Annotated in this window: 41 protein-coding genes and 2 pseudogenes (2 of these 43 running past the window's edge); 19 read left to right on the forward strand and 24 right to left on the reverse strand. The window is 73.3% G+C overall.

Annotated elements, in window-relative coordinates; translation table 11 throughout:
- Nucleotides 1–939 carry the 3' end of a SpoIIE family protein phosphatase gene (locus ACIPYQ_RS09510; RefSeq protein WP_401248001.1) on the forward strand. The gene continues 1,530 nt to the left of window position 1, outside the view, so 939 of the gene's 2,469 nt are visible here — the last part of the coding sequence; the start codon falls outside the window, past its left edge; the stop codon is at nucleotides 937–939.
- Between the two features lie 14 nt (nucleotides 940–953).
- Here ACIPYQ_RS09510 and ACIPYQ_RS09515 read toward each other — a convergent pair whose 3' ends face one another.
- Complete coding sequence (locus ACIPYQ_RS09515) at nucleotides 954–2,399, reverse strand: SDR family NAD(P)-dependent oxidoreductase (RefSeq protein WP_401248004.1); 1,446 nt, start codon at nucleotides 2,397–2,399, stop codon at nucleotides 954–956.
- Nucleotides 2,400–2,484: 85 nt separating this feature from the next.
- Nucleotides 2,485–3,558 (reverse strand): amidase domain-containing protein, encoded by a 1,074-nt coding sequence (locus ACIPYQ_RS09520; RefSeq protein ID WP_401248007.1) that lies wholly within the window; start codon nucleotides 3,556–3,558, stop codon nucleotides 2,485–2,487.
- A 435-nt stretch (nucleotides 3,559–3,993) separates the two neighbouring features.
- Between ACIPYQ_RS09520 and ACIPYQ_RS09525 the strand changes: the two genes are divergently transcribed.
- Complete coding sequence (locus ACIPYQ_RS09525) at nucleotides 3,994–5,958, forward strand: transglycosylase domain-containing protein (protein WP_401248010.1); 1,965 nt, start codon at nucleotides 3,994–3,996, stop codon at nucleotides 5,956–5,958.
- A gap of 72 nt (nucleotides 5,959–6,030) precedes the next feature.
- On the opposite strand, the gene ACIPYQ_RS09530 is transcribed toward ACIPYQ_RS09525, so the two are convergent.
- From ACIPYQ_RS09530 to ACIPYQ_RS09555, 6 genes and pseudogenes are all read right to left on the reverse strand, one after another.
- Nucleotides 6,031–7,350: a hypothetical protein gene (locus tag ACIPYQ_RS09530; RefSeq protein WP_361759449.1), complete on the reverse strand. Its 1,320-nt coding sequence runs from the start codon at nucleotides 7,348–7,350 to the stop codon at nucleotides 6,031–6,033.
- Nucleotides 7,351–8,285: 935 nt separating this feature from the next.
- Nucleotides 8,286–9,713: pseudogene (locus ACIPYQ_RS09535) on the reverse strand (S8 family serine peptidase); the annotation flags it as partial.
- Nucleotides 9,714–9,818: 105 nt separating this feature from the next.
- Nucleotides 9,819–10,391: a DUF2087 domain-containing protein gene (locus ACIPYQ_RS09540; RefSeq protein WP_401248013.1), complete on the reverse strand. Its 573-nt coding sequence runs from the start codon at nucleotides 10,389–10,391 to the stop codon at nucleotides 9,819–9,821.
- Nucleotides 10,392–10,533: 142 nt separating this feature from the next.
- Nucleotides 10,534–12,210 (reverse strand): MFS transporter, encoded by a 1,677-nt coding sequence (locus ACIPYQ_RS09545; protein ID WP_401248015.1) that lies wholly within the window; start codon nucleotides 12,208–12,210, stop codon nucleotides 10,534–10,536.
- Complete coding sequence (locus tag ACIPYQ_RS09550) at nucleotides 12,207–12,914, reverse strand: TetR/AcrR family transcriptional regulator (RefSeq protein WP_401249316.1); 708 nt, start codon at nucleotides 12,912–12,914, stop codon at nucleotides 12,207–12,209. Before ACIPYQ_RS09550 ends, ACIPYQ_RS09545 begins: the two co-directional genes overlap by 4 nt.
- Before the next feature lie 106 nt (nucleotides 12,915–13,020).
- Entirely contained in the window at nucleotides 13,021–13,578 is a 558-nt protein-coding gene (locus tag ACIPYQ_RS09555; protein ID WP_401248018.1) for a GNAT family N-acetyltransferase, read from the reverse strand.
- Nucleotides 13,579–13,737: 159 nt separating this feature from the next.
- On the opposite strand from ACIPYQ_RS09555, the gene ACIPYQ_RS09560 reads away from it, so the two are divergent.
- Together ACIPYQ_RS09560 and ACIPYQ_RS09565 are read left to right on the forward strand one after the other, a co-directional pair.
- Nucleotides 13,738–14,214, forward strand: coding sequence for a DUF6069 family protein (locus tag ACIPYQ_RS09560; protein ID WP_401248021.1), 477 nt, complete (start codon nucleotides 13,738–13,740; stop codon nucleotides 14,212–14,214).
- A 70-nt stretch (nucleotides 14,215–14,284) separates the two neighbouring features.
- Nucleotides 14,285–14,635, forward strand: a complete 351-nt coding sequence (locus ACIPYQ_RS09565; protein WP_401248024.1) for a hypothetical protein — start codon at nucleotides 14,285–14,287, stop codon at nucleotides 14,633–14,635.
- A gap of 131 nt (nucleotides 14,636–14,766) precedes the next feature.
- Here the strand turns inward: ACIPYQ_RS09565 and gdhA are convergent, their stop codons facing one another.
- The 9 genes from gdhA to ACIPYQ_RS09610 form a co-directional block, all read right to left on the reverse strand.
- Nucleotides 14,767–16,122, reverse strand: a complete 1,356-nt coding sequence (gdhA, locus tag ACIPYQ_RS09570; protein WP_401248026.1) for an NADP-specific glutamate dehydrogenase — start codon at nucleotides 16,120–16,122, stop codon at nucleotides 14,767–14,769.
- A gap of 269 nt (nucleotides 16,123–16,391) precedes the next feature.
- Nucleotides 16,392–17,759, reverse strand: coding sequence for a hypothetical protein (locus ACIPYQ_RS09575; RefSeq protein WP_401248029.1), 1,368 nt, complete (start codon nucleotides 17,757–17,759; stop codon nucleotides 16,392–16,394).
- Entirely contained in the window at nucleotides 17,756–19,276 is a 1,521-nt protein-coding gene (locus tag ACIPYQ_RS09580) for a hypothetical protein (RefSeq protein WP_401248031.1), read from the reverse strand. The genes ACIPYQ_RS09575 and ACIPYQ_RS09580 overlap by 4 nt, the downstream gene beginning before the upstream one ends.
- On the reverse strand, nucleotides 19,273–21,309 hold the full coding sequence (locus tag ACIPYQ_RS09585; protein WP_401248034.1) for a hypothetical protein: 2,037 nt from the start codon (nucleotides 21,307–21,309) through the stop codon (nucleotides 19,273–19,275). The genes ACIPYQ_RS09580 and ACIPYQ_RS09585 overlap by 4 nt, the downstream gene beginning before the upstream one ends.
- Nucleotides 21,309–24,857, reverse strand: coding sequence for a hypothetical protein (locus ACIPYQ_RS09590; RefSeq protein WP_401248037.1), 3,549 nt, complete (start codon nucleotides 24,855–24,857; stop codon nucleotides 21,309–21,311). Before ACIPYQ_RS09590 ends, ACIPYQ_RS09585 begins: the two co-directional genes overlap by 1 nt.
- A gap of 1 nt (nucleotide 24,858) precedes the next feature.
- Complete coding sequence (locus ACIPYQ_RS09595) at nucleotides 24,859–27,507, reverse strand: hypothetical protein (RefSeq protein WP_401248040.1); 2,649 nt, start codon at nucleotides 27,505–27,507, stop codon at nucleotides 24,859–24,861.
- 73 nt (nucleotides 27,508–27,580) lie between these two features.
- Nucleotides 27,581–28,162, reverse strand: a complete 582-nt coding sequence (locus ACIPYQ_RS09600; RefSeq protein WP_401248043.1) for a hypothetical protein — start codon at nucleotides 28,160–28,162, stop codon at nucleotides 27,581–27,583.
- Nucleotides 28,159–30,372, reverse strand: coding sequence for a hypothetical protein (locus ACIPYQ_RS09605; RefSeq protein ID WP_401248046.1), 2,214 nt, complete (start codon nucleotides 30,370–30,372; stop codon nucleotides 28,159–28,161). The genes ACIPYQ_RS09600 and ACIPYQ_RS09605 overlap by 4 nt, the downstream gene beginning before the upstream one ends.
- A gap of 166 nt (nucleotides 30,373–30,538) precedes the next feature.
- Nucleotides 30,539–31,471 (reverse strand): Crp/Fnr family transcriptional regulator, encoded by a 933-nt coding sequence (locus ACIPYQ_RS09610; RefSeq protein ID WP_401248049.1) that lies wholly within the window; start codon nucleotides 31,469–31,471, stop codon nucleotides 30,539–30,541.
- A 359-nt stretch (nucleotides 31,472–31,830) separates the two neighbouring features.
- On the opposite strand from ACIPYQ_RS09610, the gene ACIPYQ_RS09615 reads away from it, so the two are divergent.
- From ACIPYQ_RS09615 to ACIPYQ_RS09645, 7 genes are all read left to right on the forward strand, one after another.
- Nucleotides 31,831–33,084: an Hsp70 family protein gene (locus ACIPYQ_RS09615; RefSeq protein WP_401248052.1), complete on the forward strand. Its 1,254-nt coding sequence runs from the start codon at nucleotides 31,831–31,833 to the stop codon at nucleotides 33,082–33,084.
- Nucleotides 33,085–33,164: 80 nt separating this feature from the next.
- Nucleotides 33,165–34,061, forward strand: a complete 897-nt coding sequence (locus ACIPYQ_RS09620; protein ID WP_361759527.1) for a hypothetical protein — start codon at nucleotides 33,165–33,167, stop codon at nucleotides 34,059–34,061.
- A gap of 119 nt (nucleotides 34,062–34,180) precedes the next feature.
- Nucleotides 34,181–35,239, forward strand: coding sequence for a hypothetical protein (locus ACIPYQ_RS09625; protein WP_401248055.1), 1,059 nt, complete (start codon nucleotides 34,181–34,183; stop codon nucleotides 35,237–35,239).
- Nucleotides 35,240–35,244: 5 nt separating this feature from the next.
- Nucleotides 35,245–36,840, forward strand: a complete 1,596-nt coding sequence (locus tag ACIPYQ_RS09630) for a hypothetical protein (RefSeq protein WP_401248058.1) — start codon at nucleotides 35,245–35,247, stop codon at nucleotides 36,838–36,840.
- Nucleotides 36,837–38,786 carry a dynamin family protein gene (locus ACIPYQ_RS09635; RefSeq protein ID WP_401248060.1) on the forward strand — a complete coding sequence of 650 codons (1,950 nt, stop codon included), beginning with the start codon at nucleotides 36,837–36,839 and terminating at the stop codon, nucleotides 38,784–38,786. The genes ACIPYQ_RS09630 and ACIPYQ_RS09635 overlap by 4 nt, the downstream gene beginning before the upstream one ends.
- Nucleotides 38,783–39,130, forward strand: coding sequence for a hypothetical protein (locus ACIPYQ_RS09640; RefSeq protein WP_401248063.1), 348 nt, complete (start codon nucleotides 38,783–38,785; stop codon nucleotides 39,128–39,130). The genes ACIPYQ_RS09635 and ACIPYQ_RS09640 overlap by 4 nt, the downstream gene beginning before the upstream one ends.
- Nucleotides 39,127–40,677 carry a GTPase gene (locus ACIPYQ_RS09645; protein ID WP_401248066.1) on the forward strand — a complete coding sequence of 517 codons (1,551 nt, stop codon included), beginning with the start codon at nucleotides 39,127–39,129 and terminating at the stop codon, nucleotides 40,675–40,677. Before ACIPYQ_RS09640 ends, ACIPYQ_RS09645 begins: the two co-directional genes overlap by 4 nt.
- On the opposite strand, the gene ACIPYQ_RS09650 is transcribed toward ACIPYQ_RS09645, so the two are convergent.
- Both ACIPYQ_RS09650 and ACIPYQ_RS09655 read right to left on the reverse strand, forming a co-directional pair.
- A complete protein-coding gene (locus ACIPYQ_RS09650) occupies nucleotides 40,662–41,699 on the reverse strand; it encodes a hypothetical protein (protein WP_401248069.1) in 1,038 nt (345 codons plus the stop codon). The genes ACIPYQ_RS09645 and ACIPYQ_RS09650 overlap by 16 nt on opposite strands.
- A 161-nt stretch (nucleotides 41,700–41,860) precedes the next feature.
- A complete protein-coding gene (locus ACIPYQ_RS09655) occupies nucleotides 41,861–42,628 on the reverse strand; it encodes a DeoR/GlpR family DNA-binding transcription regulator (protein ID WP_401248072.1) in 768 nt (255 codons plus the stop codon).
- Nucleotides 42,629–42,796: 168 nt separating this feature from the next.
- Between ACIPYQ_RS09655 and ACIPYQ_RS09660 the strand changes: the two genes are divergently transcribed.
- The 7 genes from ACIPYQ_RS09660 (at nucleotide 42,797) to ACIPYQ_RS09690 (ending at nucleotide 49,084) form a co-directional block, all read left to right on the forward strand.
- Nucleotides 42,797–44,023, forward strand: a complete 1,227-nt coding sequence (locus ACIPYQ_RS09660; protein ID WP_401248075.1) for an MFS transporter — start codon at nucleotides 42,797–42,799, stop codon at nucleotides 44,021–44,023.
- 26 nt (nucleotides 44,024–44,049) lie between these two features.
- Nucleotides 44,050–44,670 carry an HAD family hydrolase gene (locus ACIPYQ_RS09665; RefSeq protein ID WP_401248077.1) on the forward strand — a complete coding sequence of 207 codons (621 nt, stop codon included), beginning with the start codon at nucleotides 44,050–44,052 and terminating at the stop codon, nucleotides 44,668–44,670.
- Between the two features lie 85 nt (nucleotides 44,671–44,755).
- Nucleotides 44,756–46,297: a monooxygenase gene (locus ACIPYQ_RS09670; RefSeq protein ID WP_401248080.1), complete on the forward strand. Its 1,542-nt coding sequence runs from the start codon at nucleotides 44,756–44,758 to the stop codon at nucleotides 46,295–46,297.
- A gap of 24 nt (nucleotides 46,298–46,321) precedes the next feature.
- Nucleotides 46,322–47,026, forward strand: coding sequence for a TetR/AcrR family transcriptional regulator (locus ACIPYQ_RS09675; protein WP_401248083.1), 705 nt, complete (start codon nucleotides 46,322–46,324; stop codon nucleotides 47,024–47,026).
- 70 nt (nucleotides 47,027–47,096) lie between these two features.
- On the forward strand, nucleotides 47,097–47,615 hold the full coding sequence (locus ACIPYQ_RS09680; protein ID WP_401248086.1) for a MarR family winged helix-turn-helix transcriptional regulator: 519 nt from the start codon (nucleotides 47,097–47,099) through the stop codon (nucleotides 47,613–47,615).
- 105 nt (nucleotides 47,616–47,720) lie between these two features.
- Entirely contained in the window at nucleotides 47,721–48,221 is a 501-nt protein-coding gene (locus tag ACIPYQ_RS09685; protein WP_362243177.1) for a hypothetical protein, read from the forward strand.
- 8 nt (nucleotides 48,222–48,229) lie between these two features.
- Entirely contained in the window at nucleotides 48,230–49,084 is an 855-nt protein-coding gene (locus ACIPYQ_RS09690; protein ID WP_401248090.1) for an NmrA family NAD(P)-binding protein, read from the forward strand.
- Nucleotides 49,085–49,558: 474 nt separating this feature from the next.
- On the opposite strand, the pseudogene ACIPYQ_RS09695 reads toward ACIPYQ_RS09690, so the two are convergent.
- From ACIPYQ_RS09695 to ACIPYQ_RS09705, 3 genes and pseudogenes are all read right to left on the reverse strand, one after another.
- Nucleotides 49,559–49,795, reverse strand: a pseudogene (locus ACIPYQ_RS09695) (hypothetical protein); the annotation flags it as partial.
- Between the two features lie 416 nt (nucleotides 49,796–50,211).
- On the reverse strand, nucleotides 50,212–51,555 hold the full coding sequence (locus tag ACIPYQ_RS09700; protein WP_401248093.1) for a hypothetical protein: 1,344 nt from the start codon (nucleotides 51,553–51,555) through the stop codon (nucleotides 50,212–50,214).
- Nucleotides 51,556–51,700: 145 nt separating this feature from the next.
- Nucleotides 51,701–52,996, reverse strand: a complete 1,296-nt coding sequence (locus ACIPYQ_RS09705) for a DUF2254 domain-containing protein (RefSeq protein ID WP_401248096.1) — start codon at nucleotides 52,994–52,996, stop codon at nucleotides 51,701–51,703.
- Between the two features lie 235 nt (nucleotides 52,997–53,231).
- Between ACIPYQ_RS09705 and ACIPYQ_RS09710 the strand changes: the two genes are divergently transcribed.
- Nucleotides 53,232–55,079, forward strand: coding sequence for a glycoside hydrolase family 15 protein (locus ACIPYQ_RS09710; protein ID WP_401248099.1), 1,848 nt, complete (start codon nucleotides 53,232–53,234; stop codon nucleotides 55,077–55,079).
- Here ACIPYQ_RS09710 and ACIPYQ_RS09715 read toward each other — a convergent pair.
- Together ACIPYQ_RS09715 and ACIPYQ_RS09720 are read right to left on the reverse strand one after the other, a co-directional pair.
- Nucleotides 55,076–56,842: a cation:proton antiporter gene (locus tag ACIPYQ_RS09715; RefSeq protein ID WP_401248102.1), complete on the reverse strand. Its 1,767-nt coding sequence runs from the start codon at nucleotides 56,840–56,842 to the stop codon at nucleotides 55,076–55,078. The genes ACIPYQ_RS09710 and ACIPYQ_RS09715 overlap by 4 nt on opposite strands.
- A gap of 39 nt (nucleotides 56,843–56,881) precedes the next feature.
- Nucleotides 56,882–57,671, reverse strand: partial view of a cytochrome d ubiquinol oxidase subunit II gene (locus ACIPYQ_RS09720; protein WP_401248105.1) — the 3' portion only. The gene runs 263 nt beyond the window's last position; the window shows 790 of its 1,053 coding nt (coding positions 264–1,053); its start codon lies beyond the right edge, outside the window; the stop codon is at nucleotides 56,882–56,884.

A 57,671-nucleotide genomic window follows, 5' to 3' on the forward strand; every position in this document is an offset into this window, starting at 1 on the left:
CGCACGGCCGTACACACCCTGGCCAGCCTCGACTACGCTCCGGACGAGGTCCTCTCCCACCTGGACGACCTGGTCAACCGCCTGGCAGCCGAGCAGGAGCCTGCCGACGGACGCCCGCGGGGCCAGCAGATCGTCGGCGCGACGTGCCTCTACGCGGTCTACGATCCCATCTCCCGGCGCTGCACCCTGGCCCGGGCGGGTCACTTGCCCCCCGCCGTGGTGACCTCCGACGGCACGGTGAGCCTGCCCGACCTGCCCGAGGGGCCGCCGCTGGGGCTGGGCGGACTTCCGTTCGAGTCCGCCGAACTGGAACTCGCCGAGGGAAGTCTGCTGGCGCTGTACACGGACGGCCTGGTCGAGGCCCGTGGCCTCGACCTCGACGAGGGACTCTCGCGGCTGCGAGAAGCCCTGTCCCGGCCCGGCCGCTCGCTGAAGGAGACCTGCACGGACGTGCAGAACGCCCTGCTTCCGGATCACCCGCCGGACGACGTCGCCCTGCTCCTCGCCCGTACCCGCGTGTTGGCGCCGGAGCAGGTCGCCTCCTGGGAACTGCCCGCGGAGCCGACCGCCGCCGAACGGGCACGGCGCCTGACGGAGACCACACTGACCAGGTGGGGCCTGGGGGAGCTGGCCTTCACCGCCGAGCTGGTCGTCAGTGAACTGGTCACCAACGCCTACCGGTACGGCGGCGGCACGCCGGTGACCCTGCGGTTCATCCGCGACCGCAGCCTGATCTGCGAGGTCTCCGACCGCAGCAGCACCGCTCCGCACCTACGACGGGCGCGCACCACCGACGAGGGCGGGCGCGGCCTCTTCCTGGTGGCCCAGCTCACCGAACGATGGGGCACCCGCTACACCCGGGACGGCAAGACCGTCTGGACGGAGTTCCCCCTTGTCGCGGTACCGGAAGGGCCCTCCGTGGCTGTGGCGCACCACTGAGGACGCCGGAGGGATCACCATGGGACCTGCTGGTAGTCCTTCAGGAGGACGCCGTGGATGGGTGCGCCGGCCTGCCCTTGCACAATGGGGTGGTAGACGCGGGCGGCGCCGTCGACGATGTCCAGGGGCGGGCGCCAGCCGGTGGCGGCGTGCCGCTTCCGGGCGGGGAGGGGTTTCTCGTCGGTGACCCAGCCGGTGTCCACGCTGCAGGTGTGGATGCCGCGGGTGGCCAGGTCGGCCGCGCTGGTGCGGGTGAGCATGTTCAGGGCGGCTTTGGCCATGTTGGTGTGCGGATGGGCGCTGGTCTTGTTGCGCACGGTGAACTGGCCTTCGACTGCCGAGACGTTGATGAGGTAGCGGTGGGGGTGCGGGGAAGCGTCGAGAAGGGGGAGCAGGCGGTCGGCGAGCAGGAACGGCGCGACGGCATTGACCAGTTGGACTTCCAGCAGCTCGGTCGGGTCGATCTGGCCCAGCCGCAGGGTCCAGGAGTTGGCTGCGGCCGTCTCGGGCAGCAGGCCCGCCTCGTCGACGCCCTCCTGCGGCAGGGAGGTGGCCACCGGGGCATCGGCCGTGGGTGCGGTACCGGCCAGGGCGCAGGGCGCTCGGAACCGCGGGGCGAGCTCCGCCGTCCACGGCAGAGGCGCGGTGCGTGGGCCCGGTACGGAGAATCCCGGAGCGGTCCAGATCTGTGGCGGGGTGAGGGACGCGGGGGTCGGTGCGGGTTCGGCGGCGGACAGCGCGGCGTACGCCTCGGGAGAGCGGCGCAGGGTTTGGGCAGCGTTGTTGATCAGGACGTCCAGGGGCAGCCCCTCGGAGAGCATGTGGTCCGTGAAAGCGAGCACCTGCCGGGGATCGCGCAGGTCCAGGGCGGCGATCCGCAGCCGGTGCCACCAATCCGCGGCGCCGGGGGCCGCCGCGAACCGGCGCACCGTGTCCTGGGGGAAGCGGCTGGTCACCGTGAGCTCGGCGCCGTCCCGAAGGAGCATCAGCGCGACCTGGAAGCCGATCTTGACGCGCCCGCCGGTCAGCAGCGCACGACGGCCGGTGAGGTCGGTGCGGGTCGTGCGGTGGGCGAGGTTCTCGCCGGCGCATTCGGGACACAGCAGGTGGTAGAACTCGTGGACGCGCCGGTAGTGGTTCTTGCAGACATAGCAACGTTGCGGGCGGTTCAGCAGTCGTGACCACCCGCCGCCGTCCGGCGTACGGTCCGGCGGGGCCGGTGCGGGGGCGGGCAGTGCGGCGTCCATGACGCGGTCGCAGGCGCCCATCGGGGTGGCGGCGAGCAGCTCCGCGTCGGCTGCGGCTCGTGCCGCGCGTGCCTCGGCACGGCGTCGGAGGCGGCCGTCGCGGACGAGTTCGCCGGCGGCCTGTTCCAGCAGACGGCGCTGAGCGTGGTCCAGGGGTAGCTGCCGTGCCTGGTGGATCAGGTCCAGGCAGGTCTGTATGCGCTCGCTGTCCATGGGGTGCCTTAGGTGTGACGGATCGTTCGCGACGGCTTCTCCTGCCGCGGGGGGTTCCGCGGCAGGAGAAGCCGAAGGCTACCCGTCAGGTGCGGTACGCGAAGTAGACCGCGTCCGGGTAGGACGCGATGATGCTCGCGAGGGACTTGCGATAGGTGTTGGTGGAGTGGTAGGTGAGGTACGGCATTCCCGCATTGCTGCGGTACGTCACCATCATGGAGTGGTCCTTGGACCCGTCCTTGTTGAAGTCCACCTGCACGATGTCACCGACGTCCGTCTGGTAGACGTTGGCCAGATTGGCGGCCCGCTGGTTGGACAGCGTGAACCATGCCCACTCGTTCGCGCCGACCCAGGAGTCGGACTGGCGGGTCTTGTCGTACCACCAGTTCCGGTAGTCCGACGTGGAGCCCGGAACGGGCTTCCAGCCGCCCGCCTTCAGCGCCTGGCTGATGAAGTTGGTGCAGTCGCCCCCGGCGCCGTTGAACTTGCGGTACGCCGGGTTGTAGTTGCTCCAGTACTTCTCCGCGTACTTCCCCATGGCGGCGTAGTCGTAGGCGCCGCCGGTCTTCGCCTTGGGCTTGGCCGGGGCGGGGTACCGGGTGGACGCGGGCGTGCCGTCCGGGTACTGGTTGCCGTCGTCCTTGACGGCCTTCGTCTTGGTGGCCACCGGCTCGTTGATCGCGACGGGGCCGCTGTCCTGAGACGTGATCGACGTGAGTTCCCAGCCGCCGCCCCGCTTGCTGGTGAGGATCAGTTCGTAGCGCGTCCGGAAGTCGGTGGTGGCCGGCTCGTCGCCGCGCAGTTTCTTGTAGGTGAGCGTGGTCTGCTCGGTGACCTGGACGGTCGCCTTCCCGCCCGCGACCATGGCACGGTCGACGGAGACGCGGGTGTCGGCGTCCGTGTAGGCCTCGCCGAGATCCGCAAGCCGTGTCCTGCGGGACCGCAGCGACGAGATCGCGGCCTCCTCGTCCTTCTTCAGCTGGGCCGACATCCGTGTCTTCGCGGACGTCTGGCCGGAATTACGGTTTCCTGGCTGATCTTCGACCAGGGCCTGGGTGCGCTGGGAGAGCACGTCGTCGGCCATGCGGGCGAAGGCATCGGAGGTGGCTCGATCGGCCGCCTCGGGGCCGGTGCCCGCACTCGCCGAGTACGCGAACATGCTGCCGGTGGCCAAGGCTACGGTCAGGGCCGCGATGGCGGCGGGCCTGAACCTCTTAGGTATCACTGTGGTTCCCCTTGTCACCCGGTACACACGAACCGGGGGACGGCATCGTCGCACAATTGGGCGACTCCTTCGTTGCGTTCCGCTTCCTCGACGGCCGCCAGGCGCAGTCGCCCCGTCTGCAGGGCGGCCTGCCTCCGCTTCACCGCAGGTGGCGAACCGCTCCCGCCCGCGGCGGGGAAGCGGCCACCACCCGGCAGGCCTCACAGCAAATGCATCTAGGGTGTGCGGGAAAGCACAGCACAGGGGGCATTCGAAGTGGATAGGCAGGATTCGGCTGCAAGAGGGCGAGCGCGGGGAAAGTCGGGGGCGCGTCGCCGTCCCCGGGAGGGAGCCGGCCGGCTCGGCGCCCTGGCACCGGCCGTCGATGTGGTGCGCAAGCAACTGCGGCGCCTGCGGCCCGCCTTCCCGAGACCGGGCCGCACCGGCTGGCGCCGGTGGATACCCTCGTGGCGCCAATGGCTGGGTGCCTGCGTGTACGCGTTCCTCGCCATGGCGGGCGTCGTCACGTACGCCTACGCCACCACGGACCTACCCGACGACATCAACTCGTTCGCCACGCAGCAGGACAACGTCTACTACTGGGCCGACGGCACCACGATGGCCCGGACGGGCTGGGTCAGCCGGCAGGAGATGCCGCTGGACAAGGTCCCTCCCAAGGTCCAGGGAGCCGTCCTGGCAGCCGAGAACTCGAGCTTCTACTCGGATCCCGGAGTCTCGCCGGCCGGCTTCCTGCGCGCCGTGGGCGCCGCGGTGACCGGGGGTGAGACCCAAGGCGGCTCCACCATCACGCAGCAGTACGTGAAGAACGCCTACCTGAACCAGGACCGCACCCTGTCGAGGAAGTTCACCGAGGTCCTGCTCGCAGTGAAGCTGGACAACCAGAGGGAGAAGAAGGAGATCCTCCAGGACTACCTCAACACCAGCTGGTTCGGCCGCGGCACCTACGGCCTGCAGCGCGCGTCCCAGGCGTACTACGGCAAGGACGTCTCGCAGCTCGACGTCAGCGAGGGCGCCTTCCTGGCCTCCCTGCTCAAGGGCGCCGGACTGTACGACCCCGCCCTCAGTCCGGAGAACCACGAGCGGGCCGTCGAGCGATGGTCGTGGATCCTGGACCGCATGGTCGAGACCGGCCGGCTCACGCGCGCCGAGCGGGCGACCTACACGAAGTTCCCCGAGCCCACGGGCGCGTCCCTGCCCGGCGCTCCCGGCGCGCAGACCGGCTACCTGGTCGAGCTGGCCAAGGCGTACGCGATCAAGACCGGCCACATCCCGGACGCCGAGTTCGACCTCGGCGGCTACCAGATCTACACGACCTTCGACAAGGCCCGCATGACGGCCCTGACCGCCGCCGTCCAGGAGACGCAGAAGGACTTCGACGCCGGGCGACGCCCCGACACCGACAAGAACGCCAGGATCGGCGCGGCGAGCGTGGCCCCGGACGGGCGGCTGCTCGCCGTGTACGGCGGCCCCGACTACCTGAAGCAGGGCTTCAACGAGTCGAACGCGACGACGATCCCGGTCGGCACGGCGCTCACGCCGTTCGTCTACGCCGCCGCGCTCGAGGAAGGGGTGGTGCGCACGCGCGGCAAGGACCGCACGCCCGTCTCCCCTTCCACCATGGCCGACGGCAACGACCAGGTGACCGTGCAGACGCCCGAGGGCCCGTACTGGGACCGCAGCGGCAAGGTGGTGAAGGGCCGCAACGACGGCGGCCGCAACTGGGGTCAGGTGACCTTGAGCCAGGCCGTCGCCAATTCCATCAACACCCCCATGCTGCAGCTCGGCCTCGATGTCGGCCTCGACCGGGTGGAGTCGTTCGCCGAGCGTTCGGGCTTGCTCGGATCGAGCCTCGGGCCTCGGATTCCCACGTTCGCACTCGGGGAGAACTCGACCCCCAGCGCGATCCGCATGGCCGGCGCCTACGAGACGTTCGCCGCCGACGGCATGCACACCGACCCCTACTCGGTGCGCTCGGTCACCCGCAACGGCGCCGCGATGCCGCTCGATGCGCCGAAACCGACCCGGGCCGTGAAGGCCGAGACCGCCCGCGCGGTGACGGACGCCCTGCGGTCCGCCGTCACCGAGGGATCGGCGAAGGCGGCGGCCAAGGCGCACTCCGGCGCGGCCGGCAAGACGGGAACCACGGCCACGAACACGGCGGGCTGGTTCGTGGCCAGCACCGAGAAGGAGTCCACGGCCGTGGTGGTCTACCGGATGGCGCTGACCGACCTGGTGCCGCAGCCGCTGACGGGTCTGGGCGGCGACACCCCGAACACGCCCGGCAGCGACCGGGCGGTGCGCCTGTGGGCGGACTACATCAAGGCGGTGAAGTAGGCCGGGCGGCGCGCGCCGCCCGGCGGCCCCGCTCGGCGGCCGCGGGCCCGGCCCGGCGGCCGCCGGGGCCGACTACTTGACCAGCGTGGTCCAGTCCGGCGCCTGTGCCGGGTCGAGCATGCGCAGCTGGCCCAGAACCTTCGGGTCCTGGACGTCGAGCCAGTCCGCAAGTTCCCGGAACGACACGCAGCGCACGTCCTGGCGCGGACAGACGTCCTTCATGACGTTCTCGACGGCCTTCATGTAGATGCCGCCGTTCCAGTCCTCGAAGTGGTTGCCGATGAACATCGGCGCCCGGCTGCCGTTGTAGACGCGGTTGAAGCCGTTCATGTACGAGCCCCGGACCTGCGCCTGCCACCCTGCGAACTTCGCCGGGTCGCCCTGGGTGCTGTCGCCCGACTGGTTGAACAGGAAGTTGAAGTCCATGGAGAGGACCTGCACCTCCTTGCCCTGCAACGGCACGAGCTGGAGGGGGAAGTTCCATATGCCGTCCTGCTTGGCCGGCCACAGCTGGAAGTCTCCCGAGGAACTCGCGTCGTAGCGCCAGCCGTACGGCTTGATCGCGGTCAGGAGGTTCTTCTGGCCCTCGAGGCACGGGGCACGGCCGCCGACGATTTCCCGGTCCGGGTCGAAGGGCAGCGGCGCCTCCTTGGTGAAGCCGGTGTTGGTCTTCCAGTTCTTGATGAACGAGTACGTCTGGTCCGTCTCGCTCTTCCATTCGGTGGCGCTCCACTCCCCGCCGCCCTTGGGCCCGCAGAAGTGCCCGTTGAAGTGCGAACCGATCTCGTTGCCCTCGTTCCAGGCGCCGCGCAGCTGCCCGAGGGTGGACTTGATGTGCGGGACGGTCGGGTACGAGATGGCGGCCGCCCCCTGGTTGTGCTGCGGCGGGTGGTAGAGCGACTTCTTGCTCTCCGGCAGCAGGTAGATGCCCGTGAGGAAGAAGGTCATGTGGGCCTTGTTCTCCCGGGCCACCTCGCGGAAGTGGGAGAACAGGTGGTCGTCGCCCTCCAGCGCGCCGTCCCAGGAGAACACCACGAACTGCGGCGGCTTCTCACCGGGCTTCAGCCGCTCGGGCTTGAGCTGTCCCGGCTGCGGTCCGGTGTAGGAGGTGGAGCCGTCTCCCAGGACCTTGACCTTGCCGTCCCAGGCCTCCTCCGTCGCCTTGGCGGCGGCTGCCCCCTCGGCCGCGGCACCCGGCGCCGCAAGCTGCGCGTCGGCGTCGGTGGTCCCGGAGGGCCGCCCCATGAAGGCGTACGCGGTGGCGGCGACCCCGCCCAGGGCGATCACGGCCACGCCCATGCCCAGGCGCCTGCGGTTCCGCGCCTTCCTGCGGACCTTGCGGCTGCTCCGGGACTCGGCCCGCGTGCCTGCAGCGGTGTCGGTATCGGCCATCGCTATTCGTCTCCCCCTGCTCACCGCAGCAGGGCCGCGCGTGGATGGTTCGTACGAATATAGAACTTGTCGGCACTCCTCCCGTACCTCGAGCCACTCTTGTACGACGCTTCACAGCCAAACCATAGCTCCGGGGCAAGCCGGTCCGGCGCTCCCGACCCCAGGCCTTCACGCTGGTCGGGGCGAACCCGGGAGTCTCAGCGGAGGGGCTCGCGCCCGGCCGTACGGCAGATTACGGACAAAGGGCCGCGACGCGACGCGACGCACCGACCGCCAGGGGGTGGTCTTCGCCGAGGACGGTCGCGGCGGCACGCAGACCCCGGGGCCGTACTTTCGTCGGCTCGTGCCCGGAGCGTGAGTGACCTTCGTCCCGTGCGGGGCGGTCGTAGGGCGGCCGGCGCCGTTCATCGGGCCGAAAGTCCCTGGCAGACGGGACCTTCGGCGGCCGGAGCCCCTCCTCCGCCCTGTGACGATCTTGCTCCACACGAGGAGGTCGCGGGCCCGCGTCTGCGGCATGGGCCCGCTGGGACGGATGGGAGACAACCGTGATGCATCTACCGCCTTTTGAGGAGTTCATTCCGGAGACGGATTCCTGCCTGTGCGCGGGCTGCCGGCGGCGCCCCCCGGCGGCGGTCAAGGGTCTGGTACCCCGGGCCCGTACGGTGCTGGGCGCGGTGACGGTGGTGGGCACGCTGGCCGCGGGCTCGGCCGTGCTGGGCGGTGTGGCCTCCGCGGCTCCCGGCCCGGCGCCGGAAAGGGGGTCGACCGCCGTGCGGCAGTCGTCCGACACCGAACAGGGGGCGGGCGAGCAGCCGTTCGGCAAGGGGAGGGGCGGTGAGGCGCGCGCGGCCGTCAGGGCGGAGCCGATCACCAGCCAGGAGATCATGCGGAGGGCGCAGGTCTGGGTCGACGCCCAGGTCCCGTACAGCACGAGCCTTGAGCAGCGCGGCGGCGCCCGCGGCGTGCGGGGTGGACATCGAGGTTCCGGACATGGAGACGTAACCGTCCGGGTCCTCGCCGGCCCGGCCGGCCTCGTCAGCGGAGCCACCGCCGGGGAGGGCCGCCGCGGTGATGTCGACGCCCGGCGCGGTGACGTCCGGCTTGATCGCGCCGTCACCCTCGCGCGGGCCCGTGCCGGAGAACGGGGCGAGGGCGTCGGTGTCGTCGACCGCGCCGACGGTGAGCGCGGCGTCCGCGCTTCCGGGGGAGTCCACGGTGGCGGAGCCGAGCTCTCCCCTGTTGCCCGCCGCGATGGTGAACAGCACCCCCCGGTCGGCGCTCAGCTTGTTGACCGCCTCCTCGACCGGGTCGATGCCGGGCCAGTCGGTGGTGCCGAGGCTGAGGTTGACGACCTGAGCGCCCTGGGCGACGGCCCATTCCATGCCGGCGATGATGCCGGAGTCGTCGCCGAAGCCCGAGTCGTCGAGGACCTTGCCGTTGAGGATCCCGGCGCCGGGGGCCACGCCCTTGAACTTCCCGCCCGACGCGGCGCCCGTACCGGCGGCGATGGAGGCGACGTGGGTGCCGTGCCCGAACCGGTCCTTCGCGTCGTCGGAAACGGAGAAGTTCTGCTCCGCCAGGACCTTTCCGGTGAGGTCGGGGTGGGTGGAGTCCACTCCCGTGTCGAGGACGGCGATCTTCACGCCGGTTCCGTCGTACCCCGAGCTCCAGGCCCGGTCGGCGCCGATCTGCCGGGTGCTCCTGTCGAGGGTGGCGGCGCGTACGCCGTCCAGCCAGACCTTGTCGATGCCGGGGGCCAGGCCGCGGTCCGTGCCACTGGCCGTGCCGCGCGTACGGGAGCCGGCGGTCAGGGCCTGCCAGGCGGCGGCCGCCCGGTCGGCGCCCGCGCTGACCGCCTCGGCGCCGAGGAAGGCGTACGTACGGTCCACCCGGAGCCCGTCGGCGGCGCGCAGGGCGGACCGGCCCGCGGGCGCGGCCCCCTGCTCGTAGCGGACGATCAGCCGCAGCCGGTCCCCGCCCCCCGGGGCCCGCCGGTACTCGGGCCGGCTGAGCTCGGTGACGTCGAAGAGGCGGGCGTCGAGCCGTCCGGAGAGGACGAGGCGCCGGGCGTCGGCGGGGACGAGGCTGGTCCGGCCGTTGTCGCGTTCCACCGAGACGGGTATCTTCTCGCGGCCCGGGGCGGGCCGGAAGCCGACGGGGCGGCCGTCGGCGTCCACGGTGACGCGGTCACCGGTGATGAGGGTGAGGTGGGTGAGGCCGGCGGACGCGGGGCGGTCCGACGGCCGGTCCGCCCCTGCCGGAGCGGCGGGCGGGGCGGCCCCGGCGGGTGTGGTCGGCCCCACTGCGAGAACGAGGGCGGCGAGGGCGGCCGACGCGCCCGCCCTCGCCCCCTTCCGCCTGATGCGAGGTGTGCGTCGCACGTCGATTTCCCCCTGGGCGATCGGTGATCGCCGGCCTGACGCTCTCGGCCGACGGATCCCGAAGTATCACCCGGAGGTGATGGTTCATCAATTACCTTCCAAAGAAAGGCTGTTGTGCTCAAAGAGATGTCCGATTACGTACAGGCCCGACGCGCGGCGCAGCACCCCGAGGTCGACGAGGGCCCGGCGCAGTGACACGGCGTCCAGGACTCCGTGCTCACACCACGGCTCCAGACGCTCCGTCACCGTGCGCTCGTCGTACTCCTCGCCCGGGGTGAAGGTGGCCTCCCCGACGTGCCGCAGCACCGTGCGCCGCGCCCCGGGGTCGGCCTCCTCGGGCAGACCCACCAGCACCCGGTCGCGTACGAATCCGCGCAGCCGGGCGTCGGGCTGCTCGGCGGCGGCTTCATCCTCCCGGCGGCGGGCGGCGGTCCGCGCCGCCTCCTCCAGGGCGCCTTCGTTGACGACGAGCCGGCCGCGCCCCTCGGGCACGAGCAGACCCGTCCGGGTCAGCTGCCCGATGGCCTTGGCCGCCACGGGGGTGTCGAGCCCCGCGGCCGTGAGGATCTCGGACGAGGTGGACGCGCCGAGCGCGACCGCGGAGAACACGCGGCGCAGGGTCAGGTCGGACAGCACGAGGGTGAATTCGTCAGGTGTCATCAGAGTGTTCCGCACCTGCGGGTCAGCGCCCCTTCCGTTTGATCTTGATGCCGGCCAGGTCGGTGGAGACCGACTTGAGGTCGAGGCGTCCGGCGCCGAGCCCGGCGACGGCGATTCGACGGGTCGTCAGAGGTGCGGCGCACTAGGGCGTTTCCTTCCGCCGGACCCGGTGGTGCGGCAGGAGCAGGACGAGGGCGGTGACCGGGACGAGGCCACCGGCCGCCCAGTACAGCGTCTCGCTGTAGGTGGACGCGAACGTCCTCGCACGGATCTCGCCGAGCGCGCTGTTGATCGTCTCGCGGGTGTCGCCGTCGGCGCCCTGCACCAGGGCGGAGCACGTGTCCGGAACCTTGGCCAGGTCGTCCTGGCCGAGCGCCTCGGTCGCGCAGTCCCGGAGCTCTGCGGTCTGCCGGGGCGACAGCGACTGGACGGTGGGGGCGACCCGTTCGGCCTGCGGTCCGGCGTTGGCCGCGAGCGCCGCGAAGAAGAGGCTGCCGATGACCGCAACGCCGAGCGCGGCACCGAGCTGGCCGGTGGCGTTGACGATGCCGGAGGCGGCGCCGGCCTCCTGCGGCCGGACCTCCCTGAGGACCAGCGCCGTCAGCGGGGGCATGAGCAGACCCATGCCGGAGCCGATCAGGAGCATCGACGGGATCGCGTGCCAGGAGGTGATGTCCGTACCGAAGCGGTCGGCCGCCCAGGCGTAGGAGACGATGCCCGCGCACATCAGGACGGCCCCCGCGAGCAGGCAGTAACGGCCGTAGAGCGGGGAGAACTTGCGGACGGCGAGACCGCCGACGACCGGCACGCACAGGGAGAACGGGATCGCCGTCAGACCGGTGTGCAGGGCCGACCAGCCGAGGCCGGCCTGGAGGTAGAGGGTCCAGCTGAGGAAGAAGCCGGCGGGGATGGCGCTGAAGAGGAGCTGCACGCCGATGCCGGCGCCGAACGCGCGGACCTTGAACAGGGACAGCGTCACCAGGGGCGAGCCGTCCTTGCGGGTCTTGTGGCGTTCGTAGACCACGAACAGCGCGAGGACGGGGGCGGCGGCGACGAGGCAGACGACGCTCCAGAGCGGCCAGTCGAGTTCGCGGCCGAGGGTCAGCGGCACCATGAGCAGCAGCAGTCCGAGGATCACCAGCAGCATGCCGATGACGTCCAGGCGCTTCGCGTCGGGGGAGCTCGACTCCCGCATCCACTGGGCGGCGCCGATCAGGGCCACCACGCCTACGGGCAGGTTCACCACGAAGATGCCGCGCCAGCCGAGGTCCAGCGGGCTCCAGCTGATCAGGGCGCCGCCGATGAGGGGTCCGGAGACGATGGCCAGGCCGACCATGCCCGCGTAGAGGCTGACGACGCGGCCGATCTCCCGGGGAGCGAAGGAGACGTGGATGAGCGCGAGCACCTGGGGCACCATGATCGCGGCGGTGAGGCCCTGGAGCGCGCGGGCGGCCACGAGTAACTCGGTGGTGGGCGCCGCGGCGCACAGGGCGGACGCGAGGACGAAGCCGCTGACTCCGACGAGGAACATCCGCTTGCGGCCGAAGATGTCACCGAGCCGGCCGCCGGTGATCAGCAGGACCGCGAAGCTCAGGGTGTAGCCGGCCGTCATGGCCTGGATGGCGAAGGTCGAGGCGCCGAGGTCGCGTTGGATGCTCGGGATCGCCACGGTGATGATGTTGGCGTCGAGCAGGTCCATGAAGGTGGCGACCAGCAGGACGGTCAGTGCGAGCCACCGCTTCGGGTCGGGCTCGGGCGCGTCGGGGGTGGCAGGTGGGCCGGCGGTCGCCGGCCTTTCTGCCTGCCCTGCCTTGTTCATGGGTTCTTCTCCAGGTTCTCGATCGGGGGTTCGGCGGTGGGTTCCGCGGTGGGAACCACGCTGGGTTCGGCAGCGGTCGTGGTGCTGCGGGCGAGTGCGGTCCAGGACTTCATCAGGAGCTCCACCACGTCCACGACGGAGTCCGTGCCGCTGTCGGCGGGGCAGAGCACGCGCTGGATGGACAGTCCGTCGTCCAGCGCGTGCACGATGAGGGCCAGCAGCTCCACGGGAGCCGGCGTGGTCACGCCGCGCGCGGTGAAGCCCTGCTCCAGCGACTCGGCGATCACCTTCCGGGAGCGGCGCTCGCGGTCCGCCAGTACGGGCAGCAGCTCCGGGTCCCGCAGTCCGTAGAGCCAGAGTTCGGTGCGCAGGGCGAGCCAACTGGCGAGGCTCTCGTCGCGCCGGCGGTGCCAGGAACGGAGGCGGCCGAGCATCTCCTCGAAGGTGGCCGCCTCGCGGCTCATCGCCTGGATTTCCTCCAGCTCGTGCTGGGTCCGCTGTTCGAGCAGGGCGAGGACGAGCTCGTGCTTGCCCTCGAAGTTGCCGTAGAAGGCGCCCCGGGTGTACCCGGCGGCCTCGACGATCTGCTCCACCGAGGTTCCGCTGACCCCTTGGCCGGCGAAGAGCGCGGCTGCCGACTGAAGGATCTGCTCGCGGGTGACCTGTCGGCTCTGCTGCCGGGTGAGTCGCTTGGTGATGGTGATCGCCTCCTTGACACGCTTCCCAGATACAAGACTGTATCCCGATACAGTCTTGTATCTGAAACGTAGGGGGCGAGCGAGCCACCACGGGGAGCGCCGTGACGATCCCTCAGCTAGGCGCCCCGCCGGTCAGGGTGTCCGGCTTCCAGTCCTGGGCGAGGAGTCCGAGCAGCACGTCGTCCAGGAACTCGCCCATCACCCACGCCGAGGAGCGCAGCACGCCCTCGCGCACGAAGCCGTTGCGCTCGGCGGCGCGCAGCATCGCGGCGTTGTCCGACAGCGTCTCGATGGCCAGCCGATGCAGGCCGCGCACGACGAACCCGTAGTGACACATCACCGCGACCACGTCGGTGCCGTAGCCCTTGCCGCGGGAGGACGGCCGCAGCCCCAACCCGATGTGCGCGGACCGGTTGTGGTCGTCGATGCCCCACAGCGTCACCGTGCCGACCAGCGCCCCGCCGTCCAGCTCCACCACGGAGAACGAGACGTGCCCTTGCGCGGTGTCGTCCACCACGAACCGCGATTCCTTCGAGCCGGGCGTGATCGGCCGCCACGGGCGGAGTTCGGACCGCGCGTAGTTCACCACGTCGTCGTAGAGCTCGGTCTGCAGGATCGGGATGTCGTCCTCGCGCCGGGCCCTGAGCCCGATCTTTCTGCCCCTCAACATGCGTGGTTCCTATCCGACCGGGCTGCTCGCGGCAAACCGATTGGGGGCGCGGACGGCGTACCGACGGGGGTTGACCTCAAGCAAGGTTCGGGTTGGAGGCTTCTTCGTGTGCCGCCGGCCTCATGGCGGCGCAGCCGTTCACACGTTGGAGGAAGTCCCATGTCGAGCAGTGCCGTTCCGAACTCCGGCCCCGCCCCCGCCGCCCCCGCCGCGCCCGCCGCACCCCCGGTCCGCCGTTCCGGCCTCACCTGGTGGAAGGCGCTGGTCACCGGCGCGGTCGGCGCGGCCGTGGTCAATCTGATCGTTCTTGCCGTCGCCAAGCTGGCCGGAGCCACGCTCATCGTCGTCGACGCCGGCGCATCGCACCCGATCACCGTCGGGGGCGTCATCGGCGCCTCCGTGGTCCCGCTGCTCGTCGGGGCGGGCGCCGCCCTCTTGCTGGCCCTGTGGAAGCCGGTCTTCCTGCGGATCGCGCAGTACGTGGGCGGCGGCCTGGCACTGTTGTCGGTGGCCGGCCCGTTGTCGTCCGGTGCCGACGGCGGCACCGTCGCAGCCTTGGTCCTCATGCACCTCACCCTCGGCGTGGCGGTCGTCGCCACCCTGGAGCTGCACCGCCGCCACTCCGCGCGCGGGTGAGTACGGGCGCACGTGCAGGTGAGTAGCCGGACGGAGTGTGCCGGGCCCGGAGTTCCTGTGGGATCAGGGCATGAACACAGCCTCTGCCTCTGCGACTGCGCCGGACCGGGCGGCGACGGCCCCGGAACGGGACCGCTCCCGCTTCTGGGCCGGCCTGTCCGCCGCACTGTTCCCCGGGGCCTGCCTGGCGGCAGGCGTTCTGCTGCTGTCCTCCGTGCAGGTGTCGGGCTGCATCACGCACGGGGTCGAGTGCACCAAGGGGCTGCCCGGGTGGCTGTTCCTCTGGAGCACCGGCATCGGCGCCGTGGCGTTCATCGTCGCCCTGGCCGCGCCCGCCCGCCAGGTACGGCAGGCAGCGCTCACCACCCAGCTCCTCGCGGAATGCACGGCCCTGCTGGTGATCCTCAGCTACTACGCCTGAGGCGCCCGCCGCGACCGCGCGGAGGCAGGACGCGGCAGAGCGGTCCGGGAGGCACCCCCCCCCGGACCGCTCCACAGGTCACGAGCGCAGCCGGCCCGCCCGGTGCATCCGGGCAGGCCCTGACCGTCGGATCAGATGACGCCCTGCGCCAGCATCGCGTCGGCGACCCGCTCGAAGCCGGCGATGTTCGCGCCGGTGACGTAGTCGCCCGGGGCGCCGTACCGTTCGGCGGTCTCGTGGGCGACGGCGTGGATCGAGCTCATGATGGCGGCGAGCTCGTCCTCCACCCGCTGCGCGCTCCAGGCCACCCGGCCGGCGTTCTGGCTCATCTCGAGGGCGCTGACCGCGACCCCGCCCGCGTTGGCGGCCTTGCCGGGCCCGAACGCGACCCCGGCCTCCTGCAGGATCCGTACGGCCTCGGGAGTCGTCGGCATGTTGGCGCCCTCGGAGACCGCCTTGACCCCGCCCCCGACGAGCGCACGGGCGTCCTGCGCGTCCAGCTCGTTCTGCGTGGCGGAGGGGAAGGCGACGTCCGCCGGCACCTCCCAGACCCGCCCACCGGGCACGAACCGCGCCGAGGACCCGCGCCGCTCCGCGTACTCGCTCACGCGCCCGCGCTCGACCTCCTTGACCTGCTTGAGCAGGGCGAGGTCGATGCCCTTGTCGTCGATGACGTAGCCCTGGGAGTCCGAGCAGGTCAGCGGGTTCGCGCCGAGCTGCTGGAGCTTCTCGATCGTGTACAGCGCGACGTTGCCGGAGCCGGAGACCACCGCGGTCAGCCCGTCCAGCGACTCGCCCCGGACCTTCAGCATCTCGGCGGCGAACAGCACACTGCCGTAACCGGTCGCCTGCGGCCGGATCGCGGAACCGCCCCAGCCCTGCCCCTTGCCGGTCAGGACGCCGGCCTCCCAGCGGTTGGTGATGCGCCGGTACTGCCCGAACAGGTAACCGATCTCGCGGCCGCCGACCCCGATGTCCCCGGCGGGCACGTCCGTGTGCTCCCCGATGTGCCGGTGCAGCTCGGTCATGAAGGACTGGCAGAACCGCATGACCTCGGCGTCCGACCTGCCGTGCGGGTCGAAGTCGCTGCCGCCCTTGCCGCCGCCGATCCCGAGGCCGGTCAGCGCGTTCTTGAAGATCTGCTCGAAGCCGAGGAACTTCACCACGCCGATGTCCACCGACGGGTGGAAGCGCAGGCCGCCCTTGTACGGGCCGAGCGCACTGTTGAACTCGACGCGGTAGCCGCGGTTGACGTGGACCCGGCCCCGGTCGTCCTGCCACGGGACACGGAAGAGGATCTGCCGCTCGGGCTCGGTGAGCCGCTCCACCAGGGCCACGGCCGGGTCGGCGTACTCGGGCCGGGCGGTGAAGACGGGGGCCAGGGTCTCGAGGACCTCCCGTACGGCCTGGTGGAACTCGGGCTGTGCGGGGTTGCGGCGCTCGATCTCGGCCCGCAGTGCTTCCAGCCTGTCCTTCGAGTCCTTCACGTGTGTCCCTCCAGGGAGTGCGCGGTGCGCAGACAACGGCAGGTGCATGGTGCCCGCGGGGCCGCGAGTTCCGGTCGATTTCGAGTGCAGCGCGCGCTGAACACGCACTTTCGGAAAAGACTTTCCGGAGGTCGGCCCCTTTTGCGGAGGCTACCGCGCACGGCGCTGCCCTGGGGAAAGCTTCTGTCCCGTGGACAAAAAACGTGCCGCGCGCCGGTGTGTGCCGGCCGCGTCGCGCCCAATGATGTACGGGCGTCAGGCGTCAGGCGTCAGGGTGTTGCCGACCGGGCGTCCCGGGCGTCGCCGAAGTCCCACAGACAGACCACGGAACGGTCGCCGCCGGTGGACCGGACCGGGACGTTGACCTCGGACAGGAACGAGGTCAGGTACGGCTGACGCCCCGCCCACCGGGCCGCGAACCACGGGCCGACGTCGTCGCGCAGCAGCAGCTCGGCCATCGGCGGGCTGCACACCGCGAGCACGTCACCGGGCAGCGTGGTCAGCCGCGACCAGCCGACCCGCGCGGCGCCGGCGGGCAACCGCAGGCTGCGGTCGGCGGCCGACTCCCCGGGCGTGAACACCGCGCTCCACGCCCCGTCCCGCAGCCGCAGCAGCGCCCCGTCACCGACACCGAAGGCCAGGTGCTCGCGTTCCCGGCCGTCGCCCAGCCGGGTCAGCAGCCCGGTCAGCGCCACCTCGATCGCCGTGTCGTCGGCCTCGCCCCCCGGGCCCTCGCCCCGGGTCACCAGCCGCATCGAGTGCGCGACGCCCTGCAACGCCGTACGCAGCAGGGCGCCGAGGGCGGCGTCGTCGCCGTCGGGCCCGTACAGCGCACGGCCCAGGCCCTCCCCGTACCGGCCGACCTGCGCCGCCAGGCTCCGGCAGGCGCGGTCCGCCGCCGACTGCGACCAGCGGCCGCGCGGAGAGCCCGCCGCCACCGCGCTGAGCAGCGTCGGCGCGGGGATCTCCTCGGCGAAGCGCAGGAGGACCGCGTCACGCCGGTGCTCGCCGTCGTGCCGCCCGCGGTCGCCGCGCGCCGACGCGGCCCGCACCACCACCGGCCCGAGGTCGGCGCCGTCCACGCTGCTGTCGGCGGTCGTGTCCCGGCCCAGCGGCAGCTGTCGGGGGATCGCCGGGGAGACGGGCTCGGGACCCAGGGGACCCTCGGCCCGGGCCTCCGCGTCGGCCAGCCGCCGCTCCAGCTCGTGGATCCGGGCCAGGGCCTGAGACTGGGTGTCGTCGCGTTCCCGCGAACGCAGCCGCACCTGCTCCTCCACTTCCCGCAGCCGCGTGAGGAGCCCGTCCCGCTCCTGGCGCAGCGCGAGGGCCTCCTTCACGGCGACGTCCGCCTCGGCCGCCCGGGCCTGCGTCTGCGCGAGCAACCCGCGGACCCGGCCGAGTTCGAGATCGCGCCCCTGCATCAGGCCGGCCGCGTGGTCCGCGGCCTGCCGGGCCTGCTCCAACTCCAGGCGGGTGCTCTCCAGTTCGCCCAGGGTCTGCGGCGAGTCCCGCACCGTGGCGGCCGGGGGGAGGGGAAGCGGCCTGCGCCGCCGAGCGGTCAGCTGCGCCGTGAGCGCGACGTTCGCGACGACGGACAGCACCAGGAGGATGATCAGCCAGGTCGTGGTGGTGGTCATGGCGAAGAAGCTCCCCGAGAGTCGTACGGATCCTGGGCATCGGTGCCGGTGCCGGTGCCGGTGCCGGTGCTGGTGGTTTCGGTGCGGGCGGCGGGAGGTCCGAACCGTCGTACGGCCCGCTCCGCCAGCGGTCCCGCGGCGAAGGCCTCCAGCTCGTCCCACAGCTGCTCGGCGTCGTCCTCCCCCGCCCCGGCCGGCCGCGCACCCGCCGGACCGCGGCAGTCGAGCCGTACGCCGTGGAGCGCCGCACGGAAGCGACGCCGCGTCAGCTCCCCTCCGGTCCGGGCCACCCGGTCCAGCGCGGGCCCCAGCACAGCGGCGCACAGCTCCGGCATCCCGGACATCGCCCAGTCCGCCCGGGCCTGTTCCACCGCGGTCGCCGGCCGGCCCTGCGGGCTGCGCAGGATCCGCAGCGCGTGCTCGGCCTCCGCGACCGCGACGGCGTGCACGGCCAGGTCCCGCGCCGCGGGCCCCACGGTCTCCGGCGTCCTGCCGCGCAGCCAACTGCCCAGCGCGGCCGTCGCACCGGGGCCGCGCCGCCCGGCGGTGGTCGCGACGAGCACCGTCTCGGCCCGGTCCCCGCCCGGCCGCCCCCGGTCCAGCAGGGTCCGGAACAGGGAGGGCAGCGGCTCCCGGCCCGCCAGCGCGGTGTGCGGGGCCGCGGCCAGCACCAGGTGCGCGGAGTCCAGCACCTCCGCCAAGTGCGCCGACGGCCCGCCGCCGGGTGGTACGGGCAGGTCGGTCACCTCGATGCGCGGGCGCCCGAGGCCGTTGACGCCGGCGCCCGCGACCGCGTCCGGCCAGGGCAGCGGATCGCCGTGGAACAGGAACGGATGGCGCACCGGGACGTCCACGACCGCGCCGGCCGGTCCCGGAGCCGGGCCGGCGCCCGCCGCCGTGACGTCCTGGATCCGCCGCCAGGCCCGTTCCACCGCCTCCTGGCCCACGTACCGGGTCCGGAAGAACGTCCGCCGCCGCTGCGCCGCCCGCACGCGCAGCCAGGCGGCCGTGCCGTGCCGGGCCAGCGGCGCCCGGCCGAGGTGCTCCGGCCGGGCCAGCAGCGTCCTCGCCAGCCGGTCCAGGGCCCGTACCTGCGCCTCGGTGAGCCGCAACTGCGGCAGGTCGGCGGGCTCGTAGACGTAGGTCAGCGGTACGAGGTCTCCCGCGCTCGGCGGCCCCGGCGGCCGGACCCCGGTCAGGAGCCGTACCAGCCGCCGCCCGGAAGCGGAACCCGAACCGGAACCCGAACCCCAACCGGAACCCGAACCGGAACCCGAACCGGGGCCGGGGCCGGGGCCGGGGCGGGTATCGACGTCCGTGCGCAGCACCGCCACGCGCACCGTGACGGGCGGCCCGCCGGTCCCGTCGGGCGCGGCCGCGCCGTACACGGCCGCGATGTCGGACACGAGCTGCGGCGAGAGCCCGTTGCCGCGCCCCGTCGCCGACGCACCGAGCAGCTCGCCGACCTGCCGGGCCCGGCGGTCCGCGCCGGACTGCCCCGTTCCGTCGGCGCTCACGGGGCGGTCTGCCGTCCGTATTGCGTCGCCGGGCGGATGACGACCCGGCCCTTGCGCTCGTTCCCCTTGTAACTGCCCTTGGGCTTCAGCGGAGTCCACACCACCCACTGGACCAGCGGCTCCTCGGCCTGGCCGACACCCGGCACGGTCTGCTTGACGGCGTACGAATCGAGGTCCTGCTTGCGCCACTGGCCGACGGGCTTGGGCACGAGTTCGTACCCGGCGCTCTCGGCCAGCGGCGCGAGGATCCGCGAGACGCCGGCGCGCCACTGCCACCACCAGCTGTCCGGGGCGGCGGGCCGCTGGTGCACCAGCCCGCCGAGGACCATGTCGAGGTTGTGGGCGGCGCCGAGCCGGCTGTCGGCCGGCCAGCCGTTCGCCTGGGACGAGCCCGCGCTGCCGAGCAGCCGGTGCAGGTGCTGGCGGTAGCGCAGCCGCTCGTCCTGCGAGGCCAGGCTGGACGGCTGCTCCTCGACGAGTACGGCGACGTGGAGTTCGGGGTCCAGTTCCACCAGGCGGAGTGCCTGGTGCGCCCGTACGGCCCACGCCAGCCGGGGGTCCGTGAACGACAGGTCCGTGACGGCGTCGGGTGACGTGCCGAGGCTCAGGTGGATCTCCCAGGGGACGCGGGCGGCGGCGGCCCGGGGGGCCGCGATGGCGAGCGGGACGCGTTCGGCCGCGTAGAGGCCCTGCGGCAGGCCGGGCACGATGACGTCCGGATCGGTGGCGTCCTCGGCGGTGACGGTCAGGCCGGCGGCCGCCGCGACCTCGCCGGCCCGCACGCGCCATTCCGTGCGGAGCGTGGAGGGCAGCCGGAGCAGGGCCATGTGGACGCGCTGCCAGGTGGCCGCGATGCGGTCGGCGGCGGCCGGGGGGCCGGGCGCGGCGGACTGCGTCGAGCGGGGCAGGTAGCGGATCTGCTCGGCGAGCAGCTCCGCTTCGAGCTCGCGCAGGGCGTCGGCGAAGCCGGCCAACGGGTCGGGGGCGGGCTCCGCTTCCGCCCGCGCCCCGGCCTCGCCACCGGTCCCGGTTCCGGTTCCACTTCCGGGCCCGGCCGGGCCCGGGTCCGCGGTGTGGGGACCGGCGTCGCCCGACGGCGACCGCGTCCCGGTCCCGGTCGTCGTCCTGCCCGTTCCGGGCTGTGCCGCGGGAGGCGGGCCGGCGTCGGCGGGCGACGGCTGCCCCCCGGTTACGGCCGCCGCCCCGCCGGTGGTCCCGGCCACCGGCGTGCCCGGGCGGGTCGAGGCCTGGCCCACGTCGGCCGGGGTGGGCAGGGCGTCGCCCGGCGTCCGCTCCGGCCCGCGTGCCGCGTCGGGCGTCCCGCCGGGCCCGGTCGTGGCGCAGGCCGGTGCGGTGGGCTCCGCGGTGCCCGGGCCGGCCTCGTCGGACGACGACCGGGTGCCGGATCCGGCTGCCGCCGTGTCGCTCGCGCCCGTTGCGGGAGGGCTCGCCGGGGCCGGAACGGCCTGGTCGACCGCGCCTTCCGGCCCGGACGCGGCGGCGGTCCCGGCGTTCCCGCCGGTGCCTGCCGTGGCGTGGCCCACGGGGCCCGTGGCGTCGTCGCCGGGCGGCGACAGCGTCACGGGGGTGGGCCGGGTCGCCAACGCGTCCGTCCCGGCAGGGGTCTGGCCGGCCGACCCTTCCCCGCCCGATCCGGTGGCGCCCGCCCCGGTCGGCGTGCGGTCCGGATCCGTGCGCTCCGGATCCGTGAGGTCCGCCGGGGCCGCAGAGACTGCCGTATCCGACGGCGGCTTCGACCGGGAGTGGTCGACCGTGGCGACCGCCGACCACAGACCGTGCTCCAGCGAGGTCCGCGCCGACTCGAACGCGTCGAAGAGCTCCGGCGCGTCGTCCGCGTAAGGCAGCTGGTGGCGGCCCACCTGCCGCAGCTCCTCCCAACACCGGTCCAGCGCCCCGAGCATCGCCTCACGGCACCCCGACGGGGTGGCGAGCACCACGGCCGCCGCCTCCGCGAACCTGCTCAGCCACAGCGTGTGCGCGTCGGCCGGCACGCCTTCGTCCGCGCCGCTCATCAGTGCCTCCCGCTGTTCGGGTCCCAGTGGTGGTTGAAGTCGCTCTGCGGCGGGTCCATCCGCCGCCCCAGCACCCGCCCGGGATACCGCTGCACCTCGCGCAGCGTCTCGGCGGGCACGTACGGCACCACGCCGCGGTGCACCCGCAGGCGTCCCCGGGCGTCGAGGGTGGCGTGGTGGCGACCCTGCTGCGCCGCGCTCAGCCGGCCCAGGAACACCGGTTCGCCGTCGCCCCGGTCCAGGTGGAAGTCGTACGTGTAGGTGTGGTTGGACTCCAGCGGCGGGACCGGGACCTCCGCGACCCGGCCCGGCATCGGCAGCTCGTCGGCGTCGGCGGTCTCGTGGAAGGACTCCGGCAGATAGCCAGCGGCCGCCGCCTGCCTGCCGTCGTCCCCGGTGACGCCGGCCGGCCCCGTCGCCGGGAACACCTCGGCCAGCTGCCGCACCCCGTTCTCGTCCACCCCCGTCGCGACGCAGATCCGGCCGGGCACCGAGCACCCCGGCAGGTCCGGGTCGAAGGACAGGCCCGGCACGAGCCCGTCGAGTTCCAGCCCCAGCCCGCCGACCAGCAGGTGGGCCGGGCCGTTGCACAGCAGGATCGACGCGACCAGCCGGTGGTCCATCTCGATCTGGTAGCGGACCCCGCGGCCGCTGCCGCTCGGCGGGCGCCACACCGAGGCGAGCGGGTCGAAGCCCTCGTCCTTCGCCGTCAGCGCGAGGTCGAACACCCCCCACTGGATGGAGTCACCGGAGCCGAGGTCGCGGTGCAGCTCCACGACCCGGCTCAGCGGGTTCCACCCCGTACGCACGCCCAGCCGGCCCGAGGAGTCCAGCTCGATGAAGGGATCGCCCGCCCACAGCAGCGGATTGACCCGCCCCATCTGCCCGACCGGGCCGAAGTCGCAGGGCAGGCTGGAGAACAGGCCCTGGAGCCTGATGTCCAGATCGCTCATCCGGATCGAGCCGCCGGTGCGCCCGCCCTTGCTGTTGTTGTGCTCGATCTGCCCCGCCCGGTTGCGGACCGAGTGCGCCCACGCGGCCCCCAGGGACGTGGCCTGCTTGGCGAACTCCCGCTCGACCGACAGCTCCGTGGCCTCATGCCAGCCCAGCCCGGCCCTGCCGTCCGCCTCGTCCTGGCGCAGCGCCGCGACGACCTGCTCCTGGAGCTGTTCCAGGGCGCTGGTGCGCCCCGACAGCACCACCTGGTCGAGCACCGGCTCCGGCAGCGGATCCAGGCCCTGCTCCGCGCGCTGCGCGTTCTCCTCGTGGATCCGGCGGAACGAGCCGCGCACCAGATCGGCGCCCAGCTTCGCCGCCCGCCGCAGCACCGGCCGCATCAGTTTGCGGAACTCGCCGGCATCGAGGGTGATCGGGCCGCGCACCGTACCTAGGGTGTGCGGCGCGGCGCGCAGGATCGCGTCCACGTCCTCGTGCTTGAGGACGGCGTCCGCGGCGCCCGCCGCGCCCAGTTCCCGCTTCTTGCGCTCCGCGAGCCGCCACAGCAGCCGGAAGCGGGTGTAGCGGGCCTCCCGCTCGGCCGTGTCGCCCACCCCGGCCCAGTCCGTGGGCAGGCACTCGGACAGGATCTGGCGGATGTCGTCGGCGACGATGGTGTCCAGCTGGTCCGCGGCCTGTTCGGTGACGGTCTCGGCGAGCGCGCGCCGCTCCACCCGCGCGCCCGTACCCGTACCCGTACTTGCGCCTGTACGTGCGCCTGCGCCCGCATCAGCGGCCGTGCCGGTGCCCGTGCCCGCAGCCGTGCCCGCCTCGTCCTGCGGGTCGTCCTGCTGGCCGTCCTCCTGCTCCTGGCCGGGGGAGCGCAGCTCGTCCACCAGCCGGGCCTTGATCCAGTACAGGACCTGAAGGGTCAGCAGGTCCCCGCCGAGCCGCTCGTGGCCCGTGGAACCCAGCAGCTCCGGCTCCAGCCGGTAGTCGCGGCCCGCGACGAACTCCTGTTCGCGGGTGAGCCCGGGGGTCTGGTCGACCAGGGTCAGCCGCAGCAGCGCGATGTCGGTGGTGCCGCCCCCGATGTCGATCACCAGCATGATGCGGTGCCAGGTCGGCGGATCGTCCCCGACCCGGCGGCACCGCGCCCGCAGCGACTCCAGACCCGCGTTGAGGTTGTCGGTCAGGTCCCGCATCAGGAAGTACAGCCCGGCGGCGAGGCCCTCGTCGTAGTCCATGACGGTCATCGGGCCGCCCAGAGCATGGCTGACCAGCTCCTTCAGCCGGTCCTTGACCTCGGGCAGGACCGTCGTCGGATACGTCACGACGACCGTCGGCACCCGGCTGATCGTGCCCAGCGCCGGGTTGTACGTGCTCTCCTCGGCGCCCTCCACCAGCAGCCAGTACATGTGCTGCGTGAGGTGGTCGGCGGACAGGTCGCTGCCCGCCACCGGCTCCGGCTTGAGCTGGAGAGCGGCCCGCTTGATCCCCGTCAGCCCCCGGGTGTCGTCCCCGCACAGCTTGAAGCGGCGCGCCCGCGGGTCCTCGGGCACCGGCGCGCCGGAGTACTCCCGCTCCCGCATCGCGCTGGCCGGGGCGTGGGTGCGCTGGCCGGTGCCGTCCGGATAGTCGACCGGCCGGATCCCGTGCCGCTCCAGCGGCGGGGTGCCGATGACCGCCGCATAGCCGGCGTGCAGCCGGCGGTTGAGCCACTGCCGCAGCTCCGGGTCCGCCTGCTCGCGGATGCTCTCCACCCGCAGCATCAGCGCGTCGGCGGCGTCGGCGTCCGCCACCCGCGCCAGCGCCGCGCTCCCCGTGATCCCGGTGCTGTCCCGGCGCGGCAGCGTGATCGTGCCGGCGAGCAGCGCCCGTACCTCCTCGCGCCAAGCGGGCGGCGCGTCGGCGGGCGGCCCCAGCAGCTCCTCCAGCATGGCGGACAGGGAGGCCGCCTGGGCCGGGTCGACCAGCCGCTGCTTGACCTTCTTCTCGTCGTGCAGGGTCGCCGTGGACGCCGTCGTGCCGAAGTCCACGACGAGGAACTCGTGCTGGTGCCCGCTGCCCGCCAGGTCCCGCAGCGAGAGGTACTCGTCCTCCTCCGGCGCCTGCGGGGCCGGACCGGGCTCCTCGCCCGGCGGCGCGAACTCCAGCATCACCGCGCCGTGGGCCGTCTCGGCGCCCTGCGAACCGGCGTAGTCGACGCTCCAGTAGACGTCCAGCCGCAGCGGCTCGCCGTCCGGTGCGGCCGCCGGCCCGCTGTCGGGGTGCACCAGAGACGTCGGCAGCAGCGCGTCGGACGACAGCGTCCGCGGCCCGTCCACGGTGATCGGGGCGAACTCCTGCGGCACCCAGCAGGCCTGGAGCGCGTAGGCCAGCTGAGCCGGGATCAGCCTCCCGCTCTCGGCCCGGATCTCGATGCGGGCGGGCAGGTGGGCCGTGACGACCGCGCGGCCGCCCGACTCCTGCTCCCGCTCCAGGACCACCTCGGGCAGCGGGATGCCGTCCGGGCCGGCGTAGAGGCGGAAGTGCTTGCGGCCCAGCGCGACCACCCCGGAGGCGGCGCCGGTGTGCGGGGCACGGAAGGTGATGTTCAGGGCGGCGCTCATGTCAGTCGGTGCTCCAGGCTCGGATGAGGACGTCGATGGGCTGGTCGGGTTCGGCTCCGTCGTCGTCGCCGTCCTGCGGCGCGCCGGCGGAGGGGAAGGCCGGGCGCGGCGGCCGCACTTCCGTCTCCCTGGGCAGGTACTCGCCCGCCTTCGTGTACAGGTCGACGAGGTCCTTCTCGATCAGGGCGAGGGTGCGCCCCAGGTACTCGGTGACCATCCGGGCGGCCGCGTCCGCCGTGTGCTGGCGCAGCTGCACCACCAGCAGCGGATGCCGCTCGCGCTCCTCCGACTGCGGGTCGAGCAGCGGCATCCGGTGGTGCCAGGGCAGGGCGTGCGGGGAGCGGGCCGGGAACCGGGCCTCCTGGTCCCCGGGCGTGGGGCCGGGCGCGGACAGCAGTTCGGTGATCCGGTCCGTGGCCGTGACCGGATCGAGCGCCGTCCACAGGTGGTCCAGCTGGTGGTCGGCCTTCTGCTCACTGCCGCGCAGCCGTGTGAACAGCTCGCTGAGCGCGGCGTCGGTGGCTTCCTCGGCCATCCAGGCGCGCAGCGGCGCGAACTCCTCGCGCCAGTGCGCCGCCCAGTTCTCGAACCAGGTACGGAGCTGGTCGCGGCCCTCGTCGGTACGACGGTCGATCAGCGAACGGAACTTGTCCAGGAAGGTCTCGGAGGAGTCCGCGGAGGTGCCGCCGGTGCCGGTGCCGGTGCCGGTGCCCGCCGTGCCCGCGCGCCCCGCGGCGCGGCCGGGACGCGGCTGGAGCGGGATGCCCTCGCTGGACGGCGGTTCGCTGCGGGGCACCAGGTGGTGCCGGTCCCGCTCGGCCCGGCCCAGCAGCTCCTGCCACTCCCGCCAGTCGAACACCTCGTCGCGGACCGCCTCGGCCGTCTCGCTGCGCCGGGGCGGCCGCCCGCCCGGCTCCTGTGCGTCGGGCCCGTCGGCCGGCCCGCCCTGCGGGCCACCGTCGCGCAGCGCGTGCAGGGCGGGCAGCATGCGGTCGAGCAGCCTGCGGTACTCCGTCAGCTTCTGCGACAGCTCCCGGTACTCCTCCGACCGGCCGCCGCCTCCCGCACGCCGCACGTGCCCCCGCAGCACGGTCAGTTCGCGCGTCAGCTTGCGGTGGGAACTCTGTGCCCGCTCCAGCTTCTGGGCGAGCCCGTGGCGCCGTACGTGGTTCTCGATCAGCGCGCGCAGCCGTGTGATGCCGCCGTCCTCGTCGTACGCGCGCAGCCGCGGCGTCCACGCGTTGGCCGGGTCGGCCGCCGCCAGCCGGGCCGCGATCGGCTCCCACCGCCGGGTGCCCGGCGGATCCAGGTCGCGCAGCGCCGCGCGGATCCGGTCCCGGGTCTCGGGGGAGGTCGCGGTGTAGGGGAGCTGGTACGCGCGGATGGCGCTGACCGAGGACACCACGACGATGCCGTCCTCGCGCTGCGCCACGAACTTGTTGCCGTAGACGTGGACGCCGTTGATCTCGGCGGCGTGCGGCAGCAGCTTCTCCAGCGGCAGCGGCCCGTCGGGGTACTGGCTGAGCGCGGGAGGCTTCGCCAGGTCGAAGGCGTTCGCGGCGACGAGGGCGGCACTGGCCAGCGCCTGCGGCTGCCGCCCGTCCTCGGTGAGCATGTCCCAGAACGCGGAGGCGCCCTCGGACTCCGCCCGCGAGGCGCTCAGCACCAGCAGGATCGTGTGGACGTTCACCAGCTCGCGGCGGCTCAGGAAGGTGTCCCGCCCGTAGGAACCCGCCGCCCCGATGCCGGGGAAGTCCAGCAGCCGTACGGTGTGCTCCTCGGCGGTCAGCCCGCCGATGTCCCAGTGCTCCGGGGACAGCGCGACCTGCTGCGTCACCCGCTCGATCAGCGGGAAGGCCCGGCGCAGCGCGTCCGGGGCGGTCTTCTCCTGCTTCAGCTGCGCCATGTCGAAGGGCTGCACGCTGCGCTTGGGCGGCGTCTGCGGGGTGCGCCGGGCCGCCTCCAGCACCAGGGCCGCGCGGATCGAGTCCGTCGCCACCCCGATGGGCTTGCCCAGGAGGTCCCGCTGGCTCAGTGCGGCGTCCCGGATCCGGCACAGTTCGGTGACGGCGTCCCGGTGCGCCGCCGCGATCGTCTCGTAGGCGACCGGGCCGGTGGCCGACGGCCACAGCCGCGGGTACCAGGCCTCGAAGGGAGCCCAGCCGCGCGGGTCGGTGACCGGGTTGTAGCCGCCGAGCATCTCGCGTGCGCCGAGCTTCGGGTGCTTGGCGTCCAGGGTGTTGACGAGTGCGCCGAGGATGGCGCCCACGCAGGCGGCGAGCCGCTCCTCGTCCAGGAAGGTGATGTCGGTGGTCGGCGAGACGGCCGTCGCGCTGCCGGGGGCGCCGCGCGTCAGCTCCAGCACCGTGATGTTGCCCGTACTGGGGGCGGCCTCGACCGGCAGCAGGTCGGGCTTGCCCAGCAGGGTGCCGAGGAGGAGGGACTTGCCCACGGAGTACTCCCCGACCACGCCGATGGTGACCGGCGCGTCGAGCCGGGAGGCGAGTTCGCCGGCCAGGGCCTGGACGCGGTCCCGTGACGCGTGCGCCTCGGGCGTGTCGGGGACGTCCTGCTCGCTGAGCATGGTCAGGGTCTGCCGGGCGAAGAGCCGGAGGTCGGTGAGGCTCAGGTTTTTCGTCGTGGAGGTCACAGCGATCCACACTCCGTCGAGGCTGTCGGGCGGTTGGGCCCTTGGGCTGTCGGGCTGCTGAGGGGGTGTCCGGTCAGGACAGCAGGAAGAAGAGCTCGATCCGCGCGGTGCCGGAGGCGATGCCGCTGCCGCTGTCGTGGTAGCCGCGGATGATCTTCTCCGAGTACGGGGGGAAGAACTGCGGTGCGGCTTGCGGCAGGAGCCGGGCCACCGCCGTGGCGTACGCGTCGCTGCGGCCGGTGTCGACGGAGCCGCCGGATCCGCCGGAGCCGGTGCGGACGGTGCCGAAGACCATGACGAAGGCCGCGGTCCGGCCCTCGTAGCGCTTGATCTCCTGGGTGATCTGCCGGGTGAGTTCGGCGGTCTCGGCCGGGCGGCCCGCGATCAGGGCGTCGGGGTCGAGACGGATGCCGACCGAGACGGTGACCGGGTCGAGTCCGCCGGGCCGGGACGTGTCCGGGGGAGTGGGGGAGGGGCTGCGGGACGGACCCGGTGTGGCCGTGGCCGTGGCCGTCGGCGTCGGGCCCGGGTCCGGGTCCGGTTCGTCGGCCGGCACCTCGCTGCCGAGCACCACGAGCACGATCACCAGCAGCAGGTCCGCGAACAGCCATCCGGCGAAGGAGGGGCCGCCCGGACGCCCCGCGTCCCGGCTCACCGCACCCCCTCCCCGCCATCCCCGCCCCGCACACCGCCGCGCTCCAGCCCGCGGCCCGGCGAACCACCCCGGTCCGTGCCGGTCCCGCCCGTGCCGGGTCCGCCCGTGCCGGTCCCGCCTGTGCCGGGTCCGCCCGTGCCGGTCCCCCCTGTGCTGGGGCGGCCCGCGCCGGGCGCGCCCAGGCGGGGGTCCGGTGGGTCGTTCCGGTCCTGCGCGGCGCCGGCGGTGCCGCGCGCGTTCCGGTCGGTGCCTGGTGGGTCGTTCCGGCTGGGGTGGGGATCGCCCGTGTCGTGTGTGAACAGGCCGACGCCTGGCGGGTCGTTCCGGTCCCGGCCGGTCCCGCCCTGGCGGGGGCGCGGTGGGTTGTTCCGGTCCTGCGCGGCTCCGCTGGTGCCGGGCGCGTTCCGGTCGGTGCCTGGTGGGTCGTTCCGGCTGGGGTGGGGATCGCCCGTGTCGTGTGTGAACAGGCCGACGCCTGGTGGGTTGTTCCGGTCCTGGTCGGGGGCGTCCGTCGCGTATGCGCCCGGGCGGGCGTCCGGTGGGTTGTTCCGGTTCTCGCCGGTGCCGGCGATGCCGTGCGCGTACGGGTCGACGGCTCGTGGGTCGTTCCGGCGCGGGGCCGGGGTGGCTGTGCCCGGTGTCTTCCGGCCGGCGTCCGGCTGGTCGTTCCGGTCCCGGTCAGGGGTGGCCGTGCCGGCGGCGGGGCGGGCGTCCGGCCGGCGGGTGACGTCGGTGACCGCGAGGCCGGCCTCCCGCAGCGCCTTGGTCAGTGTGCGGAGCGTGTCGTGGAACTCCGCCACCGCGGAGCCCAGCTGGGCCTCGTACTGCTGCGCCGACTGCCGGTCGGCCACGGCGTCCCGCAACTCCTCGATCCGGTCGGCCAGTTCGGCCGAGACGGTGCGTACCTCCTGCCGCAGCGAGGTCACGAGCGCGGCGACCGCGAGCTCGTAGGCCATGCCGATCCGCTCGGCCCCCTCGGACGCGGAGGCCTCCAGCGAGGCGGGCAGCGTGGTCAGTGAACGGTCCAGGCCGTGTACGGCCGAGCCCAGCAGCTGCGTCGACTCGGCGAAGGAGCCGCGCGCCGCCGTCAGCGCCTCGCGGACCTCCTGCCCCACCCGGTCCATCGACTCGGCCGCGTGCCCGGCGACGCTGGACTCCCGCTCCTCCGCCGCCGCCGCGACCGTGTCGAACCGGGACGCGACGGACTCCCCGGCCGCGCCGATGAGCTGCGCCGCGTCCCGCCCGGCGGTGACGAACGATTCGGCGACCGACGTGCGCAGGGCGGTGACCGCCGCGTCGACGCTCTCCGCCAGCAGCCGGCTCCCGGCGGACACCTCGCCCGCCGCCGCCGAGGCGCTCTGCACCGCCGTACGTATCTGCGTGCTCCCCGAGCGCAGCGCGTCCGCCGCGGAGCCGAGCGCGGCCGTGGCGGCGACGCTGCGGCCGGCCGCGCTGTCCGCGTGGACGACCAGGTTCCGGGCGCTCTGCTGGACCGTGGCTGCCTGCCCCAGCAGGTCGCGCAGCCGCTCGGCCGCGGCCTGGAGTTCGGCCGTGAACCGTCCGGGCGAGGCCGCTGCGGCGCCGGCCGCCAGCGCCTGGGTCTGGGCGAGCGCCCCGGACAGCCGCTGGGACAGCAGCCGGCGTTCGCTCTCGTCCCGCTCCTCCCAGCGGTGGCGCATCATGGTGGTCGTGGCCAGCGCGGACAGGGCCAGGACCGTCCACACCGCCATCATGTCGAAGCGCAGCACCGGCCACAGCTGTCCGTCGAAGCCCTGCTGCCACAGCGTCAGGAACGACCCCTGTGCGGTGCTGCCCGCGTCCCGCATCCGCTGGTACGCCCAGGCGGCGGCGCCCAGCCCGAACCAGGTGACCAGCAGCGGTACGAACACCAGGACCGTGGGCAGGACGCCCAGCCGGCGGCCCCGCGCGGCGTCCTTGTCCGGGCCCGGTGCCAGGGCGTCGGGCCCGCCGTACGCCGCGACGAGGCCGCCGCCCGCCCAGACCTCCAGGCCGGAGCCGCCCGCCACCGCGTCCGCCAGCTCCCGCAGTGCGGCGCTGTGGGAGCCGGCCCGCGGGTGAGCGGCCAGCTCCCGCAGCTCCGCGGCCAGCGCCTTCGGATTCCGGTGGGTCGGGCCCGGCACGACGGTCGGCCGTGCCCGCGCCCGCCCCCGGGCGCGCCGGAGAGCGAGTCCGATTCTGCCTTTGCTCACTGCACCAACCCCCCAAGCAGTGTTGGCTGTCGCGACCACTGTCGCCGGGGGAGCGCCACGAGAATTGGTCAGGTGACGCATTTTCGGACACGGCACCGGTCGGTGCGGCCCGCCACGGGCCCGTCAAGGGTCCGCCGCGGGCCCGGTGCGGACGGGGGAGAGGGGCTCAGCCCGTTTCGGACAGCGGGCCGTCCTCGTCCGGCGGCGGCGCCGGAGCGGGCGCCGGGCCGTGTGCGGTCAGGGGTGCGCTGTAGGGGCCGGTGGCCGGTTCGGCGCGTGGCGGGCGCGGCTCCAGCGGCGGCCGCTTGGGCCGGGGCGGCCGGGGGCCGCGCGGGGTGGGAACCCCCGGGAGCAGGTTCTCCTCGGTGGCCGGCCAGCCGCTCTGCCCCGCGATGGCCCGCAGGATGCCGGGCTCGCGGACGATGACCCCCCGGTACTTGGTGGCCACGGCGCCGGCGGCGCGCAGGCTGCGCAGGGCGCGCTGCACGCTGGCGTCGGAGATCCCGGCGAGGGCCGCGAGGTCCGCGTGGCTCAGCGGTACGTCGATCCGCAGTCCCTCCGGGACGGCGCGCGCGTAGCTGCGTACGAGGTTGTCCAGGGTGCGGGCGAGGCGGACCGCGGCCGTACCGCTGCTGGAGTCGATGCGGTGGCGCGTCGCCCCGCGCAGCTTGCCCGCCACCGACCGCTGTACGACTTCCGCCGCGGTCGGACTCTCCCGTAAGAAGGAGCGGAAGGCGGCGGCGGTCAGGACCCGGGTGACGGTGGGCCGGACCGCGACCACCGTGGCCGACCGCGGCTGGCCGTCCAGCGCGGAGATCTCGCCGACGAGTTCGCCCTGCACGCGCAGGGCCAGCAGCACGGTGGCCCCGTCCTCGGCGCCGCCGAAGACCTTCACGCAGCCCGAGGTGATCAGCAGGGCCGTGGTCTCGGGGCCTCCTTCCCGTATGAGGGCCTCCCCGACGCCGTACGCGACGTCCCGGCCGAGGCCGATCAGCGTCTCACGGTCGTCGGCGGCCAGATTGGCCATGAGCGTGCCCCGGGGCCAACGGCTCACTGCCGTCGTGTGGTTCCTGGAGCTGGACTGGGTGTGCGTGCGCATGGGAGCCCCCCTCGGCTTTCACGCCCGCTCGTGCACGGGGCGGTGCCAGTGCGAGGAACTTAACGCACAAGGAAGTTGTCCGGGGACGAGATGGACAGACCGGATCAGTCAACGTAACGGGCCGGTGGAGCGAGACATTCCCCATCCGCACCACAGGCCGCGATCCGCCCCAACCAACCTACTCACCAGTCAAGTTGTGACGGCGACGGGCTTCCGGCCCGGCCGGATCACCGCGACCCGGGCGGGCGCCCGCATTCCCTCACCTGACCGGTTTTCGACGGCGCCCCTCGGCCACGATGGGGCTCCCGGCGCGGGGAGTGCCGGGCCAGGGAGCGGGACGACGTCACCCAGGGGGAGCTGTGGCCAACGGCAGGGGCACCGCCCGCGCGGGGCGAGGGGAGCGGGAGTGGTCGCTCGCCGTCGACTTCGGCACCTGTTTCACCACGGCGGCCACGTTCGGGGACGAGGCCGCCGTGGGTGCCGTCGGACCCCGCTCCCTGGAAATCGAGAACAGCCGCTGCCTGCCGGCCCTGGTCTGCCTGGACGACAGCGGCGCTCTCCTCACCGGCCGGGCGGCGCAGCAGCGCGCGGCGCACCACCCCGACCAGGCCGAACGGGCGCCCAAGCGGGCCCTGGCCCGGCAGTCGGCGGTACTGCTCGGAGGCCGGCCCGTGCCCGCCGCGGAACTGGCCGCCGCGGTCCTGCGCCGCGTCTACACCGAGGCCCGGGCCGCCCACGACGGCCGCCCGCCCGCCCGTACCGTCCTCACCCACCCCGCCCGCTGGGGAACGGCCGAACGCGGCAGGCTCGCCGACGCCGCCGCCCGCGCGGGCATCGCCGACCCCGGATTCCTGCCCGAACCGGTCGCGGCGGCGCTGCACCACGGCCAGGTCCACGCGGTGCCCGAGGGCGGCGCCGTCGCCGTCTACGACCTCGGCGGCGGCACCTTCGACACCGCGGTGCTGCGCCGCACCGCCCGGGGTTTCGACACCGTTGCCATCGGCGGTGACCCCTACCTCGGGGGCGAGGACCTCGACGAGTGCCTGCGCGAGCTCCTCGCCGAACGGGCCGCCGACCGCGACCCCGATCCCTGGCACGCCCTCTGGGAGGACCCCGGGCCGCCCGCCGCCGCCCAGCGGGCCGCGCTCGGGCGGGAGCTGACGGCGGCGCGCGAAGCCCTCTCGCAGACCGGCTCGGTGGACCTCGCCGTGCCCGGCTACCCGCAGCCCTTCCTGATCCGCGCGCACGAGTACAGCGCCGCAGCCGAACCCCTGCTCACCCGCAGCTACGAGCTGTTGGCGGCCACCATCGCGGACGCCGGGCTCGACGCAGCGGACGTGCACGAGATCGTCCTGACCGGCGGAGCCAGCCGCACCCCCCGGGTGTCCGACCTGATCGCCGAGCGGACCGGACGGCTGCCGCTGCTCACCGCCGACCCCAAGTCCGCCGTCGTCCTCGGCGCCCTGGCCGTGCTGCCGCCGACGCGGCCGCCCGGAGCGGCGCAGGCGGAACAGCCGCCGGACGCGGACGGCACGGCGGCCGCGCGCGGGCGCGTCCGGCGCTACCTGAACCCGGACGGCGACCTGGGCTTCCGCTTCACCCCGCAGCCCTGACCCCGCAAGCAGCGCCGGCACCCGCATCCCCGACACCCACGTCCCCGACACCGCATTCCCCACCACGCCGAGGGAGCCCGATGGACATCGTCATGCTGGGCCACAGCGCGGCAGGCAAGACCACTTACGTCTCACTCATGTACGCCGCGATGCGCGACGGCATCCAGGGCTTCAGCCTGCGCACCGACGACGTGCACGTCCACGGCGCGCTGACCGCCGCCGCCGAGTCCGTGCTGCGCGGCCGCTACCCCGGCATGAGCAGCAGGCGCCAGGTCTTCGAGTTCGTCCTGCAGTACCAGGGCCGCGACGTGCTGCCCTTCCGCTGGCGCGACTACCGCGGCGGTGCCCTGACGGAGCGCCAGGCCGACAGTCCGCAGGCCGGGCAGCTCCAGCAGGACCTCGTCGAGGCCCAGGGGATCGTCGTGTTCGTCGACGCCCACCGGCTCCTGACCGACAGCGGGTCCCACCGCTACACGCGCCGGATGACCGTCCTGGTCCAGCGGGCGCTGGAGGCCCGCGGCGACCAGCTCACCCCGCTCGTCCTCGCGTTCACCAAGAGCGACCTGCTCGACCTGGACCGGCCGGGACTGCTGGACCGGCTCGTGGAGCCCTTCGACGCCCTGATCGCCGGAGTGGCCCGGACCCAGCACCTGCGCGGCGCCGTGGCACTGGTGGCCTGCGGCCCCGAACCGGTCAACGTGGCCGTTCCGGTGCTGTGGAGCCTGCACTACGGGATCGTCGGCCGGGGGCTGGCCCTGCACTCCTCCATCGAGGACTCCCTCGCCTCCGCCCGGCGCGCCGCCGCCAACGACACCGCCTGGGACCGGATCTCCAGCTGGTGGAAGGAGGAGGACTCGTGGGCCGAGATCAGCGCCCGCCACGAGCGCGCCGCCCAGACCGAGTACGAGCGCCTGGAACCCCTCTTCGAACCGGCCGAACGCCTCGCCGGCCTGCTGGAGGGCGTCCCCTGCTTCTGAGCCCCGTGCTTCTGAGTCCCGTGCTTTTGAGTCCCGTGCTCCTGAGTCCATGTGCTCCCGAGCCCGTTGCCTTCGAACCCGTGTCCGTCCCGCGCCACCGAAACGGGAGAACTCCACGCATGAGCGACCACCGGATCACCATGACCATGCTGGGCGCCACCGGCTCCGGCAAGACCACCTACCTGCACGGCATGTACGCCACGCTCTCGATGGGCCTGCGCGGCTACTTCATGTACGCCACCGACCCGGACACCGACCTCGACCTCGCCGAGGCCTGGGAGAAGCTCTGCGCGGACGGCAGACTGCCGTCGCCGAGCAACGAGGACCCGACCGACTACGAGTTCGTCCTGCGGCACGGCGTGACCTCGCTGGTCGACTTCGACTGCCAGGACTTCCGCGGCGGGGCGGCCACCGAGCGCGGCGGCGACGGCGCCCCCGCCGACATCGCCACCCTCACCGCACGCCTGGAGCGCTCCGACAGCATCTTCCTCGTCCTGGACGGGCAGCACGTGGGCCGCTGGGTCGCCGACGACACCCCGGCCCACCTCAACCCCGCCGCCGACCCCATGAAGATCGCCCGCTTCTCCCGGGCCATCTCCAACGTCTGCGACCAGCGGCGGCAGCGGGGTGAGCCCTCGCCCTCGATCGTCGTGCTGGTCACCAAGGCCGACCTGCTGGGGACGATCTCCGGACTGCCCGCCCACGAGGCCCTGGAGAAGACCGCGCGCAACCTCTCCCATCTGGTGAAGGTCATCGACTCCGAAGGCGTCACGGCCATGCTCTGCCCCGTGCAGCTCGGCAGCTTCGGCGGCGCCTCGCCCGTCACCGTGGACCCGGCGCTCGTCAACCCGCAGAACCTGCACCACCCCATGATCTTCGCCCTGTTGCACTACCTCGACGAGGGCATCGTCCGCCACGGCGAGGAGCTCGTGCGCTCCATCGAGCGGCAACTCGGCGAACAGGAGCAGGAACTGGCCGGGCTGCGCAGCGGCGGCTGGGTCAAGAGCCTCTTCAGGAAGGGCGAGATCAACCGGAAGGACGCCGAGTTCGCCGAGCGCCGCGAACTGCACGGCGAGGCACAGGCACGGGTCACCGCCGCCCGCGGCCGGGCCGAACAACTGGTCGAGGAGTTGCGGTACATGCCCATCTACCGCTCCGGCAAGCTCCAGATCGGCTGACGGCGATGCCCACCGAACACACCGGAGGCCACGGCGGCCCCGGACCGCGGCCGGGCGCCGGCTGGTCGGCCGTCGTCTACGGCCGTACGTACCGGATCGACCGCTGGTGGCGGGCGCTGCCCGGCGGGGCGACGCCCGGGGGACCGCTCGGACGCACGGTCCTCGCCCTGGTGGCCGGCGGTACGCGGCTCGACGACGCGCCCCGCTTCGTCCTGTACCGGGGCGAGCAGGGCGTCCTGGTCGGCGTCGCCTGCCAGGTGCCGCTGCTGGGCCCCGAGATGGCGCACGACGAGCACGGCAGGCCGCTGTACGGGTTCGTCGGCTGGCACCACCCGGACCGGGCGGCCGCGCACGACCTGCCGGGCCTCGGCGAACTGGAGGCCTCCTTCCCGGTCTGGGCGGGCGACACCTACCGGGCCTGGGCCGCCCCGGTCTGGGACGTAGCCCTGGAAGCGGACGCGGTGACGCTCGTCAGCACCCCGGCGGCGGCCCCCTGGGAGGGGCGCGGCCGGCCGGCCGACCCCGCCGCGGCGCGGCACTGGCCGACGGCCCACCCCGCGGAAGTCCACCTGCTGCCGGCGGCCCAGGCACCCGGCCTGTGGGACGCCGCGCTCGCCGCCGGGCCGATGGCGGTCTGTGTCCTGACCACCGGCTGGCAGCGGTCGCGCGACGCCCGCGAGCCGGGTCTGACGCACGCCTGCTGCGCGGACGTCACCGAGTACCGCCGTACGCCGCGCACGGCCCCTCCGGCCCCGGCTGCGGCCCCGAAGCCGGCCCCGAAGCCGGCCCCGAAGGAGGCCCCGAAGGAGGCCCCGAAGCCGGTGCAGGAGTCGGTGCGGGAGACGGAGCGCCGAACCCGGGGGAAGGCGAGGAAGAGCCTCTGGGAAGAGGCGACCGAGCTGGTGACCGAGGTGACGGAGAAGTGGCGGTCCGTGTGGGATGCGGGCCGCTCCGGCGAGCGGCCGCCGGCCCCGCGCCCGCGGCCCGCGCCGCAGCATCGTAGCTCCCGTCGTCCCGCGGACACCGAGTCGTACCTGACGGGCGGCGCGGCGTACGAGCCGGAGTCGCCCGCCCCGGGACTCCTCGGCCGCACCCAGGAGGTGGACGCCGAACAGGCCTCGTTCGAGGGCTACTTCGACGCGTTCCGCCCTCCCGCCGCCGCCGACGCCGCGGCCTCCGGCCCCGGCGGGGTCGCCCGCCCCGGGGCCGCCTCCGCGGCCGAGAGCTCGGACGCCGGAGCCACCGGCGGCCCGGCAGGCCGCAACGCCCGCACCGGCACGCCTTCCGGCCCCGGCGGCCCGGGTGCCGGCGGTACCGGCAGCCGCGAAGCCGGCACAGAGGACGCCGCCGCCGGCTCCCGTACGGCCTCAGCCCCGGGCGGGGTCGCCCGCCCCGGGGCCGCCTCCGAGGCTGGCGGCACGGACGCCGGCGGCACCGCCGGCCCGGCAGGCCGCGACGCCGGTACCGCCGCGCCGGTCGGGACCGACGGGCGGTCCGGGCACGGCGGTGGCACCCCGCCCGCCGCCACAGCCGAAGCCGACCCCGACCACGATTCCGGCCCCGGCGACCCACGCCGCTCCCACCCAGGAGGGTCCGCATGACCGACATCCGCCACGCCCACCCCCGTGCCGCGGAGGTGCTGCGCCTCGTCGGGGACGCCGCCGTCCTCCTCGACCGCGCCGCCCGCTCCGACGCCGCGGACGGCCCCCGCGGCTCGGCCCCCGACGGCGCGCCCGTCTCCCCGGAGCCGGCCGCCGCCGTCCGCGCCGAGGCGGCCCGCATCCGGTCCGGCGCCGCCTCCCTCGTCGTCGTCGGCGAGAAGAAGCGCGGCAAGAGCTCGCTGATCAACGCCCTGATCGGGTACCGGGACCTGCTGCCCGTGGAGGTCGACGTCGCCACCGGCGTGCACCTCGTCGTCCGGCACGCCGACCGGCCCACCGCCGTCGCGTACCTGACCGGCGGCTCCGCCCCGCTCACCGTCGATCCGGCCGACATCGCCGAGTACGCCGCCGTCGACCCCGTCACCCAGACCGCCCGCCGTGACGACGTCCACCACGTCGAAGTCGGGGTCCCCGCACCCCTGCTCGCCTCCGGGCTGACCCTCGTGGACACCCCCGGCGTCGGCGGGCTCGTCGCCGGCCACGCCCGGATCACCATGGCGACCCTCTCCCAGGCCGACGCGCTGGTCTTCGTCGTCAACGGTTCCAGCGAACTGACCGCCTCCGAACTCCGCTTCCTGGAACAGGCCACCGAACGCATCGCCGAGGTGGTCTTCGTCCTGACCCAGACCGACAAGTACCGCGAGTGGCCCGCCGTACTGGAACGCAACCGCGCACTCCTCGCCGAACACGCCCCCCGCTACGCCGCCGCTCCCTGGTTCCCCGTCAGCAGCCGGGCCAAGGAGGACGCGGACGCCGCGGTCGCCGCCGGTGACCGGGAGACCGCCGCGCGCCGCATGGAGGCCAGCGGCTTCGGCCCGCTCACCGAGGCGCTGTCCGGCCGGATCGCCGAGGAGGCCGCCGGACTTCGGCTCGCCAACGCCCTCCACGTCACGCTCTCCGTGCTCGCCCCGCTCGCCGCCGTACAGGAACGCCGGCTGCGCTCCCTCGCCCAGGACCCCACCCTCCAGGACGAGGTACGCGGCCACCGGGACGCCCTGCGCGCCCTCCAGCGCTCCGACGCCGCCTGGCGCGGCAACCTCCGGCAGGCGGCCCGGGAGCTCGAACGCAGGCTCCGCGTCGGCTTCCAGCGCAACGTCAACGACCTGCGCCAGCTCGCCGAGGAGAAGATCGCCGCGTCCTCGGGCCCCGACCTCGCCGCCGAACTGCCCCGGGACCTGGAGGCCGGCGTCGAGGCCATCTGGATGGACCTGGACAACGCCACCCGGGAGGGCGTCGCCCGGCTCGTCGCCCTCATGGAGCACCAGTGCCGGCTGGACGCCGGTCCGGCCGTCGCCGAACTCGCCCTCGCCCGCCCCGAACGGCTGGACGCGCTCCCCACCCTGGTCAGCACCGGCCACGACAACAGCGGCGCCCTCGCCCTCGTCGAGCGGGTCATGCCCGCCTGGGGCGCGGGCGGTCTCGCGGCCACCGTGACGGCGCTGGCCACCGGCGGCGTCCTGCTGCCGCTCGCCGCCGGGTTCGGCATGATCGCGCTGCTCTCCAACCGCCGCAAGCGCCGTACCGACCTCGGCCGGGTACGCGGCGACGCGATGCGGTACGCCCACCGCATGGTGGCCGAACTGACCACCGAGATCCCCCCGGAGATCACCCGCACCGTCGACGACGTCAGCGAACGCATCACGGCCCGCATCACCGACCAGGTCTCCGCCCAGCGCGCCCTCCTGGAAGGCGAACTGGAAGAACTCCAGCGCAACCTCGCGGCCGGCCGGGAACAGCTCGCCAAGGAACGCGACCGCGCCCGGCGCCGCTCGGCCGCCCTGGGCGAGCTGATCACCCGGGGCCGTGAACTGGCCTCCGCCATCGGCCACCCGGCAGCCGGCGCGGCCGCCGAAGCCGTCCCGGAGCCGAAGCCGGAGACCGCATGACGACCGGCCCCGCAGCCCGGGGCGCGCCCCCCGAGGCCCGGGCCGCGACCGCCCCTGGTCCCGTCGTGGCGGGACCGGGGGGTGAGGTGCGCGGGCGCTTCGCCGCCGGGCCCGCCCACCGCCACCCTCCTGGCGTCGACGTCGGCCGCATCCGTACCGCCCGCCGCGCCCGCGGCCTCCGGGCCGGTGGTCCCGTGACGGGCCGCCCCGGCGGCCCGGCCGCGGTGTTCGCGGTCGCGCCGCGCCGGGCCGCAGTCCCGTACCTGCCGCCCGGCGAGGCGTGGATCGCGGCCGTATCCGGGGCACTTGCGCTGCAGGTCGTTTTCGGGCGGGTGGTTGCGTGACGGCCCGTCCCGGGGCGCCCGCGGGCGAGCTGTGCGGGCGTGTCGACGCGTTGTGCCGGGCCGCGGCCCCGTGTCTGCCGCCCGGCGGGCCGGTCGCCGCCGTGCTGGCCGCCGTACGGCTGCGCCTGGCCGAACCCGGTCTGCGCATCGCCGTCGGCGGCCGGATGAACGCGGGGAAGTCGACGCTCGTCAACGCCCTGCTCGGCCGCCGCCTGGCCGCCACCGGGGCCACCGAATGCACCACGCTGGTCGCCTGGTTCCGCGGCGGCGTGCAGAACCGCCTGGAGGTACGCCGCACCGACGGCCGCCGCTACCACGTGCCCGGCCGCCCCGGCGGCGGCATCCCCCGTGACGTGACCCTGCTCGGCTCGACGCGCGAGGAGATCGAGGAGATCGTCGTCGAGACCGCCGGAGGCCAGGACCCGCACCGTCCGTGGACACTGGTGGACACCCCCGGCATGGACACCCTCAGCGGACTCGACGGCATCGCGCTGCGCGCGCTCGCCGCCGCCGACGCACTGCTGTACGTCATGCCGCACCCCGGCGCCGGGGACGCGGAGGCGCTGGAGGCGTTGCGCCGCCAGGCCCACGACCGGATGACGGCCCTCAACGTCGTCGGCGTCCTCAGCCGCATCGACGAACTCGGCGACGGCACGGGCGATCCCTGGCCCCGCGCCCGCCGCGTCGCCGCCACCTACACCGCCCGGCTGACCGGCCTCGTGTCCGCGGTCGTGCCCGTGGCGGGACTGCTGGCGCAGACGGCGCTGGGCGAGGAGTTCACCGAGGCCGACGCCGCCCTGCTGGCGCGGCTCGCGACCGCGCCGCGCGAGGACCTGGGCCGGGCCCTGTACTCGCCGCAGGAGTTCCTGCGCTGGCCGGACGGCCCCCTCGACGCGACCGGCCGGTCCCGGGTGCTGGACCTGCTGGGCTGCTACGGCATCAGCGCCGCCGTGGAGGCCGTACCCACACTGCCCGGTACCGGCGCCCGGCCCCTGCTGGCGGCGCTGCGGGCGGCCTCGGGCATCGACGCGCTCGTGGACGAGATCCGGCACCGCTTCGTGGCGGCCGCCGACCGGTTGCGGGCCGCCGCCGCCCTCGGCCTGCTCGATGAGGCCGCGCGCACCGCGCTCGGCGGCGACGCCCCGGACCCGTCGGCCCGCCGGGCCCTCGACGACCTGCGGGCCGGCGTCGCCGCCCTGCGCCGCCACCCGTTGCTGCGCCAGACCGAACTGGTCCCGGCGCTGGCGGACTTGGCCGCCGGACGGCTCCGTCTGTCCGGGCCGGACACCGAGGCACTGCTCCGTCTGGCCACCAGCACCACGACGGCCGCCTGCCTCGGCCTGCCGGAACCGGCCCCCGGTACGCCGGCAGCGGCATCCGCGCTCACGGCCCGTACGGCAGCCGAGGAGGCGGTCCGGTGGCGACAGCTGGAATCGGGACCGTCACGGGTCCTGCAGCGCCACGCCCGTACGGCCCGCGAGCTGTGCGAGGAGCTCTACTTCAGGGCCGCCGCCCCCCTGATCCCCGATCCTCACCACCGGTCATGACCGTGGTCGTCGTCCCAGTCCGCCACGGAATGCGGGTCGGGCTCGTGGCCGTTCTCGCCGTGCACGTAGTCCGAGACCGAGGTGTAGCCCGTCCCGTCGGCAGACTCGATCACCTCGCTCTCGGTGAGGTGGCCCTCGTCCCAGGTCTGCTCACCCTCGTGGCCGTCATGGCCCATGTCCGCCAACTCCTCGCCGATCCGGTGGACGTGCTCCTCGTGGAGGTCCTGCTGGTCGTGCGGGCCGTCATGGCCGTCATGGCCGTCATGTCCGTGCTGGTCCGTGGAGTGCCCCTCGGGGTCACCCTGGTGCTGTGCCCTGACCAGGATGTACGTTCCGGACACGCCGAGGGCGGCGCCGCCCGCCCGTACGCCCCGGCCGCGCCGCGCCGGAAGCGTGCCCGGCGGGGGAACCGCCACCCCGAGCGGAGCCGTACGGCCCCGGGGCAGCACACTGATCCACGCGTCGGAGGAGAACCGCTTCTCCGGAATGTCCACCCGCACCGGACGGAACGCCGAGCCGGTCAGACCGCCCGCACCGGTCGCGAAGGTGTCCGCGTACAGGTCGGCCGACACGATCAGCGCCATGTCACTGCCCGCCGACTCCGCGAGCGCCGTACGCAGTTCCGCGGAGTCCAGCAGCCGTGACGCCAGCTCCACCGACCAGGCGACGAAGCCCAGCGGCGCCCGCTGCACCGACCCCTGCGCGAGCGCGGCGCGCAGCCGGATCTGCTCGTCGGCCGCCGCCCGGGCGTTGAGCACGGGCAGCATGTCCCGCAGCCCCTGCACCAGACCGGGCACGGCCTTCGCCTCGTCCACCCCGGCGGGCAGCAGGAGCAGTTGACCGTCGCCGCGGTCCTGCCGCTCGCACCCCTGCCGGCGCACTCCGCCCCGCTCGCAGGCGTAGTCCAGCGCGTGGGCGACCCCGTCCTGCACCCGCATCTGGGCCACATGGCTGCGCCCGCTGTACTTCTCCACGTCCACGATCAGACACAGTCGGCGCTGCCTGCCGCCCTGTGCTCCCATCCCGCGGCCCGCCATCGGCAACCCCCCCGCTTCGAGCGTCCGGCACGTCCAGGCTAGCGCCGGACCACGGCCCCGCGGAGCCCTTTCGCCACTCGGCGGTGAGCCGCCCGCCGGATGCGCGCCGTACCGGAAGGCTTCCTTCACCGGCTCGGCCGCCGAGTTCAGTCCTCCGCCGGATGGACCACCTCGACGCCCTGGTCGCGGAGGGCTTCGACCGCGGGGGAGTCCGCCGGGGCGTCCGTGACGACGAGGGCGATCTCCTCCATGGAGCAGATGCGGCCCAGGGCCGCACGGCCGATCTTGTCGGCGGTCGCGACGAGGATCACGCGCTGGGCCGAAGCCACCGCTGCCCGCTTCACCTGCACGTCTTCGAGGTTGTAGGCGGTGGCGCCCTGGACGGGGTCGACCCCGCAGCAGCCCAGGACGAACGTGTCGAAGCACAGGTCCTTGAAGGTCTGCACGGGTGCGTGGCCGTAGAAGGACAGCTCCTCGGGCCGCACCTGCCCGCCGGGCATCACCAGGTGGATGCCGGGGTTCGCGGACAGGGCGAAGGCCGCGTGCAGTGAGAGGGGTGCGACGGTGAACTGACGGTCCGACATGGCCTTCGCGACGGCGACGGCCGTCGTGCCCGTGTCCAGCGCGACGGTCTCGCCGTCGGTGAGCAGGGCGACGACGGCGCGCGCGAGCCGTTCCTTGGCCGGTGTTCCGGACATGGCCCGGATCGCGTAGGGGGGCTCGACGCCGCCGGGCAGGCTGCTCACGGCACCACCGCGCACCCGGCGCAGTGCTCCCCGGGACTCCAGTACTTCCAGGTCCCGGCGGATGGTCATCTCGGACGCCCCGGTGGCCCGGGCCAGCTCGGCCACCGTTGCGCGGTTCTGCTGCATCAGCAGTCCCACGACGAACTTGTGCCTCTCCATCACGTTCATGTGTCTGCTTTTAGCACAGATGGGGCAGCGGGGAGCCTGACGAGCGTTCCGCACATTCATTCTGTTGAAATGAACATCAAGTGTGTGTAGTTTGTTCGAAGCAGTGTGCACTTCTGGCTGCGGTGAACGCCGATCGTGTTCATTCGGCCGTGACCGATGAGGAGAGCCGTGACCACCACCCGTGAGGCCGATCTGCCGGAAGGGGGGAAGCCGCTTCTCACCACCGTCGCGATCGTGGCCTCGTGCCTGGCCTTCGCGGTGATCGGCGCCCTCCAGGCGCTCTACGGTCCGGCGATCCCGGCCCTGCGGGACGAGTACGGCATCAGTCCGGCCGTGGCCGGGCTGAGCCTCAGCGCGCACTTCGTCGGCGCCCTCCTCGGCGTGCTGATCTACCACCTCCTGCGGGGCCGCCTGAACAACCGGGTGCTGCTCGGCGGCTCCTACGTGCTCATGGCCGCCGGTGCGGCCGTCTTCGCCTTCTCCCCGAGCTGGGCCCTCGCCCTCGCCGGCACGTTCGTCATCGGCCTGGGTTTCGGCGGCATCGACTACGGCCTCAACCGGCTCTTCGCCATCGGGTTCGGCCACCGCAGCACCGCCATGCTCAACCTGCTCAACGGGCACTTCGGCATCGGCGCGATCGCCGGCCCCGCCCTGATCGGCTGGCTCGGGGCGGACTGCTACCCGGAGATCTTCGTCGGCACCGGCGTGATCAGCCTGCTGATCCTCGTCACCCTCGGCGGGGTGGCCGCCCGGGAGCCCGTCCCCGCCCCCGCGGGGGACGGCCTCCCGGGCGGAACCCGGGTGCTTCCGATCATCGGGGTGTTCATCGGGATCTATGTCCTGCACGTCGCCGTCGAGACCGGCGTCGGCGGCTGGGAGCCCACCCACCTCGAAGCCGTCGGGTACGGAGCCGCCACCGCCGCGACCGCGACCTCCGCCTACTGGGCCGCCATGACCATCGGCCGGTTCGTCGCCGTGCCGATCAGCCTGCGCTGGTCCGCGCCGTCGATCCTCCTCGTCTGCTGCGCCGGCATGGCCGGCTTCCTCCTCCTGGCGGCGGTCCCGGCCCTCGCCCCGTACGCGTACTTCGGCGTCGGCCTGATGATCGCGCCGATCTTCCCGACCTGTCTGCCCTGGCTGAACCGTGCCGTGCCCGGCGTGGCCGGCGCCGGCGCCTATGTGATCGCCGCCTCGATGATCGGCGGGGTGGCGTTCCCGCCCCTGCTGGGCGCCGTCATCGGCGCGGTGGAGGTGCGGGCGGTGCCGCTGCTGCTGTTCCTGCTCGCCGTCATCTGCGGAGTGCTGAGCCTGTGGCTGCGCCGCAACGCCCCCGACCCCGGCGGCGTGCCCGGCCCGCGCGAGCCCGCGCGTACGGACTCCGTCCCCACACCCTGAACCCGTAGAAGGTGAGGAACCGAAGGATGAAAGCCGTCCTCTTCGACCTGTTCGGTGTCATCGCGCGTGTCCAGTCGCCCGAGTCCATGGCCGTCCTGGAACGCACGGCCGGCGGCGACCCCGACCGCTTCTGGTCGGCGTACTGGGCGCAGCGGCCCCCCTATGACCGTGGCGAGGTCAGGGGGTCCGGCTACTGGCGAGCGGTCTGCGCGCACTTGGGCATCCCGTGCAACCGGCGGCTGACCGACGCGCTGACCGCCGCCGACCTCGCCGGCTGGAGCGAGATCGACCAGCGCGCCGTGGACCTGCTCGGCCTCCTCGCCGACCGGGGGATCGTGCTCGGCCTCCTGTCCAACATTCCCGAGGACCTGGCCGTCCTGTACGAGACGACCCAGCCGTGGCTGGAGAGGTTCGCGGTCCGCGGGCTGTCCTGCCGGATCGGCAGCGCCAAGCCCGACCCCGCCGCCTACGAGTGGTGCATCCGCGAGCTCGGACTGCCGCCCGAGGAGATCCTGTTCGTCGACGACCGGGCCGAGAACGTGCAGGCCGCATGCCGACTGGGCCTCCAGGGCCACGTGTTCACCTCGCCGGAAGGGCTGCGGGAGGCGCTGGAGGGGGCGTTGCCGCGGACTCCGGGCCGGAGTTGACGCGGCGCGCGCTCGGCCACCTATAGTGAACGCTGTTCACGTGAACATCGTTCACTAAATGTGGGATTCCCGAGAGGACACCCCCATGACCACTGACGTGATCGTCGTCGGGGCCGGACCGACCGGCCTGATGCTCGCCTGCGAGCTGGCTCTCGCCGGCGTCGCCACCCGCATCGTGGAGCGCCGCGACCGTGCGCAGCCCGATTCGCGGGCCCTGACCCTGCATCCGCGCAGCATCGAGCTGCTCGATCTGCGCGGGATCGCGCCGCGGTTCCTCGCCCTCGGCAGGCCGGTGCCCGGCTGGCACTTCGCCGGCCTGAACACCCGGCTGGACTTCAGCGCGCTCGACAGCCGGCACCCCTACACGCTGTTCCTGGCCCAGGCGCGCACGGAGGCCCTGCTGGAGGAGCGGGCCCGTGAGCTGGGGGTCGACATCCTGCGCGGGCACACGGTCGCCGGCGTACGCCAGGACGCCACCGGCGTCGAGGTCGACGTGCGCGGCCCGGGCGGCGAGGCCACGATGACGGCGGCGTACGTCGTCGGGTGCGACGGCGCGCGCAGTACCGTCCGTACGGCGGCCGGAATCGAGTTCCCCGGCACCGACGAGACCGTGACCGGAATCCTCGGCGACTTCGCAACCGTCGACACCGACGATCCGGCCCTGCGCCGGGCCCAAGCGCACGGAGTGCTCGTCGCCCCGCTCGAGGACGGGGTCACCCGCCTGGTCCTCATCGATCCGGCCCGGATGCGGGTCCCGTCCCGCGAGCCCGTGACCCTGGAGGAATTCCGGGCCTCACTGACCGGGCTCTGCGGTTCCGACTGCGGCATCGGCGGGCCTCGCTGGATGTCCCGCTTCGGCAACGCCACCCGGCTCGCCGCGCGTTACCGCTCGGGCCGGGTCCTGCTGGCCGGCGACGCCGCCCACGTCCACTTCCCCGCCGGCGGACAGGGCCTCAACGCCGGACTCCAGGACGCCGTGAACCTGGGGTGGAAACTGGCCGCCGCCGTCCAAGGCTGGGCGCCACCCGGACTGCTCGACACCTACGACGCCGAGCGCCGGCCCGTCGGCCGGGCCGTCACCGAGAACACCGAGATCCAGACCCTGCTGGCCGAACTGCCCCTGGTCGAGCCGTACGCGGGCCCCGCCCGCGCCCTGCGCGCACTCCTCGACGAACTCCTGGCCGTGCGGGACGTCAACCGCCTTCTCGCCGGCCGCGTCTCCGCCCTCCACACGGCCTACCCGGCGCCCGCCGGTCCGGACACCGGTCCCGACATCGATGCCCTGGCCGGCCGGCGCATGCCGGACATCGCGCTGACGGCCGACGGTTCGCCCGCCACGCGCGTCTACGAGCTCCTCCACGACGGCCGCTTCGTCCTCCTGGACCTCATGCCGTCCGACGCCGAGCCCGCCACCGTCCCGGCCGCATGGGCGGAGCGCGTCCACGCCGTCGCCGTGACCTCCCAGGGCGGCCACCCCGAACTGGCCGGCGTCACCGAGGTGTTGATACGGCCCGACGGTCACATCGCCTGGGCGGGCCGCAGCACCGACCCGCAACAGCGCCGGTCCCGGCGAATCCGGGCACTCGCCGCCTGGGCCGGGGTCGACCGGCCCCGCACGAGTGCGTGAACGTCGTTCACTACAGTGGGCGGCATGAGCACTCCGCCCACCCCCACCGGATCCCCGGCAACAGGCCCGGGCACGTCCGCCCGCACCGGACGCGGCCGGCCGCCGCGTCTCGACCGGGCCCGGACGATCGAGACCGCCCTCGTGCTGCTCGGCGAGGGCGGTCTCGACGCGCTGACCATGCGGCGACTGGCCGATGCGATGGGGGTTCAGGCCGGGGCGCTCTACCGGTACTTCGCGACCAAGGAAGACCTGCTGACCGCGATGGCGGAGCGCATGACGGCGGACGCGTGCGCGCCGGCGCGGGCCGGTGCCGGAGCGGACTGGAGCGCACGCCTCCCGGACCTCGCAAGGTCCCTGCGGCTGGCACTGCTCGCCCACCGCGACGGCGCGCGGGTCTTCGCCGGCACCCACTCCACGGGGCCGAACACCCTCGGCTTCGCCGATGCCGGGATCGGCACCCTGCGGGATGCCGGATTCGACGGACCCGCCGCGGTGCGGGCACTCATGGCCGTCGTGAACTTCACGGTCGGGCACACCCTGGAGGAACAGGCCGCGCTGCATCCCGACGGCCCCGGCCCGGCGGACCCGGAGCGTTTGCGCGATGCGGTGACGGCGGGAGACTACCCGCACCTCACGGCCACTCTGCCGACGCTGACCGGTTCGGATTTCGCCGCCCACTTCGAATTCGGCCTCAAGGTGCTCGTGGCGGGCCTGAGAACGCTGCGCTAGGCAGGAAGTTCCGAGCGGTGAGACAGCGCGGCCCCTTGCCGGCAAGGTGGTTAGCTGCCATATTACTGGCATGACGAGGAACGGGGCCGACAGCGAGCTGCCCACCCTGGAGCAGGCGCGGTGGCAGGTCGAGCACTACGGCCTGGAGGCCGATCCGCAGGCGGTACTGGTCGCGGTGCGGCTCATCTCCGCCGGCGCGAGGGTGGGGCGGGCGGCCGAGGCGCACTTCGCCAGGTTCGGCCTGTCTACGGGCCGCTACCGCCTGCTCGCCGACCTCGAATCCCACGGCGGGGAGAAGTCGCCTTCGCGTCTTGCGGCCGACCTCGACGTCTCCAGGGCCACGGTGACCGGCCTGCTGGACGGCCTCGAGCGCGAGGGCCTGATCGCCCGGCGCCCGTCCGCGGAGGACGGCCGGGGCACGGTGGCCATCCTCACGGCGCGTGGTGCCCAGCGCCTGCGCGACCTGGCGCCCGAGCACTTCGGGCGGCTGGAGGCGATGGTGGGCGGACTCTCCGTCGAGGAGCGCACGGTGTTCCTCGATCTGCTCGCCCGTGTGGTGCGCGGCAGTGCGGCCTTGGCCGCCGACTGATCCGACGCTCGGCCGTTCCGGCCCCGCCCTCCGGGCAGGGCCTTTTTCACGCACACATAGTTAGCCAGCTAATTACATGCTCATGCGCACGAGAAAGAGGCCGGCATGCCCGCAATGAAGGAAAGAACCGGCCGAAGCCGGGGGACCCCCCGGCCCTTCGTCCTGTGGCGCGAGGTGCTGACCGCCTACGCCGCCCCCGCCCTGATGGCCGGCACCGCTGGAGTCGCCACCGGGCAGCGGGACCTGGCCGTGGCCGCCTGCACCTCCATCGCCGGCACCTCCGCCCTGGTGGCGTTCCTGGTGGGCGCCTGGCTGCGGCGCGGCGGGCGGCCCCGGCGGTGGACCCTCGCCCTGCCGAGGGCCGCCGTCACCGGCGTACTCCTCGTCGCCGCCACCGGCGCGGCGGCCCTGCTGGGCTGGTTCGCCGCCCAGTGGCTGCCCGCCCACACCCTCGTACCCGCGACCGCCCGGCTGGAGCGCCTGCGCATCGACCTGCCCGTCTCCGCGGCCCTCGCCACCACCATCGTCACCCTGCGCTGGCGAAACGCCGCCACGCCACCACGGACCTCCGCCGCTCAACCCACCAGGAAGCAGGACACCCGATGATCGTCGTCATGGGAGCGACCGGAGCAACCGGAAACGCCCTCCTCCACAGCCTCCTCGCACGCGGCGTACCCGTCCGAGCCCTGACCCGCACCCCGCACCAGCCCATCCCCGGCGTCGCAGGCGCCCACCGTCCGGGCCTGGAGGTCCGGTACGCCGACGCCGCGGATCCCCACTCGCTGCGCACCGCCTTCGAAGGCGCGCGTCAGCTCTTCCTCGCCATGGCCAACGGCCCCGCACAGGTCGAACTCGAAACCCGCGCCATCGACATCGCCGCCGACGGCGGCGTCGAACACATCGTCAAGATCTCCGCACCCGCCGCCGAACCCGACTCCCCGGTCGCCGTCTCCCGCGGACACCATGCGGTGGAGGAACACCTGCGCAGGGTCGGGATGAAGCACACCATCCTGTACCCCTACGCGTTCATGCAGAACCTCCTGCGCCTGGCGCCGGCCGTCGCCCAGGGCGCCCTCCTCGGCGCGATGGGGGAGGCACCCTGCAACTACGTCGACTGCCGCGACATCGGCGATGTCGCCGCCGCCGCGCTCACCAGGCCCGACATCGCCGGCGGCACCTACACCCTCACCGGCCCGGAAGCCGTCTCCCATCCCGAACTCGCCCGACGGCTCGGCATGGTGACCGGCCATCGGATCCGCTACGTGAACCTCACGCCGGGCGAGCTGCGCGACCACCTCATCCACCGGGCCCACATGCCCGACTGGCTCGCCGACCACGTGACGGAGATCCAGCAACTCGCCGTCGCCCGGCCCGAGATCCCCACTGGCACGGTCTCCCGGATCCTCGGCCGGCCGCCCCGTACCCTCGACGCGTTCCTCCACGAACACCGCGACCACTTCCGCCGGTAGACCAACGGCCGGCCCGAACGGCTCGATGATCACGTGCCGTTGTGGAGGTGAGGCTGCCATGGCGGGGACGGCGTGCCCCGTGCCCCGCCATGGCTTCAGTGGTCCCGAACCGGCCCTGGTCGCTCAGCCCACGCGTTCGATGCGGGCCCGTCGGATCAGGTTCTTGCCGGGCTCGCGCACCTTTTCGAAGGCCGAGTTGTTGAGGAGGACGCAGCTGCCCGACGGGCCGTTCACGGTGACCGTCGTGGCCTGGCCGTTGTCGAGGTTGGTCACCTTCAGCTTCGTCCCCACCGGGAAGGTCCCGCTGGTCGCGGCCGGGGCGCCGGCCTCGCCCGACAGCGTGACCGTCGACCCCGGGCACACCACCTCCCCGGTGGCCGGCGGCGCCTGCCCGCCGGCCGTTGCGGAGGGACCCGTCGCACCGGACGGAGCCTTCGCTCCGGGCTGACCCGTCGCACCGGCCGGCGCGCCGCCGCCCACGCGTTCGATGCGGGCCCGTCGGATCAGGTTCTTGCCGGGCTCGCGCACCTTTTCGAAGGCCGAGTTGTTGAGCAGGACGCAGCTGCCCGACGGGCCGTTCACGGTGACCGTCGTGGCCTGGCCGTTGTCGAGGTTGGTCACCTTCAGCTTCGTCCCCACCGGGAAGGTCCCGCTGGTCGCGGCCGGGGCACCCGCCTCGCCCGACAGCGTGACCGTCGACCCCGGGCACACGACGTCGGGAACGGAGGCGTTTCCGGTCGCCACCGTGGCGATGACCCCTCCGGTCACCAGGGTTCCCGTGGTGACAGAGAGCACGAGCTTCTTCGCAAAACTCATAGTCCGTTTCCGGGACATTGACACTCCTCAAATCCGATGGACGCTGTCCCCCGCGTCCTGCATACGCCCGTCGTCACAGGCGAGTTCATTCCTTGTCGCGCCGTTACAAATCCGGCCGTGAGGAGGTTTCGCATGCCGCGCGGCCGGGCCGCGGTGGCTTCGGCGCTCAGGCGAAATGTTCAAAGACACAGGTGGAAGCCCCGCTGCTCACGATGATCGACGCGAGCGGCGCTCGCGTCGATCACCATGAGCAGCGGGGCGAGGAGAGGACCACAGGCTGCCTTAAGGCTCAGTTGATGCGCCCTTAATACTCAACCGGCCGTCCCGCCACGGTGTGCCGCGTCGCCGGTACGGTCCTCCGCGAGGAAGTCCGCCAGCGCCATCGCGAACAGGAACACGAGCGCGATGCCGACGATGACCCAGCCGGTCGGGTAGTTCCACAGAATGAAGGCCAGCACGGCCGCGGCGACCAGGATCCAGGTGATCCAGCCGCGGTGGCGGTGGACGAACGGGCCCACCGGGCCGGTGCGCAGGCCCGCGCGGTCCGCCGTGGAGCGGACGGCGTCGATGCCCGAGTGCCACACCTGCCGCACGAGCGTGGCCCAGCGGCCCGGGCCGGTCAGCCACGCGGCCAGCGCGATCACCACGCCGAGTGTCACGGCCATGCGCACCGTCGTACGGAGGTAGTGCGTCATCGCGTCGTAGACGCTTCCGGCGGCGGGCTGCGAGACGGTGTCCGGCAGCGCGTTCAGGTACACGACGCGGAAGACGGTCAGAGCGACGCCCAGCATGAGCGTGGCGAAGGCGAAGGCGAGTGCGGCCGTCACGAGAACGCGGCGACGGTGGCGGGAGAGGAGCACGCCGGCGGCGATCAGCAGCACCGAGAGCACCGGAAGCCAGGTGCCGGCGATCTGCAGGAGGCGGAAGTAGGTCTTGACCTTGCCGATGTTGTCCGCCTGGAGCACGGTGAAGTCGGTGTGCACTTCGGGGATCTTCGCGGCCACCGTCATTCCCTCGTCGACGAGGCGCTGTTTGACCTGATCGACGACCGGACCCAGGTCGACGGTCACCGAGTCGTTCTTGATCTTCACCGCGCCCCCGCCGCTGCCCGTGAGGGCCTTCTCCACCGCGGTGTGGATACGACGGTTGGCCTCGGTCCAGATCCGCTCGAAGGTGTCGGAGGCGATGATGTCCTCGGCCTTGTCGTGGACGAAGCTGCGGACGGCGCTCTCGAGCGAGTTGCCGAGCTTGCCGAGCGCCTTCTCCAGGAGCGGCCGGTCGGACGGCGCCACACCTTCCAGCAGGGCCGGGAGGTCGATGTGTTCCATCACCGCGTTGGTGACCCGGTTGGCCGCCGCCGCCTGGATGTCCGGGTCGGACGCGAGCGGGGCGACCGTCGATACGTAGCGGTCCGTGTCGCCGACCTCGCTCGACGCCCACGCCGCGACGGCCGCGAGCGGGGCCAGCACACAGCCGATGATGATGAGCAGGGCGGCGAAGAACGACTTCCACCGGTGGTGGGGCTCCCCGGCCTTCCTGTCGGCCTCCAGCGCCGCCACCCTCGTCCGCAGGTGCTCGAGTTCCGAGCGCTCTGCGTCCGTGCCGGGCTTGCGTGGGGGCTCCCCGCCGGGGGCGGTGGCACCTTCGTCCGTCATGACGCGTCCTCTCCTGCCCGTGGGGGTTCACCCTTCAGCGGACAGCACGGAGCGGGCGGCCGCGATCCTTGCGCGTCCAAACGAGTGAGCGGGCGGACGGGCGGACGGACCGGAGGAGTGGAGGACTGGAGGACGAGCGGGCGACTCACCAGGAGGATTCGCTCCGGGGCGGCCGTCCACCGCCGATGCCCTGCCGGTCGGCCGTCTGCGCGCCGGCGCGGCGGGCGGGGTCGGTGAACTCCCGCTGGACTGATGCCTCCAGGAGGGCGAGCTCCGCGCCCACCGCCGGCAGACGCTCGGCCGGCAGGGTTTCGAGGAGGTCCTCCAGCAGCGCCCGCAGCCGCCTGCACACCTGGAGGGAGGTGGCCCCGTACTCACGGATTTCCGTGACGCCGAGCTGCAGGTAGTTCTCCCAGCCGCGGCCCTGCATCACCAGCCGGGGCCGGCCCTCGCCGTCGGCGAGCACGTACCGGCCGCGGAGCCGGGCCCGGCCGACCACGTGCAGGAACGTGTCGATGTGGTTGAGCACCTGCACGGCGGTCGTGGGGTCGTTCACGGCGGGGGAGAGGGCGCGGATGGCGATGTCGACCAGGATGCGCAGGGCGAAGGCGGGATCCTGCTCGATGGTGCGCTCGGTTCCGAGGGCGACGAGCCCGGTCACCCGACGAGGATCGGGCGCCCTCGCGGAGCCGTGGACCTCGACGAGGGTCGTGCCGGGCGGTACGTAGTCGCCGACCTGGTGGGCCAGGACGAGGACGCAGTCGTGGCGGACGGCGGTGGCGATCAGCCCCGCCGCGTCGAACGCCTGGATGACTCCGCCCCGTTCGGACCGGACGAGGGCCGACGGACCGGCAGACGGCAGCGGAGCCTCGTCGGCTGCCGAGGAACGGTGGATGTGTTCCGTCGCGCTGACGAGCACCTTCTGCCCCAAGCGCCCCACCAGGTCGGCGATGGCCACGGGCCGGAGGTTGTGGGTGAACCGGTTGAGATAGATCAGCAGGAGCATGAGGCTGACGGAGACGGCCACTCCGGACAGGGTCACCCCCAGGTCGGGGACGGCGTTCGACTCGATCTTGCGCAGGAGGGAGAAGGCGTACGCGAACGTTCCGGTGAACGTGGCCAGCACGGCCTTCTGCAGCCGGTCGCGGTACCACAGGCGCATGTAGCGCGGGGACAGCGTTCCCGTTGCCTGCTGGACGACGAGCACGCCGATGGTCACGACGAACCCCAGCAGCGCCACCATGGATCCGACGACGGAACTGAGCACACTGCTCGCCGTCGTCGCCGAGTACTCCCAGGTGCCCGGCAGCCAGCCGGCTCCCTCCACGCCGGCGGCCCATTCGGCCACCACCGCCCCCAGGACCAGCCCGATCAGAGGGATGATCCACAGGCTCGCCTTGGCGTACTGCCGCAACCGGAAGCGCGCCGCCCACGACATCATCGCCCGCTCCCGTGCTGTCCGTACCGGAGGCCTCTGCGGGTCGATTCCGGAGGCGGCGCAAGGTTCGACAGCACGGGCAGCCTCCGGACTTGGCGGTGCGATGCAGCCTGAAACATCCCGTTCGTGACTTCCATGCTAAGGGCGATTCCCCGCGTACGCAGGGGCGGCCGGCTCGCCGGGCTCGCCGCGAATTCCGCGCTTAACCTGACGGGGTGGCGTCGAAAGGGGCTCCCCCATGGCTGACTACCCGCTGATCGAGAACCACGGCCTGATCGGTGATCTCCAGACCGCGGCACTGGTGACCACGGAAGGAACGATCGACTGGTTCTGCTGCCCGCGCTTCGATTCGCCCAGCGTGTTCGGAGCCCTTCTCGACTGGGAGAAGGGCGGGCACTTCACGGTCAGGCCGACGGACGAGACGTACACCACGAAGCAGTTGTACCTGCCGGACACCGCGATCCTCGTGACGCGGTTCATGACCGAGGCCGGTGCCGGCGAGGTGGTCGACTTCATGCCGGTGACCGGAACGACGGCCACGGACCGCCACTGCCTGGTCCGCATGCTCCGGTGCGTCCGCGGCAGCATGACGTTCCGGATCGACATCGCCCCACGGTTCGACTACGGCCGCAAGCCCCACACCCTGCGCGTCACCGAGAACGGGGCGGTGTTCGCCTCGGAGGACCTGGAACTCACCCTCAGTGTGGTGCGGGAGCCGGAGGACGAGCGGGTGGTGCACACCGTCACCGGCGAACACGACCTGCGCGTCACGCTCCCGCTGGAGGCCGGACAACAGCGGGGCCTGGTCATGGAGTCGGCCGCGGAGGGGCCGCCGCGCGAGATCCGTGTCGCCGAGTTCCAGGAACTCTTCGACGACACCCGGCAGTACTGGCGGTCGTGGCTCCACCAGTCCCGGTACACGGGCCGGTGGCGCGAGATGGTCGAGCGCTCCGCCATCACGCTGAAGCTGATGACGTACGCACCCAGCGGAGCCCTGGTGGCGGCCCCCACGGCAGGTCTGCCGGAGCAGCTGGGCGGCGAGCGCAACTGGGACTACCGGTTCACCTGGATCCGTGACGCCTCCTTCTCCGTGTACGCCCTGCTGGGACTGGGGTTCACCGACGAGGCGAGGGCGTTCATCGGCTGGCTGGGCGACCGGGTGAAGGAGAAGGCCGGCAGCGACACCGACACGGGACCGCTGAACATCATGTACCGGGTGGACGGCTCCTCCGACCTCTACGAGGAGACCCTGGACCACTGGGAGGGCTACCAGGCGTCCGCCCCGGTGCGCATCGGCAACGGCGCGGCGACCCAGCTGCAGCTGGACATCTACGGCGAGGCGCTCGACAGCATCTCCTTCGCCCACCAGCACGGCATCCACCTGGACATCCACGGCTGGACATCGCTGCGCACCCTGCTGGACTGGCTCGTGGACCACTGGGACCAGGCCGGCGAGGGGCTGTGGGAGACCCGCGGCGGGCGCAAGCACTTCACCTACGGACGGGTGATGTCATGGGTCGCGTTCGACCGCGCGCTGCGGCTGGCGGTGGCCCACGGCCGGCCGGCCGAGAGCGGCCGCTGGGCCGCCGAGCGCGATCACATCTACGAGCAGATCCTGGCCAAGGGCTGGGACCCGGGCCGAAGGGCCTTCGTCCAGCACTACGGCAGCGATGTGCTCGACTCCTCGCTGCTGCGGATGCCGACGGTCGGGTTCATCACCCCCGACGACCCGATGTGGACGTCCACCCTGGACGCGATGGACCGGGAGCTGGTCACCGACAGCCTGGTCTACCGCTACAACCCCGAGGCTTCGCCCGACGGTCTGCGCGGCTCCGAGGGCACCTTCTCCCTGTGCACCTTCATGTACGTCGACGCCCTGGCGCGGGCCGGGCGGGCCGATCAGGCCAGGCTCGTGCTCGAAAAGATGATGACGTACGCCAACCACCTGGGCCTGTACTCCGAGGAGATCGCCCTGACGGGTCGCCAGCTCGGCAACTTTCCCCAGGCCTTCACCCATCTCGCGCTCATCGACGCGGCCATCACGCTTGACGAGACCCTGAACCGCCTGGGGCAGGGCGCCCGTTAGGCCGGCGGCACGGGGCCGAGCAGTACGACGAGGTCGCCCTCGCGCGGGGTGACGGCCTGCGTTTCGTCGACCGGGTCCAGCCGGCCGTCGGCGCTGACCACGAACAGCGTTTGGTGTCCCGGCGGGACCGGGTCGGAGGCGGGCTGCACCAGGAACCGGGCGCCCTGTTCGTAGCGTTCCGCCAGGACGTGCCTGACGAGCGAGCCGCCGAAGAGGATGGCGCCGCCCGTGTAGGGCGCGACGACACCGTGGCTCTCGTGGGGCGGCCCCACCCGGTAGACGGGGCCCTCGACGTTGTCCTGGACGACCACCGAGGCGAGCGCGTTGAAGTCGTCGTCATCGGTGAGCAGGAAGACGGCGTTGACCCCCTCCAGACGTGCCCGGGGGTTGGTGGCCGTCGCCAGCAGGTCTCCTCTGGCCAGTTTGATTCCGGCGTCCTTGATCCGTTCGCGTTCCTCGCCCATTCCCGCCCACATCTGTACGTCGAGCCCCGCCGACCGCAGGGCTCTGCCCAGCGCGATCGCCCACGGGGCCCCGCCCACGAGCAGGGGCCGGGTGAGGTTCGGCCGGGCGACGCCGAGCCGCCGGGCCACGGGGCCCGCGGTCAGGGCGTACAGCACGACCGTCGAGACGATCACGAGGAAGGTGCTGGGAAGGATCTTGGAGGCGCCGCGCAGTCCCAGCTGGACGAGGCTCGCGGAGAAGGCCGCGGCGGTGGAGGCCGCGACGATGCCGCGCGGGGCCATCCAGCCCGCGAACGCCCGTTCCCCCAGGGTCATGTCCTTGCCCATGGTGGCGACGAAGGCCACGAGCGGCCGTACCACGAGGACCAGGAGCGCGACGAGGGCGAGGGTGGGAAGGAGCACGGGGGTCAGCGAGGCCGGGGTGACGCTGGCCGAGATGGAGATGAACAGCAGCCCGATGATCAGCTGGACCAGGGTCTCGAAGAAGGGCCGGCGTGCGGGCATGTCGAAGCCCCGGATGTTGGCCGCGGCCATGCCGATGACGATCGCGGCGATGAGGCCGGTGTCGTCGCGGACGATGTCGCAGCCCGCCGACACGGCGATCACCGTGGCCAGTTGCGCCAGGGTGCCGAGCGTCTCGCCGAGCCGGAGCACGCGCAGGGTCAGCCACAGCAGCGCGACCCCCACGGCGCCGCCGGCGAGGCCGACGGCCATGCTGATGAGGAACTGGCCGATCTGGTAGCCGCGGCCGATGTCGATCTGGTGCGTCGTGTCGATGGCGTGGAAGACGAGCGCTCCGAGGATGGCGCCGATCGGGTCGGTCAGCGTCCCTTCCCAGATCAGCAGGCGCCGCACCTTGTCGGTCGGCCGCACGTACTGGAGCAGGGGCCCCACGACCGTGGGCCCCGACACGACGAGGATCATGCCCACCATCGCGGCCACCCTCAGCGACATGCCGAACAGGGCCGGGCCGACGGCGCAGACGGCCAGGAAGGTGAAGGCCACGCCGAAGAGGAGCAGCCTGCCCACGATCCCGCGGGTCTGTCCGGTGAGGTTGCGCAGGTCGAGGCCGAGTCCGGCGTCGTAGAGGATCACCGCCACGGACAGGGACACCAGGGCGGAGAAGGGCTCCCCGACCAGCTGGTCCGGGTGCACGACGTCGGTCAGGGCGCCCGCGGCGAACCCGGCCGGCAGCAGCAGGATCAGCGCGGGTACGCGCAGCTTGCCGGCGAGGATCTGGCAGGCGGCGGCCAGAGCCACCACCAGGGCCATGCCGAGGAGGATGTCGTCCTCGCTCACAGCGGTCTCCTTCCTCGCCGTACGGACACGATCGGGGGCTCAGTCGCCGTCGGCCACCTCACCCCTCGTGGGGCCGGTCCGTCGCAGGTCGGAGTCGGTGAGGGGCTCCAGCTCGCCATGGGTGTCCAGCCAGTAGAGGAAGAAGACGGCCGGGACGATGAGCAGCAGGGCGACGAGGCTCACCACCGAGAGCCAGACCAGGGTCTGGGAGTCGCCCGCGGCTTCCGCCACCGTCAGCGAGGTGGGGATGAGGTAGGGGCGCTGTGCGAGCCCCCAGGCGAGGACGGCCGCGCCGATGATGCCGACGGTGCTGAAGCGGGCCCAGTGCGTCCGCTCCCGCAGCACGAACAGTGCGGTGGCGGCGAAGAACACGGCGGACACGATCGCGAGGGCGAGCCCGGCGCCGTGGGTCAGTCCGTGCCAGACGTGGGGGGCGTCCCCGCGGGTGACGAGGAGCACGCCCACGGCCGTCAGGGCGACCGCGACGAGACTGAGCAGGGCGCGGAGCCGGAAGTAGCCGACGAGATCGGGTGCGCCGAAGCGTGCGGCGTCGGCGGTCAGGAACACGGCGCCGAGGAGCGCGGTCCCGGCCACCGTGACGAGGCCGAACAGCAGGGACGCGGGGTTCGCCCACGCGTCCGCCGAGGCCTCGGTACCCGGTGCGATCCGGCCGGTGGCGATCGCTCCGACGGCCGCCCCGAGGAAGAACGGGGTGAGCAGGGAGGCGATGGCGAACACGGCGCCGTAGAGGCGCCGCCGGGCCAGCCGGCGGCTGGGCTTGCGCAGGGCGAATCCGGCGCCGCGCAGGACCATGCCGAGGGCGGCCAGC

This window comes from Streptomyces sp. NPDC090045 (assembly GCF_044747975.1).
Taxonomy (GTDB): Bacteria; Actinomycetota; Actinomycetes; order Streptomycetales; family Streptomycetaceae; genus Streptomyces.

Bases quoted from the DNA above. Each gene is read 5' to 3' on its own strand.
- ACIPYQ_RS09620 (WP_361759527.1), top strand. From the start codon at position 33,165: ATGGACATCGTCATGCTGGGCCACAGCGCGGCAGGCAAGACCACTTAC.
- ACIPYQ_RS09630 (WP_401248058.1), top strand. From the start codon at position 35,245: ATGCCCACCGAACACACCGGAGGCCACGGCGGCCCCGGACCGCGGCCG.
- ACIPYQ_RS09665 (WP_401248077.1), top strand. From the start codon at position 44,050: ATGAAAGCCGTCCTCTTCGACCTGTTCGGTGTCATCGCGCGTGTCCAG.
- ACIPYQ_RS09555 (WP_401248018.1), bottom strand. From the start codon at position 13,578: ATGTTGAGGGGCAGAAAGATCGGGCTCAGGGCCCGGCGCGAGGACGAC.
- ACIPYQ_RS09520 (WP_401248007.1), bottom strand. From the start codon at position 3,558: ATGTTCGCGTACTCGGCGAGTGCGGGCACCGGCCCCGAGGCGGCCGAT.
- ACIPYQ_RS09640 (WP_401248063.1), top strand. From the start codon at position 38,783: ATGACGACCGGCCCCGCAGCCCGGGGCGCGCCCCCCGAGGCCCGGGCC.
- ACIPYQ_RS09710 (WP_401248099.1), top strand. From the start codon at position 53,232: ATGGCTGACTACCCGCTGATCGAGAACCACGGCCTGATCGGTGATCTC.
- ACIPYQ_RS09690 (WP_401248090.1), top strand. From the start codon at position 48,230: ATGGGAGCGACCGGAGCAACCGGAAACGCCCTCCTCCACAGCCTCCTC.
- ACIPYQ_RS09655 (WP_401248072.1), bottom strand. From the start codon at position 42,628: ATGAACGTGATGGAGAGGCACAAGTTCGTCGTGGGACTGCTGATGCAG.
- ACIPYQ_RS09625 (WP_401248055.1), top strand. From the start codon at position 34,181: ATGAGCGACCACCGGATCACCATGACCATGCTGGGCGCCACCGGCTCC.
- ACIPYQ_RS09515 (WP_401248004.1), bottom strand. From the start codon at position 2,399: ATGGACAGCGAGCGCATACAGACCTGCCTGGACCTGATCCACCAGGCA.
- ACIPYQ_RS09635 (WP_401248060.1), top strand. From the start codon at position 36,837: ATGACCGACATCCGCCACGCCCACCCCCGTGCCGCGGAGGTGCTGCGC.
- ACIPYQ_RS09675 (WP_401248083.1), top strand. From the start codon at position 46,322: ATGAGCACTCCGCCCACCCCCACCGGATCCCCGGCAACAGGCCCGGGC.
- ACIPYQ_RS09650 (WP_401248069.1), bottom strand. From the start codon at position 41,699: ATGGGAGCACAGGGCGGCAGGCAGCGCCGACTGTGTCTGATCGTGGAC.
- ACIPYQ_RS09610 (WP_401248049.1), bottom strand. From the start codon at position 31,471: ATGCGCACGCACACCCAGTCCAGCTCCAGGAACCACACGACGGCAGTG.
- ACIPYQ_RS09670 (WP_401248080.1), top strand. From the start codon at position 44,756: ATGACCACTGACGTGATCGTCGTCGGGGCCGGACCGACCGGCCTGATG.
- ACIPYQ_RS09700 (WP_401248093.1), bottom strand. From the start codon at position 51,555: ATGACGGACGAAGGTGCCACCGCCCCCGGCGGGGAGCCCCCACGCAAG.
- ACIPYQ_RS09545 (WP_401248015.1), bottom strand. From the start codon at position 12,210: ATGAACAAGGCAGGGCAGGCAGAAAGGCCGGCGACCGCCGGCCCACCT.
- ACIPYQ_RS09530 (WP_361759449.1), bottom strand. From the start codon at position 7,350: ATGGCCGATACCGACACCGCTGCAGGCACGCGGGCCGAGTCCCGGAGC.
- ACIPYQ_RS09575 (WP_401248029.1), bottom strand. From the start codon at position 17,759: ATGACCACCACCACGACCTGGCTGATCATCCTCCTGGTGCTGTCCGTC.
- ACIPYQ_RS09680 (WP_401248086.1), top strand. From the start codon at position 47,097: ATGACGAGGAACGGGGCCGACAGCGAGCTGCCCACCCTGGAGCAGGCG.
- ACIPYQ_RS09685 (WP_362243177.1), top strand. From the start codon at position 47,721: ATGCCCGCAATGAAGGAAAGAACCGGCCGAAGCCGGGGGACCCCCCGG.
- ACIPYQ_RS09565 (WP_401248024.1), top strand. From the start codon at position 14,285: ATGAACACAGCCTCTGCCTCTGCGACTGCGCCGGACCGGGCGGCGACG.
- ACIPYQ_RS09585 (WP_401248034.1), bottom strand. From the start codon at position 21,309: ATGAGCGGCGCGGACGAAGGCGTGCCGGCCGACGCGCACACGCTGTGG.
- ACIPYQ_RS09590 (WP_401248037.1), bottom strand. From the start codon at position 24,857: ATGAGCGCCGCCCTGAACATCACCTTCCGTGCCCCGCACACCGGCGCC.
- ACIPYQ_RS09540 (WP_401248013.1), bottom strand. From the start codon at position 10,391: ATGACACCTGACGAATTCACCCTCGTGCTGTCCGACCTGACCCTGCGC.
- ACIPYQ_RS09705 (WP_401248096.1), bottom strand. From the start codon at position 52,996: ATGATGTCGTGGGCGGCGCGCTTCCGGTTGCGGCAGTACGCCAAGGCG.
- ACIPYQ_RS09560 (WP_401248021.1), top strand. From the start codon at position 13,738: ATGTCGAGCAGTGCCGTTCCGAACTCCGGCCCCGCCCCCGCCGCCCCC.